Here is a 54,525-nt window from a genome sequence, read left to right on the forward strand (position 1 = left end):
CGGCGGTCACGGCAGAACGGCGATTCTGGCCCACTTCGGGACAGATGCGCCAAATGGACACGGGACTGTGCAAATTTCCGTGGTCTGCTATCGACCGGTCATGCCCGCAACGCCCGCCTGGCCGCCCGCCAGCACCCCCCGCCTGTTCGTCGACCAGCCGCTGGCAAGCGGAGCGACCATCACCGTCGAGGGCGCGGCAGCACATTATCTGCTCAACGTGATGCGGCTGAAAATTGGCGCACCGATCCTGCTGTTCGACAATCGCAGCGGCGAGTGGCTGGCCACCGTTGCCGATGCCGGCCGACGCGCCTTGATCCTCGATGTCGGGCGTCAGACCCGCGCGATCGAGCAGGTGCCCGACCTGTGGCTGTGTTTTGCGCCGGTGAAAAAGGCGCGGCTCGACTGGATCATCGAAAAGGCGACCGAGTTGGGAACCGCCCGGCTGCAACCGGTCATCACCGACCGCACGATCGTCGAACGGGTCAAGCGCGAGCGGCTCGAGGCGCAGATTGTCGAGGCGTGCGAACAATGCGGGCGGACGACGCTTCCGGAGCTTGGCGAGCCGGTCAAGCTGGCGCAGCTTCTCGCCGACTGGCCGGGCGGGCGGATGCTCCTGTTTGCCGACGAAGCGGGCGGCACATCGCTGGCCTCGGTCGCCGCCGCTGCACCGGCGGCAATTCTCACCGGCCCCGAAGGCGGCTTTACCGATCGCGAGCGCGCCGTGCTGACGGACCATCCCGCGGTCCGGCGGATCGCGCTCGGCCCGCGCATCCTGCGCGCCGAAACCGCGGCGATCGCGGCGATCAGCCTGTGGATGGGGCAGCATGGCGACTGGCAGACGGCGCCCTGAACATTCGCCGGTTGCGCTCAAAGCTGTTCCGTTCCCGGACAGAAATGCCGCCAAGCGACGGATTTTAACCGCATATTAGCTATATGCGCCCATCAAGGCGCCATGCAACGGCAGGACCAGAGCCGATATTGCTGGCGTGGGGGCCAGTGGACACAGCTTTTGCGGGTGCTGATCCTGCTCGCCTGCGTTACCGTGGTGACGCCGGACTTTTCCGCACGTGCCGGGCTGGCGACGCCCGCCTGGTGGGATCCCGACGGCTATTCGACGGGACAGGACTGGCGCTACCGCGTTCCGGTCACCTTGCCCGCCGCTTCGTCGGTGAACTCGACGGCGCGTGTCGATGTCGATTTTTCCGCGCTGCTGACCCAGCTGGGCGTGTCGGGCACCCTCGACGTCAATTCGGTGCGTGTCGTGCGTCCGAACGGAACGCTCGCGGCGGTGCAGGAATATAATGATACCGTCTTTGCGGCGGCAACCGATGCCAGCGGCAATGCCCGCGGCGAGGTGCGCTGGATCGTTCAGGACGGCGGCGCGCAGACCTATTTTATCTATTTCGACATCACCGAAAACGAAACGAAGGCGGCGAATCCGCAAAACCCGATCAACGGCAATTTCGAGCGCGGCGGCACCGGCCAGATCAGTCCGACCGGATGGACGGGCACCCGGTCGAACGCCAATTACGATGCACAGGTCCGGCCGAACGAAACCGTGTCGGTCACCGACAGCGACGGATCGGGACAGACGCGCAATACCAACGGCAACGCCAACACCGGCGGTTTCTCTTACCTCCTTGGCGCCAGAACCAATTCCGAACCGGCCAGCGGCGAATCGCAAACGGTGTTGACCCGGACCATCACGGTTCCTGCCACCAATCCCGGCAACCTGACGGTGCGCTGGAAACCGCAAGGCTGGGACAGCAGCGCCAACGGCAATGCCAATTATGATTTTGTGCGGGTCGAGATCATTGGCACGGCCACGACCGAAATCGTCGGCCCGACGGCGGGCAATTATGCCACGCGGCCGTTTGCGCCCAATATGTCGGTCAACCAGGTCACGACGACCGCCCCGGGCTATGGCCAGTATAACGGCTGGGATATGGGGACCAACGGCAACCATACCGCGGGCATGACCGTGGCACTGGGCAGCGAACCCTGGTGGACGTACAACGCTTCGCTCGCCGCCTTTGCCGGCCAGACGGTGACGATCCGTTTTCGCACCCGGCACACGACGCAGTTCCGCAGCTGGGTGCTGGTCGACGATATCGAATGGTCGGTGGTCAACGCCACGTTGGGAACGCCGCAGGGTTTCGGCGCACAGGTCATTACCCCCGCCGCATCGTCCAGCTTCGCACCGGGTACGCTGTTGACGATCAGCGGCCGGTTCGATGCCCGGCCGACCGCCACGACCAATCCGGTGACCGCCAACGTCTACGACAATGGCGGAACGCTTGTCGGATCGGGCATCATCCTGTTCGACGACGGCACCCATGGCGACGCCGTCGCGGGCGACGGCATCTGGACCAACAATGGCACGGTGGCGTCCGAGCCGACCTATACCATACCGCTGGGGACACCATCGAGCAGCGGCTGGACCGTGCGCCTGTTCGGCCGCGACCGATCGACAAGTGCCGCGGGCGCGGCAAATAACGGCCTGATCCGCCGTGTCGGCCAGCCAAACCCGGCGACCGAGGCCAATTACTGGAACGTCGCCGACATGCTTTTCGCCGTCGCGGGGGCCAATCTGACCATCGCCAAAACCAGCAGCCTCGTCAGCGATCCGCTCAACGGCGCGACCAATCCGAAGGCCATTCCCGGTGCGGTCATGCGTTATTGCCTGCTGGTCAGCAACGCCGGGCCGGCAACCGCTACGGCGGTCAGCGTGGCCGACAATCTGCCCGCCACGCTCACCTTCGTTGCCGGCAGCATCCGTTCGGGCACCAGCTGTGCCGGAGCGACGACGGTGGAAGACGACGATTTTGTCGGCGCCGACGAAAGCGATCCTTTCGGCGCCGGATGGACGGGTTCGCAGCTGCTCGCGTCCGCCGCCTCGCTGGCCAATGGTGCGGCAATGGCCATTCGTTTCGACGCCACCGTCAACTGATCCCGGCAAACGGCGCGCGTTGATCGGCCACCGGTCGAACGGCCCCGATTGCATTCTATACCGGATAGTCTAAATGCGCGTCATGAGCACGCGCACCGCTTCGGACAGCCACGATCCCGTCATCGAAAACCGCGACCAGCTCGCGGCCCCCATGATCGAGGGCGAGAAGCCCAAGGACCGCTGGCGCATCGGCACCGAGCATGAAAAATTCGTCTATCGCACCGCCGATCACCGCGCCCCGTCCTATGACGAACCCGGCGGCATCCATGACCTGTTGATGGCACTCACCCGCTTCGGCTGGGAACCGGTGATCGAGGGCGGCAAGGTGATCGCGCTTTCGGGAAATGACGGCACCGTCAGCCTCGAACCCGCGGGGCAACTCGAACTCTCGGGCGCGCCGCTCGAGAATCTTCACCAGACCTGCGCCGAAACCGGCCGCCACCTGAAACAGGTGAAGGAAGTCGGCGCCGAACTCGGGCTCGGCTTCCTGGGCGTCGGCATGTGGCCCGACAAGACCCGCGACGAACTGCCGATTATGCCCAAGGGGCGCTACAAGATCATGCTCGACCATATGCCGCGCGTCGGCACCATGGGGCTCGACATGATGCTGCGCACCTGCACGATCCAGACGAACCTCGACTATTCATCCGAAGCCGACATGGTGCAGAAATTCCGCGTCAGCCTCGCGCTGCAACCGCTCGCGACCGCGCTTTTCGCCTCCTCGCCCTTCACCGAGGGGCGGCCCAACGGCTATATGTCGTACCGCAGCCATATCTGGACCGATACCGATCCCGCGCGCACCGGCATGCTGCCCTTCGTATTCGAGGACGGGTTCGGATACGACCGCTACGTCGACTATATGCTCGACGTGCCGATGTATTTCGTCTTTCGCGACGGCAAATATATCGACGCCGCCGGTCAGAGCTTCCGCGACTTCCTGAAGGGCGAGCTTCCCGCGCTCCCCGGCGAGAAACCGCGCCTTTCCGACTGGAACGATCACCTCTCGACCGCCTTTCCCGAAGTACGCCTCAAAAGCTTCCTCGAGATGCGCGGCGCCGACGGCGGCCCGTGGAACCGCATCTGCGCGCTCCCCGCCCTGTGGGTCGGCCTGCTCTATGATCAGGGCGCGCTCGACGCCGCCTGGGATCTGGTCAAAAACTGGAGCATCGAGGAACAGCAGGCGCTGCGCGACGCGGTTCCCAGCGAAGGCCTCGACGCCCCCGCCCCCGGTGGCGGGACGGTGGGACAATTGGCGCACCGGGTGCTCGACATCGTAGCGGCGGGGCTCGCCGCGCGCGGCGAAGTCAATTCGATGGGCGACAATGAAGTCGGCTTCCTCGAACCGCTCCGCCGCATCGCCAAGAGCGGCAAATCGCCGGCGCACGACCTGCTCGACCGCTACGAAGGACCGTGGAACCACGACCTGTCCAAAATCTACGACGAACTTAGTTTTTAGGCGACCGGCCCGACGCGCTCGTCGGGTTCGAGGCGGATCAGCGGGCGTTCCCGTCCGGTCAGCCGCGCGCACAGCCGCGGCACCAGCGCATTTGTCTGCGCCCAGTTCCAGTAAGCCGCATAGGCCGGATCGGCGAGCAGGTGCTTTTCCTCGGTCTTGGCGCGCCAGTAATAGACGGCGCTCACCAGCCCCAGCAGCACGACGTTGCGCGCGCCCTCGGTCCAGCCACCCGATACCGCCAGAAAGGGCATTGCGGCGACCCACCAGCTGAGGTTCTTGGCGACATAGGCGGGATGGCGCGTGAATTTATAGGGGCCGTGGGTGATGATGCCGCGGTGCGTCAGGTTGGAAAAGCGGATACCGAACGCCATCGTCGCCCAGCTGTAGATGGCGGTCAGCAGCGCCAGCACGACCGCCCAGCCGATTAGCAGCACGTCATTACCCGCCAGCCAATGCCCCCAGTCGGCGCCATGCACCTGATAGTCGAGCGGCCCGCCGCTCATCAGGATGAAGGGCGGGTAGCAGACCAGCGCCGCGACCCACGCCATGCCATAAGGGTTGGCGGTGCGGATATGCGCGTCGAGCGGTTTCAGGGTCAGGATATAGCCGACGGTCGCGATATGGACGTCGATCAGATACAGGAAATTGAGCGTCCAGATGCCGGTCATATAGGGGTTGGCGAGCACCTCGGCCATCGGCACGGTAACCAGCGCGGAGAAGTTCCCCGGCACGATCGACAGCATGAAGGCAGTGAAAAACCCCTTCACCGCCCAGGCGCGCAGATGATGACCGATCGCACGGCCGTCGACTGGCTGGCCCGGCGCGATCAGCCAGCGACCGAACTGGTAACAGCCGTCGCGCGGCTCGACCATCCGCCGGTCGAGCCACAGCATATAGGGGATCGAAACCAGCAGCAGCCACGGGGCAACGCGGATCAGCAGCTCCATCGAAAAGGCATATTGGCCCGTCCAGTAATAGCGCATCGTCGCATAGATCAGCGCGATCAGCCCCCAGGTCGCCCAGAGTCCGGCCAGCTTGGTCAGGCTGATATCGACCGTCTCGCGCCACGGTCGCCGCTGCGCCCAGTCGATCCCGGTCGACGGATTGCGATGCACCTTGTCGACCAGCACCGACCATAAAACCATCGGCACCCCGCACGCCAGGACGCTGGCGATGGCCGAATTGGGGCCGCTCATCGGTCCGCGGGTGCCCCAGTCGATGCCCAGCAAGGCGGCGATGTCGGGCGCATAGCGCGCCAGCAACAAATATCCGACGAGTCCTGCCAGCCCGACAAAACCCACACCGGCGCTCACCGCCGAGCGCGGCCGCGCCGCACCGGTCGGCGGCAGGTCGTCGTTAGCCGTCGGGGGACTGGCAAAAGGGGATTTGGCGATGTCGTTCACCGGCTTGGCCCTAGCAAAATTTGGTAAGCAAGCCGTCAATATAATTTGCCGATTCGCGGCGAATTTTCCCGCCAAATTGGCGGTGTTCCACGCCTCTGACACCGTTCACCGCGCACGCCTTTCGACTCGGCGCGAGTCGGCGTGCAAAGATTCGCTCCCTGCCGACCCTCCTGTTAAGGCGCCCATCAATCGGGGCGGAGGGCTCCACAGAACAACAAGATGGGGTCGCCACTTGTCATCGAAAATCGCGGGTCTGCGCCATTGGCGCCAGCGCCTTTCTGCGCTGTTTCAGGACCATGAAATTTTCATCCGCACGCATGGCCATGTCCGGTTTCTGCGAATCAGCGCCGTCTGGCAAAAGCGCGTCGCGCTGATTGCCGGGGTCGTGTTGCTCGCCTGGGCCGCAACGACGCTCGCCGTGCTCGTCAACCAGCTGCTGACCGCCGACGAGCGCGCCGCGGTCGCCCGGCAACAGGCGGCGGCGCTGGCATCGGAAAAGCGCATCGCGCAATATCGCGACCGCGTCGCCGAAACCGCCGCCGATCTGGAAGAGCGGCAGGCGCTGCTCGAAGGCATCGCCGAAACCCACTTCGGCATCGATCCGGCGGCGATCGCGGCGGAGCCCGTCGGCGCCGCGGACCAGCCCGCCGCCGCGACCGAACCGCTGAAAACCAGCGCGGTCGATCCCCGCCTGCCCCCCGAAGCGCAGGCGCTCGCCCGGCTTGAAGCGCGGCAGGAGCAATTTGCCGGTCGCCTGCTCGCCGCGGTCAATCTGCGCGCCAACAATGCGGAGGAGGCCGTCGCGAAGCTTGGCCTCAATCCCGCTGCGCTGGTCCGCAGCGCCGCGACCGGTCGCGGTGGTCCGCTGATCCCTTACAAGGGCAAAATGGGCAAGGCAAAGGCGCTGGGCGAATCGTTCGCCGCGCTGGAAGGCGCGCTGTTCCGTATGGAAGTGCTCGAACGCACCCTTGTCGCCGTTCCGTCGGGCAACCCCGCCAATGTGCTGATGATGTCGTCGGGCTTCGGTTATCGCCGCGACCCGTTTACCGGCGGCGCCGCAATGCACTCGGGCCTCGATTTCCGCGGCCCGATCGGCACCCCGATCCTGGCCGCCGCGCCCGGTCGAATCAGCTTTGTTGGATCGAAGTCGGGCTATGGCAACACGGTCGAAATCGATCATGGCCAGGGCATGATGACCCGCTACGCTCACTTGTCGGGCTATACGACGAAGGTTGGCGCAGAAGTCACCGCAGGCGAACAGATCGCCAAGATGGGCTCGACCGGTCGTTCGACCGGCAGCCACCTGCATTTTGAAGTTCATTTGAACGGCGTTGCGGTCAATCCGCGCCGCTTTCTGGAGGCCAAAGCCGATGTTCTCGAAGTCAAAGCAGACGCCCGACAGCGAGTCGGCGCCATCACTGCCCGCGGTGCCCGCTAAAATGGCAACCGGCGCGCGTCACACGACCTTTTCGATCCTGGGATCGGACGTGGTCGTCACCGGCAATGTCGCCGCGAGCGTCGACCTGCACGTCGACGGCAAGATCGACGGCGATCTGAAATGCGCCAATCTGGTCCAGGGCGAGGCAAGCGAGATCAAGGGCGCCGTCACCGCCGAAACCGCCAAGATCGCAGGTCTGCTCGACGGTTCGATCGAGGCCAAGACGCTGATCGTCCACGCCACCGCGCGGATCACCGGCGACGTAACCTACGAAACGATCACGATCGAGAATGGCGGCAAGGTCGACGGCAAGCTGTCGCACCGCCGCCACGGCGCGATGGCCGCCAAAGCGCCGCCGCCGCTGGAAGTCGTCGAAAACAAGTCGGCGCTGGGCATCTGACCCTGCGGCGCGCCGCGATCGCATGACCGCGCACCAATTTAACATCGACGCCCATGTCCACTGGGCATGGGGCCGTGGCGAAGGCCATGGCCGGATTGCCCAACGCTTTGAAACCCGTGTCGAGCGCATCATCAAGGGCGCGCGCATCGTCCGCAACGGATCGCCCGCGAACCCCGCTTATCTGATCGAGATGATTGACGGGCGTCAGGTGTTGAAGCTGGGTAGCGAACTCAGCGGCGACTGACACGCCCGATCCGCATCGTCACCGCGACCCGGTCGCCCAGCCCGACTCCCTCAGCGCGCTGCACCGCAACCTTCACCGGCAGCATATAGGTATCGCCGCGCCGGAACAGCGAGGTGGCGAATATGGTCGCGCCGATTTGCGCCGTGACCGGCACCATGCCCCAGCCGTAGCTCGCTTCGCGCGCCGCATAGTGAACCTCGCCGACCAGTTCGCCGGGCAGCGCGACGAACAGATAGGGCGCCGGGCCGCGCCATTCGATGATCTCGGCCACGAAATCGACGCTGGTCACGTCGGTCAATTGCGCGGCGCCTGACGACGGTAACTCAGCGCTTCGGCGATATGGATGCGCCCGACGGCTTCGGCGCCCGCGAGGTCGGCGATCGTCCGCGCTACCCGCAATATCCGCGTATAACCGCGCGCCGACAGCCGCATCGCCTCCGCCGCCTGCGCGAGCAATTTGCGTCCGGCCTCGTCGGGGGTCGCGACCGCCTCCATCAGTTCGCCGTCGATTTCGGCGTTAGTGCGCGCCTTGTGATCGGCGTAGCGCGCGGTCTGGCGCGCCCGTGCCGCCGCGACGCGCGCCGCGACCTCGGCGCTACCCTCGGCGGGTGGAGGCAGCACGAGGTCGACAGCGCTGACCGCCTGCACCTCAACATGCAGGTCGATGCGGTCGAGCAATGGCCCCGAGACCTTGGCCTGATAATCGGCGGCGCAGCGCGGCGCGCGGCTGCATGCGAGCGCGGGGTCGCCGAGATGGCCGCAGCGGCACGGATTCATCGCGGCGACCATCTGCACCCGCGCCGGAAAGGTCACATGCGCGTTGGCGCGCGCGACGCTGACCTCGCCCGTCTCCAGCGGCTGGCGCAAGGAATCGAGCACGGTGCGCTGAAATTCGGGCAATTCGTCGAGGAACAATACGCCGAGGTGCGCGAGGCTGACTTCGCCGGGGCGGACGCGCAGCCCGCCACCGACAAGCGCGGGCATCGACGCGCTGTGGTGCGGGCTACGGAACGGGCGCGCGCGGATCAACCGTCCGCCCTCGAGCCCGCCCGCGACCGAGGCGATCATCGACACTTCGAGCGCTTCGCCGGGATCGAGGTCGGGCAATATGCCCGGCAGGCACGCCGCCATCAGCGACTTGCCCGCCCCCGGCGGCCCGACCATCAACAGATTATGCCCGCCTGCCGCCGCGATTTCGAGCGCGCGCTTGGCGACTTCCTGTCCCTTGACCTGCGCGAGGTCGGCCATGCGCCGCGGCGGCTCGGCCTCGCCCGGGCGCGGCGGCGGGAGCAGCGCATTGCCCTTGAAATGGTTGAGCAGCGAGAGGAGGTCGGGCGCCGCGAGTACCTCGACATTGCCCGCCCATGCCGCCTCCGGCCCCTGCGCGACGGGGCAGATCAGCCCGCGGTCCTGGCTGCCCGCGTGGAGCGCGGCGAGCAGCACGCCGGGCGAGGCGGCAACGCGGCCGTCGAGGCCGAGTTCGCCAACCACGACGTAGGAGGACAGCGTTTCGGGATCGACAACCCCCATCGCGCCGAGCAGCGCGAGCGCGATCGGCAGGTCGTAATGCGAGCCTTCCTTGGGCAGGTCGGCGGGCGACAGATTGACCGTGATGACCTTGGGCGGCAGCGCGAGGCCGATCGCGGCGATCGCGGCGCGGACACGCTCGCGGCTTTCGCCGACCGCCTTGTCGGGCAGGCCGACGACGACGAAGCGCGGCAGGCCGGGGGTGATCTGGCACTGCACTTCGACCCCGCGCGCCTCGAGCCCCAGATAGGCGACGGTGGAAACGATCGCGACCATCAATGTCCCCTGTTTGTTCTCGCGCCTTGTGGCGGGAAAGTGCGGCGAGGTCGAGTCGTTTTTGGTGCCGGATTGGAAGTTGACGAAAAGCCGGCCCCCGCGAAGGCGGCGGTGCCGCGCAGCGTGCAGACAATTTCGTATTTGACAACATACCAACTGGTCGGTATGTTGATTCGCATGACGAGCAAACAGCCCTCTCCTGAGTCCCAAGCACTCCCCGCAGCCGCCGCCCGCGCAGTCCCCCAGGCGGGCGGCGGCACCCCGGCGGAGCGCGCGCCGCGCGGCCGTGCGCGCGCGGCGTTGATCGAGGCGGCGCACGCGACGGTGCGCAAACAGGGCTATGCCGCGACGACCGTCGACCAGATCTGCGCCGCCGCCGGGGTCACCAAGGGCGCCTTCTTTCATCACTTCGCGTCGAAGGAGGCGCTGGCGGTCGCCGCGGCCGAGGCGTGGACCGAGCGTGCGCGGCCGATGTTCGAAATGCCGCCGCACACCAAATTGGACGACCCGCTCGCGCGCCTGCTCGGCCATATCGATTTCCGCTTTTCCATGCTCGACGGCCCGGTCGAGGAGTTCACCTGTTTCGTCGGCACGATGGTGCAGGAAGCCTTTGCGACGAGCGAACCGATCCGCGCCGCGTGCGAGGCGAGCATCAACGCCTATTGCGCGGCGCTGACCCCCGATATCGAGGCGACGATGGCGCGCTATGGCGCCCCCGAAGATGTCACCGCGCTCGGTTTGGCGCAGCATATCCAGGCGGTGCTGCAGGGCAGTTTCATCCTCGCCAAAACGACGAACGACCCGGCGATTGCGCGCGAAAGCGTCACCCACCTGAAGCGTTATATCGGCATGTTGTTCGCACCGCCCGGCGCACAATGACGCAGCAGGTAATTGCCCCGGCGGCGCCCCCGCGCTGACTATCCCGATCCCACCCCCAAGGAGAGAAACGATGCCCCAGATGATTTTTGTGAACCTGCCGGTGACCGACCTTGCCCGGTCGCGGGCCTTTTATGAAGCGGTCGGCGCGGTCAACAACCCCGCCTTCACCGACGACACCGCCGCCTGCATGGTGGTTCAGGAAGGGTCGATCCACGTCATGCTGCTGACGCATGAAAAATGGGCGACGTTTACGTCGAAGGCGATCCCCGACGCGCACACCACCGCGCAGGTGCTGCTCTGCGTATCCGCCGACAGCCGCGCCGAAGTGGACGCGCAAGTGGCCAAGGCGACCGCCGCGGGCGGCAAAGCCGACCCGACCCCGACGCAGGAATATGGCGACTTCATGTACGGCCGCAGCTTCGAGGACCCCGACGGCCACATCTGGGAAGTGATGTGGATGGACCCCGCCGCGATCCCCGCCGGCGAACCCGCCGAAGCCACCGCCTGACCCCCGGTACGAAGGAGAGAGGCGATGACCGATGGCATCCCCACCAAAGGCCAGTTGCTGGCAGGCCGCATCTTGAGCGGACTGGTCATCGCCTTTCTGCTCTTCGACGCCGGGCTGAAGCTGGTCGCGCCGCAGTTCGCGATCGACAACAGCCCGCCCAATCTGGGCTGGCCCGCCGAGATCGGCACCATGTACCTGCTTGCCGTGCTGCTGCTGATCCCGACGCTGCTCCATATCTGGCCGCGCACCAGCATCCTCGGCGCGATCCTGATCACCGGTTATCTGGGGGGTGCGATCGCGACGCAGGTCCGCGTCGGCAACCCGCTGTTCAGCCACATGTTGTTCGGCGTCTATCTGGGCGTGATGATGTGGGGTGGACTGTGGCTGCGCGATCCGCGGCTCCGCGCGCTGATCCCGCTTCGGTCGGCGGAGGGCTGAACCGATGTCCTTCCAGTCGTACCTCGACAACATTGAATCCAAAACGGGCCAGTCGCCGGACGATTTGCAGGCACAAGCGATGCAAAAGGGGTTGGCCGATGCGACGGGATTGGCGCCCGGCGTCAAAGCCGGTGCGGTGATCGACTGGCTGAAGGCCGATTACGGGCTGGGCCACGGCCACGCCATGTCGATCGTCGCCTATTTCAAAGGCAAACGAAGCTAGGCTTCGTCAAACTATAGAGGATCATTCCCCATGTCAGGTTTTTCTCCCCCCCGGATTTTCCGTCGCCGCCATTCGCGCGTCGCCGCCGCGCTCGCCCTGCTGGCCAGCGCCGCCGTCGTCGCGGCGCTGCCCCAACCCGCATATACCCAACAGCCCGCACCCAAAGCAGCGCCGGAAAGCGCCGCCAAGACGGGGCATGCGACGGTCAACGGCGTGCGCATCGCCTATGCCGTGCATGGCGACCTGACATCGAAGCAGACGCCGTTGCTGGTGCTGCACGGCGCGTTCATGTCGGGCGAAGCGATGGCACCCTTCGTCACCCCCTTTGCCGCATCGCGCCCCGTCATCACTATCGACGCGCGCGGCCACGGCCGCACCGGCAAGGTCGGCGGTGCCTTCAGCTATGACCAGATGGCCGACGATGCAGCCGCCGTCCTCGCATCGCTGCGCGTAGAACGCGCCGATGTGCTGGGTTATTCGATGGGCGGCAGCACCGCGATCGCGATGGCGGTGCGCCACCCGGAACGCGTCGGCAAGCAAGTGGTTATTTCGGGCGCCGCCAGCCTCGACGGCTGGGTTCCCGAGGTGCTGGCGGGCATCGCACAGATGACCCCCGAAATGTTCGCGGGGACGCCGATGGAAACCGAATATAAGCGGCTGTCGCCCACCCCCGATGCCTTTCCCGACCTGGTCGCGGCGATCAAGCACATCGATTCGGCACCCTTTGCCTATAGCGACGCGCAGCTGCGCGCGATCCCGGGCAAGACGATGGTCGTTCTGGGCGACGCCGACGGCGTGACCTTTGACCATGCGATCAAGCTGTTCAAGCTGCGCGGCGGCGGCGACATCGCGATCGCGACGCAGGGTTTCATGACCACGGCGCCCAAGGCGCGGCTGTCGATCCTGCCCGGCACGTCGCACATCGGCATCATGGCCGAAGCGGCGACGATCGCGGCGCAAGTGGTCCCGTTCCTCGACGATGTCACCCCGCTGATGCCCGCCGGTTTCTTCTGAGCGGCTGCCCCCAAGGAGAGAGACTATGCCCGTCAATCCCGATGCCGATATCGCCATCATCGCCTTCGACTGGGTCCCCGACTTCGCCCGCGGCTTTGTCCGCGACCTGCGCCCGCGCTGGGCGTGCGAGGAACTGGGACTCGATTATGCCGAGGAACTGATCAGCGCGGTTAAACGTCCGCTCGATCATTACCGCCTGCAACCTTGGGGCCAGGTGCCGGTGCTGCGCGACGGCGACATCACCCTGTTCGAAAGCGGCGCCATCATGCTGCATCTTTCGGCGAAGGATGCGCGGTTGTTGCCGACCGGGGCGCAGGCGCGCGCCGACGCCACCGCCTGGGTGTTCGCGGCGCTGAACAGCGTCGAGCCGATGATGTTCGAGCTGGGCAATGTCGATATATTCTCGAAGGACGAGGAATGGGCAAAGCTGCGCCGTCCCGGCCTGATCGAGTTCATCCGCCAACGGTTCGGTCGCCTGTCCGACGCGCTGGGCGACAAAGACTATCTGCTCGGCGATTTCAGCATCGCCGACATCGCGATGGCGACGGTGCTGCGCGAAGCAGTCGAGGCGGGACTGATCGCCGAATATCCGCGGCTGGCGGCCTATCTCGATCGCTGCACGGGCCGTCCGGCCTTCCAGCGCGCGATGGCCGCGCAGCTGGCATCATTCAAAGAAGAGCCGGTTACGGCCTGAATTTCCTACCCCCTAAGGAGAGACAAGATGACCTATGTCGAAGGATTTGTCGTGGCGGTGCCGACCGCCAACAAGGAAGCGTATCGCAAACATGCCGCCGATGCCGTGCCGCTGTTCAAGGAGTTCGGCGTGACGCGGATGGTCGAAGCATGGGGCGACGACGTCCCCGACGGTAAGGTCAACGACCTGAAGGGCGCGGTGCAGGCGAAGGCCGACGAGACCGTCGTGTTCAGCTGGTTCGAATATCCCGACAAGGCCACCCGCGACGCCGCGAACGAAAAGATGATGAGCGACCCGCGCATGGCGGCAATGGGCGGCGACATGCCGTTCGACGGCAAGCGGATGATCATCGGCGGTTTCGATTCGATCGTCGACGATCGCGCGGGCGGCGCGATGGGTTATGCCGATGGTTATGTCCTGCCCGTCCCCGACGGCAACAAGGACGCCTATCGCGCGCTCGCCGAAACGGCATCGCAGGTGTTCCGCGACTATGGCGCAACGCGCGTCGTCGAGGCGTGGGGCGACGATGTCCCCGACGGCAAGGTGACCGATTTTGCCCGCGCCGCGCACAAGCAGGACGGCGAAACCGTCGTGTTCAGCTGGGTCGAATGGCCGAGCAAGGACGCGCGCGTCGCGGGCTGGGAAAAGGTGATGGCCGACGAGCGGATGCAGCCCGACGGCAGTGAGGTTCCGTTCGACGGCAAGCGCATGATCTATGGCGGTTTTATCCCGATCGTCGAGGCGTGAACCCGCTCCTCCCTGTGGCCGCAGGCCATGGGGGAGTCGCAGACGGCGCGTAGCGCCAGCGGGACCGTTCGTGAAGCGAATGGTGGAGGGGCCGCGACGTCGCGTCCTTGCCCCTCCGTCAGCGCTTCGCGCTGCCACCTCCCCATGGCTTCGCCACAGGGAGGATGAGAGGAGACTTACAAATGATCAAGCTTTACGGAACCCCGCCGACGCGCGCACTGCGCGCGATCTGGCTGCTCAACGAACTCGACCTGCCGCACGAGGTCGTCCCGGTCGATCTGAGCACGGGCGAACAGCTGACCCCCGAATTTCTGGCGCTCAACCCCGCGGCGAAGCTGCCGGTGCTGGTCGACGGCGATATGGTGATCAGCGAGTCGGCGGCGATCCAGCTGTACCTGGCCGACAAATATGGCGACCGCTTTCCCGGCGGCGGACTGATCCCCGCGACCGCCGAGGATCGCGGCCGCATGTATCACTGGCTGTTCTTCCTGATAACCGAGATCGAGGCGCCGCTGTGGCGCATCGCGCTGCACAATTTCATCTACGAAGCCGGCGACCAGTCGGCGACCGAGCCGGAGCTGGCGAAGCGCGACGCGCTGCGCATGATCGCGGTGCTGGAACAGCATATGCAGGGGCGTGACTATCTGGTCGGCAACGCGCCGACCGTGGCCGATTTCAACGCCGCCTTCACGCTCGACTGGGCGCGCGAGGAAGCCCTGCTGGACGACGCCCCGGCGCTGAGCGCCTATCTGGACAGGATGTACGCGCGTCCCCAGGCGCCGACCACGATCGCCGCGGCATTTGCGGCGCTGGAAGCATGAGCGGCAACGACGCCGGCACAACGCGCACCGCGAGCTGCCAGTGCGGCACAGTGGCGCTGGCGATGACAGGCAAGCCGATCGTCGCCGCGACCTGCTATTGCCACAGTTGCCAAGCGGCCGGGCAGGCGTTCGACGCGCTGCCCGGCGCGCCGGGGACGCTGGGGTCCGACGGCGGCACGCCCTTTCTGCTCGTTCGCAAGGACCGCATCGAATGGTTGTCGGGCACCGACCAGCTCGACGAACATCGGCTGACGCCCGATTCGCCGACGCGGCGCTTCGTCGCGCGCTGTTGCAATTCGCCGGTCGCGCTGGAGTTCACCAAGGGGCATTGGCTCAGCGTCTATTCGGTGCGCATTCCAGCCGACGATCGCCCCGCGACCGAGATGCGGACGATGGTCAAGGACCGCCCCCCGGGAGTCGAGCTGCCCGATGACATTCCCAATTATGCCACGCCATCGGGCAAGTTCATGTGGCGGCTTTTGAAAGCATGGGCCGCGATGGGGTTTCGCGCGCCGACGATCGAGGCAACGAAAGGCTTTGCCCGATGACCAAGGCCGACGACCGCATCGAGATGCTGAACGTCAACAGCCCCGGCCACGTCGTGCGCGTCGAGCGCGCCAAATATGAAGCGATGCGGCGTGCCATGCTGGCGGTGGTTCCCGCGGACGCGCCGGGGCTGACCGCGGCCGAGATCAAGGCGCGGCTGCTGCCGCTGCTGCCAGAGGCGCTGTTCCCCGGCGGGGCGAAGGCGGGCTGGTGGCAAAAGGGCGTGCAGCTCGACCTGGAGGCGCGCGGGCTGATGGCGCGCGCAGATACCAAGCCGCTGCGCTTTTACCGCCTCTGAAACCGCATTCCAAACCAGGCTATTTGCAAGGAGAAGAAGATGACCAATCCCCCAGGAAGCTTCATCTGGTACGAACTGATGACGAGCGATCCCGACGGCGCCGCCGCCTTTTACGGCGCGGTCGTCGGCTGGACGATCGCGCCGCATAGCGATGCGGGCGCGCCCGGCGGGGTCGATTACCGGATGATCGCCCGCACCGACGGCGGCCATGCAGGCGGCGTGCTGACGCTGAATGCCGACATGATCGCGGGCGGCGCGCGGCCCGGATGGCTCGGCTATCTGTACACCCCCGACGTCGATGCGGCGGTCGCGGCGATCACCGCCGACGGCGGCACGGTGCATATGGCGGCGCACGACCTGCCGGTCGGGCGCATGGCGATGGTCGCCGATCCGCAGGGCGCGCCCTTCTACATCATGAACCCGGTCCCGCCCGCGGGCGAACCCGACAAGGTCGCCGACGCCTTTTCGGTGACCGAGGCGCAACATGTCCGCTGGAACGAACTGGCGACGAGCGATCCCGACGCCGCCATTGCCTTTTACACCAAACATTTCGGCTGGGGTCAGGACGGCGCGATGGATATGGGAGCACTCGGCGAATATCGCTTTCTTCAGCATGGCGGCGACATGATCGGCGCGGTGATGCCGCTGATGGAAGGCTATCCGGTTCCGATGTGGAGCTTTTACATCGGCGTCGACGATATCGACCGCGCCGCCGCCGCAGTGACCGCCAACGGCGGCAAGGTACTGAACGGCCCGCACGAAATCCCCGGCGGCGAATTTTCGGTGAACGGCATCGACCCGCAAGGCGTCGCCTTTGGCCTTGTCGGCCCGCGCAAATCCTGACGCCCCGCCCCACATCCCCCCAAGAAAGACAGGAGAGAAACGATGAGCAAGACCCCCCTCACCCTATGCCTCTGGTACGAAGGCGACGCCGAAGAAGCGGCGAATTTTTACGCCGCGACCTTTGCCGACAGCCATGTCGGCGCGGTCCACCGTTCGCCGACCGACACCCCCGGCGGCAAGGAGGGCGACGTGCTGACGGTCGAATTCACCCTGCTCGGGACCCCGTGCCTCGGTCTCAATGGCCCGCCGATCTTCAAGCATAATGAGGCGTTTTCGTTCATCGTCCACACAGACACGCAAGACGAAACCGACCGCTTGTGGGATGCGATCACCGGCAATGGCGGCACCGAAAGCGTGTGCGGCTGGTGCAAGGACAAATGGGGCGTGTCGTGGCAAATCACCCCGCGCGTCCTGCTCGAAGCCACGACCAGCCCCGACAAAGCGGTCGCCAAGCGCGCGTTCGACGCGATGATGACGATGAAAAAAATCGACATCGCGGCGATCGAAGCCGCGGTGCGGGGCTGATGCAATGCTGATCCTTTATGCCCACCCCTTTTCGTCCTACAGCTGGAAGGCGCAGATCGCGCTCGACGAGAAGGGGATCGATTTCGACTATCGCAATGTCGACCCCGAATTTCCCGAGCATGGCGAGCAATTGCGCGCGCTGTGGCCGGTGGGCAAATTTCCGCTGCTCGTCGATGGCGACCGGACGCTATTCGAGACGTCGATCATCATCGAATATCTGGATCGCGTGCAGCCCGAACCGCGGCTGATCCCCGCGGACCCCGATGCGGCGCTGCGCGTGCGGCAGATGGACCGGGTGTTCGACTTGCACGTGATGGCGGTGATGCAGGACATCGTGAACGACAGCATCCGCGGGCCGGAGGGACATGCGCCGATGATCGTCGACAAGGCGCGGGCGGCGCTCGACACCATCTATGGCTGGCTCGACACGCAACTGGCGGGGGGCGGCTGGGCGACCTCCGACGGGTTCACGATGGCCGACTGCGCCGCGGCACCGTCGCTGTTCTACGCTGACTGGGTGCATGAAATTCCGGCGCGTTACGCCAATTTGCGCGGCTATCGCGCGCGCCTGCTCGCGCATCCATCGGTCGCGCGCGCGATCGAAGGCGCGCGTCCCTATCGCCACTATTTCCCCGGCGGCGCCCCCGACCGCGATTGACTCGGCAAACGTCCCGAAACGGGGTTAACGGCGCGCTGACGCTGGCGCTTTGCCTTTTGGCAAGCGCGCGTGCGCGAGGGCGGGGGCATGGTTTTGCCCGTCGCCCTCGTCCGCAGCTTTTTCGTCGCGCTTTGCGCCGCGGTGCTGGCGTTTGCTCCGGCGCACGCGCAGCAGGGCTGGACCGTCACCACGACGGTCAGCTGGACTTGGGAAGACGTCGGCGGCGAAGACGGTGGCGCACTCTTCGATGATGACGAGGCGTTGGCCGGCGACGAGGCACTGGACGCCGAAGCCGATTTCGCCCCGGCGCGGCGCTACGCCCCGTCGGCGACGCTCGCCACGGCGGGGCGGGCCAGGGCGCAATATGGTCCCTTTGCCGTGGTCGATGCGACCACGGTGCGGATGGCGGGCGATGTCACGTCCGCGACACCGCGGCAGTTCGCGGCGATGCTTGCCGCTTTTCCGGGGCTCAAGCGGCTCGAGATGGTCGATTGTCCCGGCAGCCTCGACGAGGAAGCCAATCTGATCCTGGCGCGCGCGATCCGGCGCGCGGGGATGGAAACGATCGTGCCGAGCGGTGGTTCGGTGCGGTCGGGCGCGGTTGAACTGTGGCTCGCCGGCGCCACCCGCCGCGCCGCGCCCGATGCCGAGTTCGGGGTGCATAGCTGGGCCGACGAATATGGCCGCGAGGCGAACGACTATCCCCCGAACGATCCGGTCCACGCCGAATATCTGGGGCTGTACCGCGAACTCGGCATGGACGACGCGCGGGCGCGCGCCTTTTACGCGCTGACCAACAGCACCCCGTTCGACGAGGTGCGCTATCTGACGCGCGACGACATGGCGCGATTCGTGGCGCTGAACTAAGCACGTCGTCGCCGCGCAGGCGGGGACCGCACTCGGCGTAGAGCAGGGATGCTAACGGCCCCCGCCTGCGCGGGGGCGACGACATAGTTGCAACCGCGCGCTTTGCTCCCCACATCGACTCGATGGCAAAGCGCAGCCTTTACCAGCGATTGCGGTCGACCGCGCAGGTCCGGCTGATTCTGTTCGGCACCGGCATCCTGTTGATGATCGTCGCGGTCATCATCGGGCCGCTGCCGGGCCCGGGCTTTATCGTCGTGTTCCCTGTCGGGCTGATGCTGTGCCTGCAGAACAGCGCATGGGCCAAGCGGATCTATGTCCGGTTCAAGCGCCGCCACCCGCGTTATGCGGCCTGGACCGACCGGGTGATGCAGCGTGCAAGTGCGGCGCGGCGGCGCAAGCTTCGCAGCCGCGAGAATCTGCCCGGCGGTGATTGACTTTGCGCCGCACCTCGCTTATCCGCGCCTCCAACGGTGGCCGCCCACGCTTGGCGGCCCTTTTCTGTTGCAGCATTTGACGAGATCTAGGGAAAACCGCGATGAAGCGCACCTATCAACCGAGCCGCCTCGTGCGCAAGCGCCGTCACGGCTTCCGTGCCCGCAAGGCCACTGTCGGCGGCCGCAAGGTTCTGGCCGCCCGCCGCGCCCGCGGCCGCAAGAAGCTGTCGGCCTGACCGCCGACGCTTCGCCGCCAGCCCGTCTGGTGCGAACACTTTCAAAACGCAGCGAATTTCTGGCCGCCAACCGCGGCCTTCGCTTTCCCATGCCCGGCTTTGTCCTGCTCGTCCGCGCACGCGGCGACGCCGATGACGCGATGGGCATTGGCTACACCGTCAGCAAGAAAGTCGGCAACGCCGTCACCCGCAACCGGATGAAGCGCCGGCTGCGCGAGCTGTGCCGTGCGGCGCTGCCCGAATCGGGGATCGCGGGCGCCGACCATGTGCTGATCGGGCGGCCGGGCGGCAACGACATCGTCTTTGCCGAGCTGGGCGAACAGCTCGATTCGGCGCTGACGCGGGCAGCGAAGAAATTGGCGCGATGAAAGTCGCCCGCGGCCCATTTCACCCGGCAGCCTTTACGCGTCATTGCGAGGAGCGAAGCGACGCGGCAATCCAGAGTGGCGTAAACCGCCCTGGATTGCTTCGCTTCGCACGCAATGACGAGGAAATCTCACATCGGCGGATAATGCGATTTCAGAATGAAGTTGCGCAGTTTTCCGGGCTTCCCGCATGATCGCCCGCCTGCTCATCCTCATCGCGCGCGGCTGGCAGATCGGGCCGTCGCGCATCCTGCCGCCGACCTGTCGCTATTCGCCGTCATGCAGCGCCTATGCCATCACGGCGCTGTCACGCTATGGTGCGATCAAGGGTGGCTGGCTCGCGACAAAGCGGCTATTGCGCTGCCATCCTTGGGGCGGGCATGGCCATGATCCGGTGCCGTAGCTGCCGTTTTCCCCGACATTTTTGAGACGAAGAGAGACCGTAGAGCGTGGACGACAAGCGTAATCTGATCGCGGCAATCCTGTTGTCGGTGGCCATCCTGATCGGCTGGAATTTCGTCGCCGAGCAGTTTTTTCCGACCCCCGCCAAGCCCGACGTGACGACGACGGTCGCCGGCGCCAATGGCGCGCCCGCGGTCGCGCCGGCGACGCAAGGCCAGCCGAGCGCGTTGCCCACTGCGACCGCCCCCGCCGTCCCCGCGGCGCAGGCGATCCGTCCGGTCGAAGCAGCACTGGCCGAAGGCAACCGCATTCCGGTCAGCACCCCGGCGCTGGCGGGATCGATCAACCTGGTCGGCGCACGCATCGACGACATCACGCTGACCAAATATCGCCAGACGATCGCCAAGGATTCGCCGCCGGTGCGCCTGTTCGCGCCGGGCGGCACCAAGGCCGCCTATTTCGCCAGCCTGGGCTGGTCGGCGCAGGGCGTCGAAGTGCCCGGCCCGAACACGCTGTGGACTGCGACCGGAACCAAGCTGACCCCGACGAGCCCGGTGACCCTGAGCTGGGCCAATGGCACCGGCCAGACGTTCCGCATCGAATATAGCATCGACGCCCATTATCTGATCACCGCCAAGCAGACGATCGCCAACACCGGCACCGCGCCGGTCAGCGCGAGCAGCTTTGCGCTGATCGACCGGCTGGGCAAACCGACTGACCCGCACGAGGTCGACAGCTGGACGATCCACGTCGGCCCGACCGGCTATCTCGACGGCAAGTCGGTTTTCGATGTCGATTATGACGACGTCGAGGAAGCGCCGAACCGGGCAGTACGCTATGGCTCCGCCGGCTGGCTGGGCTTTACCGACAAATATTGGCTCGCCGCGATCGTCCCGGCCAAGGGCGAACGGGTGACCGCAGCGATCAGCTCGCCCGCGGCGAACAATTACCAGACTTTGTTCGCGCGCGATTTTGCACAGGTCGCGCCGGGCCAACAGGTCACGACGACCAGCCGCATCTTTGCCGGTGCCAAGGAAGTCGAGATACTGGAAGCCTATCAGGACGATCTGGGCATTCCGCGCCTGTCGAACGCGATCGACTGGGGCTGGTTCGAATTTTTCGCAGTGCCGATCTTCAAGCTGCTGCACTGGCTGTTCCTGCAAGTCGGCAATTTCGGCGTCGCGATCATGGCGCTGACCCTGATCATCCGCCTGCTGATGTTCCCGATCGCCAACCGGCAATTCTCTTCGATGGCGCAGATGCGCGTCGTGCAGCCGAAGATGAAGGCGCTGCAGGAGCGCTTCAAGGACGACAAGCCCAAGATGCAGCAGGAGCTGATGAAGCTCTATAAGGACGAAAAGATCAATCCGCTGGCGGGCTGTCTGCCGATTCTGATCCAGATCCCGATCTTCTATGCGCTGTACAAGGTGCTGATGCTGGCGATCGAAATGCGCCACCAGCCGTTCATCCTGTGGATCAAGGATCTGTCGGCGCCCGATCCGCTGCACATCCTGAACCTGTTCGGCCTGCTGCCCTTTACCCCGCCGTCGATCCTGGCAATCGGCGTCATGGCGGTGATCCTGGGCGTGACGATGTGGTTGCAGTTCCGCCTGAACCCCGCCCCGGCCGACCCGGTGCAGGCGCAGGTGTTCAAGATCATGCCGTGGCTGTTCATGTTCATCATGGCGCCGTTCGCCGCGGGTCTGCTGCTCTACTGGATCACCAACAACGTGTTGTCGATCGCGCAGCAGCAGTGGATGTACCGCAAGTTCCCGGCGCTGAAGGCGCAGGCGGCGACGTGAGCGATATCGATCTGGAACCCGGCGCCGACCCCGAACGGGCGGAACGCGCGCGCAAGCTGTTTTCGGGACCGATCACCTTCCTGAAATCGGCGCCGGCGCTCCAGCACCTGCCCGACCCGACAATGCCCGAGATTGCCTTTGCCGGCCGCTCGAACGTCGGCAAATCGTCGCTGCTCAACGCGCTGACCAACCGCAACGGGCTGGCGCGCACGTCGGTGACGCCGGGACGGACGCAGGAGCTCAACTATTTCGACGTCGGCGAGCCGCTCGTGTTCCGGCTGGTCGACATGCCCGGCTATGGCTTTGCCAAGGCGCCGAAGGATGTCGTCAAGAAATGGCGGTATCTGATCAACGATTATCTGCGCGGGCGCGCGGTGCTGAAACGCACCCTGGTGCTGATCGACAGCCGCCATGGGCTGAAAGATGTCGACCGCGAATTCCTCGAAATGCTCGATACCGCCGCGGTCAGCTATCGCGTCGTGCTAACCAAGGCGGACAAGATCAAGGCGAGCGAGCTGGCCGCGGTCCATGCCGCGACCGAGGCCGAAGCGCGCAAACATGCCGCGGCGCACCCCGAGGTGATCGTGACGTCGTCGGAGAAGGGCCTGGGGATTGCCGAGCTGCGCACCGCGGTGCTGGAGGCGGTCGAAATCTGATAATCCTCTCCCCTTGCGGGAGAGGATAGGGCAGGTTGCGGGCTTGCCCGCTACCGAACCTTGGAGAGGGGTTGCGGCCCGTCAGGCCGCGCGAGCCTTTGGCTCGCATCACCCTCTCCCAGCTTCGACTAGCCAGCAAGCTGGCAAGTCTGCGCAACCCTCCCCCGTCAAAGGGGGAGGGAAAAGGAGATCACATGAAACTGTTCATCGGCAACAAGGCCTATTCCAGCTGGAGCCTGCGCGGCTGGCTGGCCGCGAAGCACAGCGGCCTGCCCTTCGAGGAAATCACCGTCCCGCTGTATGACGAGGCATGGAACCAGCGCCGCGAGGGCGACGAGTTCGCGCCGTCGGGGGGCAAGGTGCCGATATTGTGGGACGGCGACGATATCGTCGTGTGGGACAGCCTGGCGATCATCGATTACCTCAATGAAAAGACCGGCGGGACCAAGGGATATTGGCCCGAGGACATGGCGGCGCGTGCGATGGCGCGGTCGATGGCAGCGGAAATGCACTCGAGCTTTGCGGCGCTGCGCCGCAACCACAGCATGAACATCCGCCGCATCTACCCCGCCGCGCCGCTGCTGCCCGAAGTGCAGGCCGATGTCGTCCGCATCCTGCAAATCTGGGCCGAAGCGCGGGCGCGGTTTGGCGGCGAGGGCGATTACCTGTTCGGTGACTGGTCGGCCGCCGACATGATGTTCGCGCCCGTGGTCACGCGCTTCATCACTTACTCGATCCCGCTGCCGCCCTTTGCCCTCGCCTATATGCAGGCGGTGGTCAGCCACAAATGCATGCAGGACTGGATCGGCGGCGCGCAGGCCGAGGACTGGATCATCGAGAAGTTCGAGGGGCCGGTTGAAGGGTAGAGTGCCTCGGGTAACGACCGAAAGCAGCCGTCGCTCCCGCGAAGGCGGGGGCGACAATTCAAGGAACATCCGCTCCCCACCCCAAAGCCGCCAACTCTCCTTCTTGCCCGCACCTTCACGCTTGTCAGCAGCCACGCGCCGGGAGTAGATCGCGGGCATGAGTGATTTTCGTCCCCTGTCCGCCCGGTTCAGCGTCGCGCCGCAGATCGGCATCGAGGATGTTGCGGAGGCCAAGGCGCAGGGCTTTGCGCTGGTCGTGAACAACCGCCCCGACGGCGAGGATCCCGCGGCGCCGCAGGGCGGTGAGATCGCCAGTGCCTGCGCCGCCGAAGGGCTGGCCTATGCCGCGATTCCGATCGGCCACGCGGGTTTCAGCCATGCGCAAATCGACACGCTCGACGCGGTGCTGGCGGGGGCGACCGGGCCGGTGCTGGCTTATTGCCGCTCTGGCACGCGCTCGACGCATTTGTGGGCGCTGACCCGCGCGCGCGCGGGCGACGATGTCGATGCGATTTGTGAGGCGGCAGCGAACGCGGGTTATGACTTGTCGGGGCTGCGCCCGATGCTCGACGCACTGGCGGGCGAGCGGTGACGCTGGCCGACCTCGTTCAGCTCGGCGGATCGGTGGTCGCGGTGCTGTTTGTCGTGTGGCTGGTCAAGCGGATGGGGCTGGGCGCCGATCCGCGGATCGAAGATGACGCGCATGCCATCCGCCTCGCCGAAGAGGCCGAGGCGGGGTTTTGCGGGATCGAGGTGGCGCGCGACCGCGCGGGTTTCGCTGCGATTGTCCGCAATGCTGACGGACGCCAGATGCTGGTGCGCGCGCACGGCAATCATTTCGCGGCGCGGCCGATTGACGCCAGCGTGATGGGGCGGCTCGACAAGGATTTCCTGACCCTGACGATGCCCGAAAAGACATTCGGCGCGGTGACGCTGCATCTGGGGAAGGACGCCGGAATGTGGGCGAGCCGGATGCGGGATCTGAACTGTGGATAAGCTGCCCGATCCGGTCACCTATGCGATCCCGGCCTTCATCCTGCTGCTGATCGCCGAAATGATCGTGGCGCGGCGCGCCGACAAAAGCCGGTACGAGGCCCGCGATACGCTGAACTCGCTGATGCTTGGCACGGGAAGCCAGGTCGCGAGCGCGCTCGTCGGCGGGATCGTGGTCGGGCTTGCGGTGTGGCTGCACCAGTACCGGCTGTTCGACATCGGGATCGATTTCAAAAGCTGGTGGTGGGCGTGGATCCTCTGCTTCTTCCTCGACGACCTCGCCTATTATGTCTTTCACCGCAGCGCGCACCGGGTGCGCTGGTTCTGGGCGAGCCATGTCATCCACCATTCCAGCCAGCATTATAATCTGTCGACCGCGCTGCGGCAGACCTGGACGGGTTTCATCAGCCTCGGCTTCATCTTCCGCCTGCCGCTGTTCCTGATTGGCTTTCCGCCCGCGATGGTGTTCTTCTGCGCCGGGCTCAATCTGATCTATCAGTTCTGGATCCATACCGAGGCGATCAAGCGGCTGCCCAAATGGTTCGAGGCGGTGATGAACACCCCGTCGCACCACCGCGTCCATCATGGGGTGAATCCGCGCTATCTCGACGCCAATTATGCCGGGGTGTTCATCATCTGGGACAAGATGTTCGGAAGCTTCGTTGCCGAACGCGATGACGAGCCGGTGCGGTACGGCATCGTCAAACAGCTTGGCAGCTTCAACATCCTGTGGGCCGCGGCGCATGAATGGGTCGGTATCGCCAGTGATGTCTGGCACGCGCCATGGAAGCACAAGCTTTCGTACATATGGCGCGAACCCGGCTGGAGCCATGACGGCAGTCGCGCGACGAGTGCGATGATCAAGGAACGCTGGGCGGCGGGGCAGGCAAGGGAAGAGCCCGCGGAATAGCCCCACCTCCAATCCCGTTCGTGTCGAGCGAAGTCGAGACACGCGAAGGCTGGCGCAGACGTGTCTCGACTTCGCTCGACACGAACGGAGAGGGGTTGCCACGCTGCTTAATGACATTCATGTAAGTCCCGATTGACCACCGAAGCGGTGGCGAGGGGAGAGCGCGCGTGGATCAGTTCGACATCATCGTAATCGGCGGCGGCAGCGCGGGGAGTGCTGCGGCCGGCAGGCTGGCCGAGGACGGGACGCGAACGGTGTGTCTGGTCGAGGCGGGCGGGACCAATGACAATGTGCGGGTCAAGACGCCGGGGTTCATGCCCTTCATCCCGCAATCGTCCAACTATCGTTACGATACCGTGCCGCAAAAGGGGCTGAACGGGCGCACCGGATATCAACCGCGCGGGCGCGGGCTGGGCGGGTCGAGCGCGATCAACGCGATGGTCTATATCCGCGGCCACCAGTTCGATTACGACCAGTGGGCGGCGCTCGGCGCAACCGGGTGGAGCTATGACGATGTGCTGCCCTATTTCAAACGCAGCGAGGGCAATGAGCGCGGCGGTGACGCCTATCACGGCGGCGACGGGCCGCTGAGCGTGATGGACCAGCGTTGGCCCAATGTGACCAGCCGCCGCTTCATCGAAAGCGCGGCGGCGCTGCAGCTGCCGCGCACCGGCGATTTTAACCTGCCGAACAACGAAGGGTTCGGCCTGTATCAGGTGACGCAAAAGGATGGCGAGCGCTGGTCGGCGGCGCGCGCCTATGTCGAGCCGCTGCGCGGGCGCGCGAACCTGAACATCCGCACGAAGGCGTTGGTTGAAAAGATATTGGTCGAGGACGGCCGCGCCACCGGGGTCGTGATCCGGCGCGGCTCGCAGCGCGAAACGCTGCGCGCGCGCGGCGGGGTCGTGCTGTCGGCGGGGGCGTTTGGATCGCCGCAGATCCTTCAGCTATCGGGCATCGGTCCCGCTGCGCATCTCGCCGACAAGGGCATCACCGTCGTGGCTGATCGCGCCGCGGTCGGCGAGAATTTGCAGGACCATATTGACTATGTGTCGAGCTGGGAAACCCGCTCGACCGACCCGCTCGGCAACAGCCTGGGCGGCACGTGGCGGATGGTGAAGGCTATCTTCGAGCACCGCACCCGGCGCACCGGGATCATGACGACCTGTTTTGCCGAGGCAGGCGGCTTCTGGAAGTCGCGCCCCGACCTGCCCGCGCCCGACATCCAATATCATTTCGTCCCCGCGATGCTCGAGGATCACGGGCGGACCAAGGTCAAGGGGCATGGCTTTTCGTGCCACGCCTGTGTGCTGCGCCCCGAAAGCCGCGGCACGGTGCGGCTGGCATCGCCTGACGCCGCCGCGGCGCCCGCGATCGACCCGGGCTTCCTGACCGACGAGCGCGACATGGCGACGCTGCGCGCTGGCGTGCGGATGATGCACCGCATCGTCGCGGCGCCGCCGCTCGGCGATTATGCCGGGACCGACCGACACCCCGTGAACCTCGACGATGATGCCGCGCTCGACGCGCTGATCCGCAGCCGCGCCGACACTGTTTATCATCCGGTCGGCACGTGCCGGATGGGCAGCGACGCCGATGCGGTGGTCGATCCGACGCTGAAGCTGAACGGCATCGACGGGCTGTGGGTTGCCGACGCAAGCATCATGCCGCGGCTGGTGTCGGGCAATACGAACGCACCAAGCATCATGATCGGCGAGCGCGCGGCGGATTTTGTGAAGGCCGCTTTGGCCTGACCTGCCGACGGCACGTGCCGCGGCCGACGGGGAACACCTCGAAAAAAGATGTCGACGTCGGCGATTATCTGCTCGAAAGCCCGCCTTTCATCCGAAAGGCGGGCCTTTGTCATCAACTGTGCAGCAATCTCACCCCTTTTCGGGCGGTGCCACGGTGATCCGCACCCGCTCGCCCGAATTGCCGGGAAAGCCGGTGAACATCGCCTCGACCAAATTGGGCACGATGGTTTGCAGGTTGTTGTCGCGCGACTGCGCCTCAGCCTGGCCCTCGAACAGGCGCGATCCGTCGGCGGCGCGGTTGATCTGGAGGTTCAGCCCGCTGGTATAGACGGTGTAGCTCGTCACATCGGTACCGCCCCAGCCGGGGCCAAAGCCGCCCCACAGGAACGGATCGCGATAGCCATAGACATAACGGCGCCCGCCGGGGCCGCGGGCGATGACGGGTCGATAAAAGCCGCGGCCGTAATAGCCGCCGTACCACGGGTCGCCAAAGCTCGGGCTCGACACGACGCGCTCGCGCCCCTTGTCGACGCCATAGTCCATGCGGACGACCAGGTCGGCGCGCTCGCCGGGGGCGGCGGGGCGATAGCCGTAGCGGGTGAGTTCGCTGGCGACCAGATTGGCATATTGGCCGAACTCGATGCCGCCCGCCAGCGCGGGATTACCTGCCTCGACGACAAAGCTTTGTCCCTGCGGGGCGGGCAGCGCGCTCTGGAAGCGTGCGACATCGGCCTTGAACGGCGTCGCGCAACCGGCCAGCGCCAGCGCGGCACCGGTCATCGCGGCAAGGCCCAGGCGGCGAAGGGTCGATTTTTTCATCATCTTGCTCCGTGATTCGGATCGGCGCATCCCGCGCCGTTTATAGCATGACTACGCCGACGCGACTTAACCTTGGTTGAACCCGCTTCGTCGCACGAAGGTTCCGCCCCCGATATGGGTCGCCCGCCGCGACAGACAAGCTTATCCGATATTTAGCGACAAAGACCAAGCGCGGCATAAGCCGCGTCGAGCGTCGGCCGCGCCAGCGCCGATGCCCGCGCCGCACCTTGCTCCAGCGCGGCGTCGATCGCCGCCGGATTGGCCTTGAGCTGGTTCAGCCGCGTCGCGATCGGGCGCAGCGTTTCGACGAGCAGCTCGCCGAGCGCGGGTTTGAACGCGCCAAACCCCTGTCCGGCAAAGCGCGCCAGCACATCGTCGACGCTCTCGTCCGCCATCGCGGCATAGATCGACACCAGATTGCGTGCCTCGGCGCGCCCTTCCAGCCCCGCGGCCTCCGACGGCAGCGGCTCGGCGTCGGTCTTTGCCTTGCGGATCTTCGCCATGATCGTGTCGGCATCGTCGACCAGGTTGATCCGGCTCATGTCGCTAGGGTCCGATTTCGACATCTTCGCCGTTCCGTCGCGCAGGCTCATGATCCGCGCCGCGGTCGGCGGAATCGTCGGTTCGGGCAGGGTGAAGGTTTCGGTGCCGGTGTCGAGGTTGAACTTGGTCGCAATGTCGCGCGCCAGCTCGAGATGTTGTTTCTGGTCGTCGCCGACCGGGACATGCGTCGTCTGATACAGCAGCACGTCGGCGGCCTGCAGCACCGGATAGGCGTAGAGACCCACACTCGCGCCTTCGCGGTTCTTCCCCGATTTTTCCTTGAACTGCGTCATCCGGTTCAGCCAGCCGATCCGCGCGGTGCAGAAGAGCAGCCAGCCGAGCTCGGCGTGCGCGGGCACACGCGCCTGGTTGAACAGGATCGACTTGGCGGGGTCGATCCCCGCAGCCATCAGCGCCGCCGCCATTTCGCGCGTGTTCGCGGTCAGCTCGGCGGGGTCGTTATGGACGGTGATCGCGTGCAGGTCGGCGAGGAAATAGAGCTTCTCGCCCGGCATCTCGTCCTGCATCCGCACCCAGTTGCGGATCGCACCCAGATAATTGCCCAGGTGCAAGTTTCCGGTGGGCTGGATGCCCGACAGCGTCCGCATGATGATCTTTCCCGTTTTACAGTGTGCGCCGGCGCAGCTGGCCGATGGTGTCGCGATTGACCACGCCGAACAGGAAGGCGCAACCAAAGAATATAAGCCCGCCCAGCGCGACGATAGCGCCCAGCGCGACAATCCGCTCGAACACCCCGCCGACAAAGGCGTCGCCCGCCAGCGGGATCGCGAAATGCAGCGCCGTCGCCATCGCCGCGGCGGCCAGCACGATGCGAGCGATCCGCCAGACGACCTGGCCGGTCAGGTGGAACAGCCCGCCGCGATGCAGGATCGCATAGAGCATCGCGACATTGCACCATGCCGCGATCGACCCCGCCAGCGCGAGTCCGACGATACCCAGAACCGGGATCAGCGCGAAGTTGAGGCCGATGTTGATCAGCAGCGAAATCGCCGCGGTCCACACCGGGGTGCGCGTGTCCTTGCGCGCAAAGAAATTGGGCACGAGCACTTTGACCAGCACATAGGCGGGCAGGCCGACGACGAGCCCGCCGACCACCGCACCGGTCGCAACGCCGTCGGCGACGCTATATTGGCCGCCGACATAGAATGCGCTGGTGATCGCGGGGCCGGCGACGAACAGTGCAACCGCCGCGGGCACGGTCAGCAGCATCGCCAGTTCGACCGCATTGCTCTGCAGCCGGAACGCGCCGCCGCGATCCTCCTGCGCCACAAAGCGCGACAGCGCGGGCAGGATGGCCGTGCCCAGCGCGATGCCGATGATGCCGAGCGGCAGCTGGTTCAGCCGGTCGGCCATCGCCAGATAGGTGATGCTCTTGTCGGGCAGCGAGGCGATGAAGAACAGGTCGACGAACCGGCTGATCTGATACACCCCGGCGCCGAACACCGCGGGCAGGATCAACACCCCCATCTCGCGCACCCCCGGTGTCAGCCGCGGGCGGCGGAGCGCGGGCCGGAAGCCCGATTTGTGGACCCAGTAATAAAGCCAGATCAGCTGGAACAGCCCCGACAGCGAAACCGCGATCGCCAGATACAGGCCGGTCGCCGCCTTGGCCGCTTCGCCGCCGTCGCCGGTGGCGCCGCCGACCAGCAGCGCCGCGATCAGGCAGATGTTGAGCAGGATCGGCGCCGCCGCCGCGGCGGCAAAGCGCGACAGGCTGTTGAGGATCGCCGCGAACAGCGTCGCGATGCTCATCAGCGCCAGATAGGGAAAAGCGATGCGTGCCATCGTCACGGTCAGGTCGAATTTTTCGCCATCGGCGCGCAGCGCCTCGCTGGCGAACAGGTGCATGACCCACGGCATGACAAGCAGCAGCAGCGCCGAAAAGACGATCAGGATCGGGATCAGCACCGCCAGCACCGCATCGGCAAAGGCGCGCGCCTCGCTATGGTCGCCCTCCTTGGTCATCCGCTGGTTGAACAGCGGCACGAAAGCGGCGGCAAAGGCGCCCTCGGCGAACAGGCGGCGAAAGATGTTGGGCAGCTGGAATGCCAGCTGCCACGCATCGGCGACCCCGCCCGCGCCGAGGATACGGCTGAGCAGCATATCGCGCGCAAAGCCGAAAATGCGGCTGACCATCGTCAGCCCGCCGATCGTCCCGACGCTTTTGAGCAGGCCGCTCATCGGCTCAGCCTGTCGGCCTGATCGGCGTTACGCCTGCCCGACCGGCGCCGCGGCGCCCGCCTGTTCGGCTTCGACCTGCTGCATCTGCTGCATGAACAGGCCGTGGAAGTCGATCGGTTCGAGCAGCAGCGGCGCGAATCCGCCGTCGCGGACTGCATCGGCCACGACGCGGCGGGCAAAGGGGAACAGGATGCGCGGCGCTTCGGCCAGGAAAAAGGGCTGAAGCTGGTCGTCGGGCACGTTGCGGACGCCGAACAGGCCGGCATATTTCAGCTCGATCACGAACATCGTGCCCTGATCGGCCTTCGACGTGACGTCGATCTTCAGCGACACTTCGAACAGATTCTCGCCGACATTGTCGGCGGCAATGTTGAACTGGACGTCGATCTGCGGCGCGTCCTGCCACTGATACACCGTGGGCGCGCTCGGATTTTCGAACGACATATCCTTCACATATTGCGAAATCAGGCCGATCGCGGGGCTGGTGTCCTCGCCATTGGGCTGCAGGGCGGGGTTGTTGATGTCGGCGCTGGTCTCGTCGGCCATGATGCAATGCTTTCGCTCGAAAAGATGAAACAGGGTCCGCGCCACAGGCCGTGTCGGTACTGCGGCAGACGGTTGCGGCGGCGCTTAGCAGCGCGCGCCAGCCAGCACAATGGGCGCGCAGCGTCGCGCTCGCAAGGCGTCAAGCGTTGACCTGCCGCACTGCTGCGGCCATGGTATTTGAAACTTGGTCGGCCATCGCCTATGTACAGGCCTCTATCTTTCCATTGCCCGCATTGGACCCTTGCCCGTGACTGCTTTTTCGATCGTCCTGCTCGCCATGATTGCCGCGTTCCTCGGCATGCGGCTCTATTCGGTGCTCGGCAAGCGCACGGGGCATGAGCAGGAGCCGGTTTTGCCGCGCCGCGACGAGCGCGCCGCGCCGTCGCCGCTGCGACTGGACGATGGCGATGCGGGATCCGCGCCAGCTGCGAATTCCGCCGACACGGCGGGGCTGGTTTACGAACCTGCCGCCGAAGCGGGCCTCCGCCAGCTGCTCGCCGCCGACCGCCATTTCGACGCGGGTCGCTTCATGGAGGGCGCCGAGGCCGCTTATCGCATGATCCTCGAAGCCTATTGGTCGGACGACCGCGAAGCGCTGCGCGATCTTTGCGACGATGACAGCTACGAAGCCTTTGTCGAGGCGATCGACGCGCGCGAGGAGCGCGGCGAAACGCTCGACAACCGGTTGGTCGGCATCGATTCGGCGAAGATCACCGCGGTCGAGATGGACCGCAAGGAAGCGCGCATCACGGTGCGGTACCAGGCCGACATCAGCGCGATCACCCGCGACGCCGACGGCAAGCTGATCGCCGGATCGATGAGCGACGCGTCGCGCACCGACGATCTGTGGACCTTCCGCCGCGCGCTCGGCAGCAGCGATCCCAACTGGCTGCTCGACGAGATCGAAGCAGCCTGATCGCGGTGTCGGCGAACCTGTCGTCCGGGATGCGCCGGACGCGCGTTTTCGGAATTACCCTGCTCGCCGCGCTGCCGCTGCTTTCCGGCTGTGCATCGGTGATCCCCGATTCGGGCAACCGCCCCACTGCTTCCACACCGGCGCCAACACCGAAGCCATCGGGCGCGACGCCGCGCCCCTATCAGCCGCGCCCCTCGGAAAGCGGCGGCGTTGCGGCCAAGCCGATCCCCGCGACCCCGCGCGCAGCCTTGCCTGCGCCCGCTGTCCCGGCGGACGCGACAACGGCCGCCGCCAGCGGGGTGATCGCCGGTCCCGATTTCGCCAGCCTTGGCGTGACCGCCGAACAGGCCGCGGCAGCGCTCGCGGCGTTCCGGATCAGCTGCCCATCGGTCCAGCGCCGCGCCGACGCCAGCGGGCTGACGCAAGGCGCCGACTGGACCGGAAGCTGCAACGCTGCGAAGAACTGGCGCGACAATGATGCCGCGGCCTTCTTCGCGCGCTACTTCGGCACCGTCCAGATCGGCGCCGGGACGGCGTTCGTCACCGGCTATTACGAGCCCGAAATTGCGGGATCGCGCACCAAGCGTCCCGGCTACGACGTCCCCATCTATCGGCGCCCCGCCGATCTGGTCGATGTCGACCTCGGGCAATTTTCCGACGAGCTGAAGGGCAGGACGATCCGCGGCCGGGTCGAGGGCAGCAAGCTGGTGCAATATTACGACCGCGCCGCGATCGAAAGCGGCGCGCTCGAAGGTCGCGGGCTCGAAATCGCTTATGCCGCCGATGCCGCCGAGTTCTTTTTCCTGCAAGTTCAGGGATCGGGCCGCCTGCGCCTGCCCGACGGCGGCATCATGCGGATCGGTTACGACAGCCAGAATGGCCGCGGCTATGTCGGCATCGGCAAACTGCTGCTCGACCGCGGCGAGCTTCAGCGCGGGCAGGCGTCGATGCAGGGCATCCTCGATTATCTGCGCGCCGACCCGGTGCGCGGCGCGGCGGTGATGAACGAGAACCCCAGCTGGGTGTTCTTCCGCGAAATCACCGGCCCCGGCCCGCTCGGCGCGATGGGGCTGCCGGTGACCGGCCGCGCCAGCGTTGCCGCCGATCCCAAATATGTCCCGCTCGGCGCCCCCGTCTTCCTCTCGCTTGACCGCGCCGAACCCAATGGGCTGTGGATCGCGCAGGACACCGGCGGCGCGATCAAGGGCGCCAACCGTTTCGACAGCTTCTGGGGCGCGGGCGAAGACGCGCGCGCAATCGCCGGCGGCATGGCGGCGCGCGGCTCGGCGCTGCTCCTGCTCCCGCGCGCCAGCATCGCGCGGCTGATCCCGGCGCGCTGACGCCGCGATGGCGCGGCGGCTCGATCCCGACGAAAACGCGCTGTGGAAAAAGGTCGCGGCGACGGTGAAGCCGCTGGCGAAGCCGAAAGCCCCGCTCGCCCCTACCGCCCCGCCGACGATCCGCCCGCCTGCGCCGACCCCGCGCAGCGCCGCGGCCCCGGCGGCGCCCGTTCGCCCCGCCACAAAACTACCGCCGCCGCGCCGCACGCACAGCGCCGCAACGCTCGACGGCCATTGGGACCGACGACTGCGCAAAGGGCTGGTGCGCCCCGACCTCAGCATCGACCTGCACGGGCATAGTCTCGCCTCGGCACAGGCGCTGCTCGACGACGCGATCGGCCGCGCGCTGCTCCGCGGTGCGCGCGTGCTGCTCGTGGTCGCCGGCCGCCTCCGCCCCGGCGCCGACCGCCTGCCGCAAATGCACGGCGACCCACGCCCCCGCGGCGCCATCCGCGCCTCGCTCCCCGACTGGCTCGCCCATTCGCCCCACGCTGACCAGATCGTCGCGCTTCGACCGGCGCATGTGAGCCATGGCGGGGCGGGGGCGGTCTATGTGATCCTGCGGCGGTTCAGAGAAGATTGATCTCACGCAAAGGCGCAAAGAAGAATGGTCTCACACAAAGACACAAAGACACGAAGAGGGCGTAGCAGGTAACGGCCGTGACCCGTCGCCGCAGGCGACCTTCTTACGATGCGCTTCGCGCGGTCCTGGGGCAGCGGCGCAGGAAAATGCTGCCCTCTTTGTGTCTTTGTGTGAGATTCTCTTTTTACTTTCTTCGCGCCTTCGCGCCTTTGCGTGAGACCGATTTAATCCAGCAAAGCCCGCATCAAAATCCCGCGGTAAATCGCGGTCAGCTTGTGCAAATCCGCCACCGCCACCGCCTCGTCCAACTTGTGCATCGTCGCATTGGTCAGCCCGAATTCGACCACCGGGCACAGCGCATGCAGAAAGCGCGCGTCCGACGTGCCGCCGGTCGTCGACATTTCCGCCACCACATCGGTCTCGGCATGGATCGCCTCGGCAACCAGCCCCGACAGCTCGCCCGGCGGGGTCAGGAACGCCTCGCCCGAAATCTTGCCCAGCACCTTCGCGGCGGGCTCCACCCCATGCGCGATCCGCTCGATCATCGCCACCAGATCGGCGCCCTTATGCTGGTCGTTGAAACGGATCGACAGCCGCGCGCGCGCCGAGGCGGGGATGACATTGGTCGCGCCATTGCCGACCTCGATGTCGGTGAATTCGATGTTCGACGGCTGGAACCAGTCATTGCCGTCGTCGAGCACCACCGCATCGATTGCCGCCATGATCCGCACCAGCTTGGGGATCGGATTGTCGGCGAGGTGCGGATAGGCGACATGTCCCTGCGTCCCCGGCACATCGATCCAGATATTGACCGATCCGCGCCGCCCGATCTTCACCATATCGCCCAGCTTGTTCACCGACGTCGGTTCGCCGACGACGATCATGTCGGGCACGATGCCGCGCCCCGCCATATGCTCCATCAGCGCGCGGGTGCCGAAAATCGCCGGGCCTTCCTCGTCGCCGGTGATGATCAGGCTGATCGTCCCCGCGTCGACCGGGGTTGCCGCCGCCGCCGCGACAAACGCCGCGATCGATCCCTTCATGTCGACCGCGCCGCGGCCATAGAGCAGCTCGCCGCGTATCTCGGGCGCAAACGCGTCGCCGGTCCAGCCAACCCCCGGCGGCACGACGTCGAGATGCCCGGCAAAGCCGAAATGGACAGGGCCGCTGCCCTGACGCACCGCGAGCAGATTTTCGACCGGGCCGTCGGGCTCGATCCCGTCGATAAAGCGCTCGACGGTAAAGCCGAGCGGGCTCAGCGCCGCCTCCAGCACATCAAACACCGCGCCGGTGGCGGGGGTGACGGAGGGCGCGGCGATCAGCGCCTGGGCGAGTTCGACGGGGTCGACGTGGTGGGTCATACCGCCCCTTTACCCGTTCGTGTCGAGCGAAGTCGAGACACGTTGGTACTCGCATATCTCGACTTCGCGCGATGCAAACGGCAAGAAGGCGGCGGAGGACTGCCATGCCCAAACTCGACCTCGCCGCCATCCCGCAAACCAACGTCACCGGCTATCCTGCGCCCTATGACGCCCCGGTGCAGGGCCGCTGGTACCGCCGCCTCGCTCCCGCCACCGGCCTCAGCGATTTTGCCGCCAGTCATGTCGTGCTGAAACCCGGCGCCTGGTCGTCGCAGCGCCACTGGCACGACGGCGAGGACGAGATGCTCGTGATGATATCGGGTGAGGCGGTGCTGATCGAGGACGACGGTCGCCATGTCATGCGCCCCGGCGATATCGCGGTGTGGCCCAAGGGCAACACCAACGGCCATCATCTGATCAACGAATCGGACGCCGACTGCGTGTTCGTCGCGCTGGGCGGCGGCAAGAAATATGATACCGGCGGCGGCTATTCGGACATCGACATGCTGTTCGGCCCCGATGGCTATTTCTACAAGGATGGGACGCCCTACCCAACAAAGCGGATTCCATGAGCCTGTAGTCAGCTTTGGGGTGGGGAGCGGTCGTTGGCTGACAATCAAAACCGCCGAATCACCGCCAGAAACGCATCGCCCCACGCTTCCAGCTTCTTGGCGCCGACGCCGGGGATGGTCGCCATCGCGTCCAGCGTCGCGGGGCGCTCGCTCGCCATCGCGCGCAGCACCGCGTCGTGAAAGACGACATAGGGTGGCACCCCTGCTTCGGCGGCGAGCTCGCGCCGTGTGGCGCGCAGCGCGTCGAACAGTGGATCGCCGATCGGGTTGGCCGCCCCCGCCCCGGCCCCGCCGCGCGCTTCGCGCTTGGTGCGCTTGACCGGCGGCTCGGCGATCAGCACCGGCGCCTCGCCCTTCATCATCATGCGCGCGCTGGGGCCGAGCATCAGCCCGCCATGCTCGGTCGTCTCGAGCGCCTCGCGCGCCACCAGCGTGCGCACCAGCGGCTTGATCAGCCGCGCCTCGTCGCCCGCGACGATCCCGAACACCGACAATTTGTCATGGCCGCGCCCCACGATCCGTTCGTCGCTGCGCCCGGTCAGCACCGCCTCGATATGCCCCGCGCCATAGCTTTGCCCGGTGCGATAGACCGCAGACAGCAGCTTCTGCGCGAGCACCGTCGCGTCGACTTGGCGCCCGGGGTCGAGGCAATTGTCGCAATTGCCGCAGCGCGCGGGCGGGTTTTCGCCGAAATGGCGCAGCAACTGCGCGCGGCGGCACTCGACCGTCTCGACCAGCGCCGCGAGCGCGTTCAGCCGCACCCGTTCGCCCGCCACCCGCGCTTCGGGCAATTCGCTGAGCCGCATCCGTGCCTTGGCAAAATCGTCGGCGCCCCACAGCATCATCGCCTCGGCGGGGTCGCCGTCGCGCCCGGCGCGCCCGGTTTCCTGATAATAGCTTTCGATCGATTTGGGCACCGCGGCATGCGCGACGAAACGCACGTCGGGTTTATCGATCCCCATGCCGAACGCGACCGTCGCGGTGACGATGCCGTCCTCCGACGCGACGAAATCATGCTGGACGCGCGCGCGCAATTCGGCATCCAATCCGGCATGATAGGCGGCGACCGGCCGCCCGGTCGCCTTCGCCAGCTGCGCCGCCAGCCGCTCGGTGCCGCTGCGCGTCGGGCAATAGACAATCCCCGGCCCGGGATTGGCGGCGATGAAGTCGACCAGCTGCCGCGCCGGGGTGATCCGCGGGCGGATCGCATAGCGGATGTTCGGGCGATCGAAGCCCGCGAGGATCAGCCCGTCGTCGGGGATGCCTAGCTGAAAGAGGATATCTTCGCGCGTGTGCTTGTCGGCAGTGGCGGTCAGCGCCAGCCGCGGTACCGCCGGAAAGGCGTCGAGCAACGGGCGCAGCAGACGGTAATCGGGGCGGAAATCATGCCCCCATTCCGAAACGCAATGCGCTTCGTCGATCGCGAACAGCGCCGGGGTCCTGGCCTCGAGCAGCGTCCGGAACCCCTCCCCCGTCGCGCGCTCGGGTGCGACATAGAGCAGGTCGAGGTCGCCGTCGCGGTACCGCTGCCGCGTCTCGGCGCCATCGGCATCGACGCTGGTCAGGCTGGCGGCGCGAATCCCCGCCGCGCGCGCGCCGCGCAGCTGGTCGTGCATCAGCGCGATCAGCGGCGACACGACGACGACGCAGCCATCGAGCGCCACCGCGGGCAGCTGGTACGTCAGCGACTTGCCCGCCCCCGTCGGCATCACCGCCAATGTGCGCTCACCTGCCATCACGCGGGTGACGACGTCGGCCTGCCGACCACGGAAATGGTCGAAACCGAAGGTGGATTTGAGCAGGGGGAGGAGCGCGTCGGCGGACATCGGGACGGGCGATAGGAAGTTTGGCGCGGTGGGGGAAGCCCCGACCTCGACCATTCCAATCCTTTTCCCGTTCGCATCGAGCGAAGTCGAGATGCCGTTGGACTTCGCGCGGCGCTGAGGGGTGTCTCGACTTCGCTCGACACGAACGGAATGAAGGCTGGATTATACCAAAGTCAGCATCGCCCGCTCGGCCATCCGCGCCGCCGTCTCGCGTTCGGCCATCACGACATGGTCGGCGCCGCGCCGCACCAGATCGGCGACCTCCTCGTCCGAATGTGCGCGCGCGACGATCACCAGCCTGGGGTTGATCGCCCGCGCGCGTCGCACGATCGCCCCCGCCTCGACGCCTTCGGGGATTGCGATCAGCAGGGTCGAAGCCTCTTCGAGCCCGGCCTGCCGCAGGATACTTTCCTTGGTCGCATCGCCGACGATCACCGTCGCCCCCGTGGCGCGGGCAGCCGCCGCCATATCCTTTTGATCCTCGATCACCGTCAGCCCCTCGCCGCGTCCGCAGATCAGCGTCCCGATGTGGCTGCCTACCCGACCGAACCCGATCAGCACCACGCCCGCGTTACACAACGCAGCGGATTCCTCGCGCGCCATATCCACCGGCTCGGGTGCCGCGTCGGTGCGGATGCGCTTGACCGCCAGCGTGAACAGGATCGGGTTGACCAGGATCGACAGCAACGCACCCGCCAGGATCAGGTCGCGTCCGGTTTCGGGCAATACGTCCAGCCCGACCCCAAGCCCGGCGAGGATGAACGAAAATTCGCCGATCTGCGCGAGACTCACCGACACCGTCAGCGCGGTCTGGGTCGTGTGGCCAAAGGCACGGACAAGCGCGAAGGCGGCGAGCGATTTGCCGACGACGATGATCGCGACGGTCGCCAGCACCGGCCCCGGCTGTTCGACCAGCACATTGGGATCGAACAACATGCCGACCGACACGAAAAACAGCACCGCAAAGGCATCGCGCAGCGGCAAGGTCTCTTCGGCCGCGCGGCGGCTGAGCTGCGTTTCGCCGAGAATCATCCCGGCGAAGAATGCTCCGAGCGCGAAGGACACATCGAAAATCACCGCGGCGCCGAACGCTACCCCCAGCGCAATCGCCAGCACCGCGAGCCGGAACAGCTCGCGTGACCCGGTGTGCGCGACCCAGTGCAGCACCCAGGGCAGAATGCGCCGCGCGACGACAAACATGAAGGCGACAAAGCCGACGACCTTGAGCAGCACGATCGCCGCGGATTGCAACAATTGGTCGCCGCCGGCCGCATCGCCGCGGTCGCCGAACATCGCGGGGAGCAGGACGAGCGCGAGCACCATCACCAGATCCTCGACGATCAGCCAGCCGACCGCGATCCGCCCTTTTTCGGTCTCGATCATGTCGCGCGCCTGCAGCGCGCGCAGCAGGACGACGGTCGAGGCGACCGACAGCGCCAGCCCGAACACCGCGCTGCCCTCGATCGTCCAGCCGAGCCACAGCCCGAGCATGATGCCGAGAGCCCACGCCACCGCAATCTGCGCGATCGCCCCCGGCACCGCGATCTTGCGAACCGACAGCAGATCCTTCAGCGAAAAATGGAGGCCGACGCCGAACATCAGCAAAATGACGCCGATCTCGGCCAGCTGCATCGCCAGCCCGGTGTCGGCGACGAACCCCGGGGTGAACGGGCCGACGAGGATGCCAGCGAGCAAATAGCCCGCAATCGGCGAAATCCGCAATCGCTGCGCCAGCGCCGCCATCAGGAAAGCAACGCCAAGGCCTGCAACGATAGTTCCGATCAGGGTCGTGTCGTGCGGCATGGTTTCTGCCTAGGGGGATGCCGCGCCGGGGGTCAACCCAAGCCAATCGATCTCCTGGCGAAAAGCCTCAGCTTTCGCGCGGCACGCTGTCCGGAAACCAGCGCCGCCCGAACCAGAAGGCCAGGTTGACGAGCAGGATCAGCACCGGCACCTCGACCAGCGGGCCGATCACCGCGGCAAAGGCGACCGGCGACGCCAAGCCGAACGCCGCGATCGCGACCGCAATCGCCAGCTCGAAATTATTGCCCGCCGCGGTAAAGGCGACCGCGGTGGTGCGCGGATAATCGGCGGCGATCCATTTGCCCATCGCAAAGCTGATCACAAATTGCAGGACGAAATAGATCGTCAGCGGCACCGCGATGCGCAGCGCGTCGAATGGCAGCGTCAGGATTTCGCCGCCTTTCAGGCTGAACATCGCCGCGATGGTGAACAGCAACGCGACCAAGGTGATCGGCGCAATGCGCGGCAGAAAGCGCGTCTCGTACCAATCCTCACCCTTCGCGCGTACCAGCAGGGTGCGGGTCAGGAACCCGGCCAGGAAGGGGATGCCCAGATAGATCAGCACCGCCTCGGCAATCATCCAGGTGTCGATCGCGATCAGCTGCCCCTCCAGCCCCAGCAGCGGCGGCAGGAAGGTCAGGAAAAACCACGCATAGGCGCTGAAAAACAGGATCTGGAACAGCGAATTGAACGCGACCAGCGCCGCGACATATTGATTGTCGCCCTTTGCCAGCTGGTTCCACACCAGCACCATCGCGATGCAGCGCGCCAGCCCGATCAGAATGACTCCGGTCATATAGGCGGGTTCGTCGCGCAGAAAGATCACCGCGAGCACGAACATCAGCACCGGCCCGATCAGCCAGTTCTGGACCAGCGACAGCATCAGCACCCGCCGATCCTCGAACACCTGCGGCAGCGCGGCATAGCGCACCCGCGCCAGCGGCGGATACATCATCAGGATCAACCCGATCGCGATCGGCAGGTTGGTCGTCCCGACGCTCATCGCATCGATCCCCGCCGGCAGCGCCGGAAACAGCGTCCCCAGCGCGACGCCGAGCGCCATCGCGAGGAAAATCCACAGCGTCAGAAAGCGGTCGAGAAAGCCAAGGCGGCTGCGTTGCATGGGGTCGGTCCTTGATTGGAAATCGGCTGGGGCGGTCAGGCCGCGCCCGCCATCGCGCCGATAGCGTTCAGCGCGTCGCGCCGCTCCGCCGGCGTCATGGTTTCGAGCGGCAGCGTCAGCATCGCGCGCACGCGCATGTCGAGCAGACGATATGTTTCGGCAAAGGCGGCATCGACCGCCGCCTCGTCGCCGGTGGCATCGGCGGGATCGGGCAGTCCCCAATGCGCGCGCACCGGGGCGCCGATGAACAGCGGGCAGGTCTCGCCCGCCGCATTGCCGCACACGGTGATCGCGATGTCGATGCGCGGCGCATCGGGTGCGGCAAATTCGTCCCAGCTTTTCGACCGGTAAGCGCTCGTATCATAGCCCTCGCGCGCCAGCAGCCGCAGCGCGCCCGGATGCGGGACGCCTTTCGGCTGGCTGCCCGCGCTGAACGCACGGACCCGGTCCGCACCCTTGCGGGCGATCAGCGCCTCACCCAAAATGCTGCGCGCCGAATTGCCGGTGCACAGCACCAATATGTTCAGCCCGTCCCCCGCGGCCATGTCAGCAGCAGCCGACCTTGGCGGGTGCCGCCTGCGGCATCGTCGGAACGCAGCACGCGCCTTCGGCGGCACCCGCCGACGCCAGCGGCGCGAAGTCGGGGCTGTCGCCGTATACTGTCGATTCGCCATTGGTCAGGAAGGCTTCCCAGACGACGCCGTCAGGATCGGCGATCCAGCTCTTTTCGGACTTGGCGTAGCAACAGGTCGTCGCGCCTTCCTCCAGCACCGGCGCCCCGGCATCCTTCAGTCGCCCGTAAACCGCCGCGAGTTCGGCTTCATCCTCGACCTGCAAGCCGACATGCTCGATCCCGCGCTCCGCGCCGTCGCGCACCGAAATCGCGAAATTGATCCGCGGATCGTCGAGCATCCATTTGGCATAATCGGGCTTGGTCACGCTGGGCGCGGTGCCGAACAGCCCCGAGTAAAAGGCGATCGATTTGTCGAGGTCGCTGACCCCGACGTGCATGTGAAAACGGCTCATGCGGCAGTCCTTTCATTCTTGTCTTTGGTGTCACAGGGCGCGGCAGGCGCGCACACCGCCCCGCCGCAACAATTTTCCATCAGGAAGCCGAGCAGCGCGGTCATCGCGCCATAATCGGCGGTGTAGATCAGCGACCGCCCGTCGCGGCGCTGCGCGATCAGTCCGGCGTTGGTCAGCTGCGCGAGGTGAAAGCTGAGCGACGACGCGGGTACCCCCAGCGCCTCGGCAATCGCACCGGCGGCCAGCCCGTCCGGCCCGGCCTGCACCAGCAGCCGGAACAGCGCGAGCCGATGCTCCTGCGCCAGCGCGCCCAGCGCGCGAACAACGGTTTCCGATTCCATCGCGGCCTCCATGATTCGATAATCATCGAAATATGGAAATCGGAGCAGGGCGTCAACAAATATTTCGATAATATTCGAAATAACCGAACAAGGGCCCGTCTAAACCGTGCCCTCTTCCTTCTCCGCCTGCTGCCGCGCCCACATGTCGGCGTAGAGTCCGCGCATTGCCAGCAGCTCGTCGTGCGTCCCTGTTTCGGCGACGCGGCCCTTGTCGAGCACGATGATGCGGTCAGCGTTCGTCACCGTCGACAGCCGGTGCGCGATCACCAGCGTCGTGCGCCGCGCCGCGATCCGCTCCAGCGTGTCCTGAATCGCCGCCTCGGTGCGGCTGTCGAGGGCGCTCGTCGCTTCGTCAAGGATGAGCACCGGCGGGTTCTTGAGCAAGGTCCGCGCGATCGCGACGCGCTGCTTCTCGCCGCCCGACAGTTTCAGCCCGCGCTCGCCGACCTCGGTGTCGTAACCCTGCGGCAACAGCGCGACGAAGCCGTCGATCGCCGCGCCCTCGGCTGCCGCTGCAATCTCTTCGGCACCCGCGCCCTCGCGGCCATAGGCGATATTATAACCGATGCTGTCGTTGAACAGCACCGTGTCCTGCGGGACGATGCCGATGCTGGTGCGCAGGCTGGCCTGCGTGACCTGCGCGATATCCTGCCCGTCGATCAATATCCGCCCGCCCTGCGGGTCGTAGAAACGGAACAGCAACCGCGCGATCGTCGACTTGCCCGCCCCCGACGGCCCGACGATCGCCAGCGTCTCGCCCGCCCCCACCGCAAAGCTCACGCCGTTCAGGATCGTGCGGTCAGGCTCGTAACCGAAGACGACATTCTCGAACGCCACCGCGCCGCCGTTCACCGCCAACGCCGCCGCGCCCGGCGCATCCGAAATCTCGGGCGGCGTGTCGATCAGGCGGAACATCGCCTCCATGTCGATCAGCCCTTGGCGGATCACGCGATACACCATGCCGAGCATGTCGAGCGGGCGGAACAGCTGTGCGAGAAGCGTGTTCACCAGCACGACGTCGCCGACCTTATATTCGCCGACCGACCAGCCCCATACGGTGTACGCCATCGCTCCCGCGAGCGCGGCGTTGGTGATCAGGCTCTGCCCGATGTTGAGCCACGCGAGGCTGTTCTCGCTCTTCACCGCGGCGCGCGCATATTGGTCGGCGACGTCGCGGTAGCGGGCTTCCTCGCGCGCTTCGGCGCCGAAATATTTGACCGTTTCGTAATTCAGCAGACTGTCGACGCTGCGCCCGATCGTCAGCGTGTCGAGGTCGTTCATCCGCGTGCGCAGCGCGTTGCGCCAGTCGGTCACCTTGCGGGTGAAGATGATATAGACGATCACCATCAGCGCGGTGGCGCTGGCGAGCCCGAAACTGAACTTGGTCCAGAAGATGATGAGGACCGCGGCCAGCTCGATGATCGTCGGCGCGATGTTGAACAGCAGGAAATAGAGCATCGTGTCGATGCTCTTGGTCCCGCGCTCGATCACCTTGGTCACCTCGCCCGTTCGCCGCGCGAGGTGGAAGCGCATGCTGAGCGCATGGAGGTGGCTGAAGGTCGCAATCGCCAGCTCGCGGGTCGCATCCTGCCCGACGCGTTCGAACACGACATTGCGGAGGTTATCGAACAACACCCCTGCAAAGCGCGCGCCGGCATATGCCAGCACCAGCCCGATCGCGAGCGCGACGCCTTCCTCCATACCCGGCACCATGGCGTCGATCGCCGCGCCATAAAGAAAGCCCATCGACAGCTGGACGCCCTTTGACGCGAGCACGATCAGCCCCGCCCCGACGATCCGCACCTTGTGGCCGCGAGGCCCCGCGGGCCACAGATAGGGCAGGAAACGCTTCAGCGTATCGAGAACGGGGGGTTCCTTGGCCGCGTCGGCGGAAGAGAGCGTATCGGGCGGCATGCGCGCCCCATGTAGGGGTGCCGGGGCGGAACGCCAAGCGGGCATGATGGCGACGCGCCGGGTTATGCCGTCATGCGCGGCGCCCATTGGGTCTCACACAAAGACACAAAGAGCGCGGCGCGCGCAACAGGCGGAGACTCAGGCTCGCGCGAAGCGCATTTTTGATGGTCGCCTGCGGCGACGCGCAGATGATTGCGGGCTTGGCGCACCCCCTTTGTGTCTTTGTGTGAGACCCTCTTATTTCCGCTTCGCGCCTTTGCGCCTTCGCGTGAGAAAATCTTTCTCTACCGCGACTTGCTATACCGCGCATGGCGCATGATGCGGTCGATCAGGCGCCGTTCTTCGGACGTCGGGGTGGGGATGATCGCCGCGGGAGGCTCGGCACGGCGACCGAAAGATGGGCGGCGCGGGGGAACAAGCGGGGAGAAGCGCATCGGGGGCTTGCCTTTGTGACGCGGCGTCGCCCCCCGGCGCCGCAATGGTTCTGGTCCCTGCGCCCATGGTGAAGGCACAGGGTTGCAGAACCGTCAAAGGCGCTGGTTATTGTTTTCTTTCCGGTACGGTGAAGGTGCCGGTGACGCGCCCGCCGGTGCCGCCCGAAATCGGATTGCCGTCGGGACCGCGCGCCGCGCCGCGTCCGTCGACCGTCGCGCGGCCGCTGTTGAGGTCGATCACCAGCCGCCCGCCGCGCAGATTGTTGCCGCGCTGGCGCAGCTCGACATTGCCGACCATCGTGATCAGGCGGCGGTCGAGGTCATAGATCGCGACATTGCCCGATGCGCGTTCGTCGCCCTTGGTCACCACGACCCCGCCGGTCGCGTCGAGCCGGTTGACGTCGGTACCGCCCGATCGGGTGTAGGCGACGGTCATCCGCGCCGCGGTGACGGTCATCCCCGCCTGCGTCACGCGGACATTGCCCGCTATGACGACGCGGTCGGCACGGTCCTGCACCTCGATGCTGTTCGCGGCGAAATCGACCGGGGCGTTGCTGTTGTGATTGGCCAGCGCCTGCGCCTGTGCCACATCGCCGCCGGTTCCCGCCGACATCAAGGCCAGGCTGGTCAGCGCAAAGCCCGCGCCCGCCAGCAACATGCTCCTCAGCGGCGAAAAGCGGTTCATTTGAGCACTCCCTGGTTGATCCGCAGCCGGGCATTGCCCTCCAGCCGCACGATCCGCTGGTCAAGATCGGCCGACAGCTGATTGGCCGAGAAACTGCCGATGTTCAATGCCCCGTTGACGCCGCCCTGCCCCCGCAGGCTGCGTGTCTTGAGGTCGATCGACACATTGCTGGCGTCGATGCGATAGCCGTCGGCGCTTCTGACCTGCACCATTCCCGGCACCGCGACCTTTTCGGTCTCCATATTATAGGCGCTGTCGCGCGCAACGATCGTTGCCGGGCCGTCGTCGAGGCGGATCGCCCCCGACAGGTCGTTCATCCGCACGATCGGCTCGGCAGAACTTTTCTGCACCGCGCTGCCGGCCAGCAAGGCAAAGGGCTGGCCCTTGGCATCCTGGCCGCGATATTCGGCGCGCGTCACCTTCATCCGCTCGCTCGCCATGTCGACCTTGTCCTTGGCGAGCAGGAAACTGATCTCGGTGCGCTGGGTAAAGGGTGAAAAGACCAGCACCGCCGCGACGACACCGATCACCAGCGGCAGGCCGAAGCGCAGGATGCGCACGACGCGGTCGTGGCTAGACCCGCTTGCTGCCCACAGCTGGCGCATGGTGCGTTCAAGATCGGCGCGTTCGGACATCGAATCGGCTTCCGTCAGCTATGCGCAAAAATGTCGGTTTCGGGCCAGCCGGCCAAGTCGAGCGCGGCGCGCGTCGGCAGGAAATCGAAACAGGCCTGCGCCAGCGCGGTGCGTCCCTCGCGCGCCAGCCGCGCGTCGAGGATCGCTTTCATCGCATGCAGAAAGCGCACGTCGCTGGCGGCATAGTCGCGCTGCGCCTCGCTCAGCTCGGCGGCGCCCCAGTCGCTCGACTGCTGCTGTTTCGACACGTCCTGTCCCAGCAATTCGCGCACCAGTTCCTTGAGCCCATGGCGGTCGGTATAGGTGCGCACCAGCTTCGAGGCGATCTTGGTGCAATAGACGGGCGCGGTCACGACGCCGAGCGCCTGTTGCAGCGCGGCGATGTCGAACCGCGCAAAATGAAACAATTTCAACCGGTCGGGATCGGCCAATATGGCCGTGAGCACCGGCGCGTCATATCTGCTGTCCGGCGCAAAGCGCACCAGATGCTCGTCGCCCGACCCGTCGCTGATCTGCACCAGACACAGCCGGTCGCGCAGCGGGTTCAGTCCCATGGTTTCGGTATCGACGGCAACCGGTCCCGGCCCCAGCGCGCCCGCGGGCAAATCTTCTTCATGGAAATAGACACTCATGGCCCCGCCTTAGGCCAAGCCGCCTTGCCGCTCAATGACTGGTTTCGGGGGGCAGCGCCGGGATATGGGGCGCCGTGCCCATGCGTCTGCCAATAGAGTTTGGCCTTTTGAATTTTCCGTTCGCAGAAAGCTTCGCTTTAGGCTATATATTGCGTCGTTAGCGGCATGGGGCGAGTCTATGCCCGTGGTGAAGTGCGTCCCCGTCCGACGCAATGCGCCGATCAAATGGGGTATGGACGAACCGAAAGCGACTACTAGACAATGAGTTTCAACAAGGATCGCCGTGGCCAGCGCGGGCGCGGCAAGCGCGATGACTTCGGCAATTTCGACAGCTTCGAACCGGCTCCCTACGGCGGTGATTCCTACGGCGGCGGACGCGGCGGGTTCGGTGATCGTGACCGCGGCGGATTCGGCGGCGGCGATCGCGGCGGCGGCTTTGGCGGCGGTGACCGCTTCGGCGGCGGCGGCGGTGGCGGTGGTGGCTTCGGCGGTGGTCGCGGCGGCGGGATGCCGGCGCAGGTCGTCGGCGAAGGTCAGGGCACCGTTAAATTTTTCAACGCGGCAAAAGGCTTTGGCTTCGTCGCGCGCGACGATGGCGGCGAAGATGTCTTCGTCCACATCAGCGCGGTCGAACAGGCCGGCCTGCAGGGTCTGGCCTCGGGCCAGCCGCTCGGCTTCACGCTGGTTGAACGCAATGGCAAGGTGTCGGCGATCGACCTCAAGATCGAGGGCGAGCCGATGCCGGTCGAGGAATTTGCTCCCCGCCAGCGCGACGATCGCGGCGCCCCGGGCGGCGCACGCGGACGTCGCCAGCTGACCGGCGAACGCACCTCGGGCACGGTCAAATTCTTTAACACGACGAAGGGCTTCGGCTTTATCGCGCGCGACGACGGACAGGCCGATGCCTTTGTCCACATCAGCGCGGTGCAGCGCGCCGGCATGACCGGCCTTGATGAAGGCGACCGCGTCGCGTTCGATATCGAAGTCGACGATCGCGGCAAATTCGCCGCGGTGAACATCCAGCCGCATCAAGACTGATCGGCGGATAACCGGATAGGAAAAGGGCGGCTCGCGGGCCGCCCTTTTTTGTTTCTGGCGAAGAATTGGCAGCTATCGTCAACGATCGATTGGGCGATCACTCCTCCCTGCGACGTAGCCATGGGGAGGTGGCAGCGCGAAGCGGTGACGGAGGGGCAATTAGCGCCGACTTCGCGGCCCCTCCACCATCCGCTTCGCGGACGGTCCCCCTCCCCATCGCTGCGCGACAGGGAGGATCGTCAAGGGCAGCTCGCCACTCTGTCCCGGCCACTTTGTTCGCAACGACAACAAGCGACCGAAAGCCGACGTAAAGCCCTCTCCCCTTGGGAGAGGGGAATAGCAGCTCCCCACCCCAAAACCGCCAGGCTCAATATCCCAGCGTCGCTTCCAGAAACCAGATGCGCTGTTGCGTTTCGTCGGCCCAGCCGTCGACCAGTCCGCTCGTCGCGATGTCGCCGTCAGCCTCGGCCGCGGCCTTCACCTCTTTCAGCTGGCCCAGCAGCGTCTTGTTGTCCTCGGCCAGCGTCCGGATCATCGCCTCGGCGTCGACGCCCGTCGCATCGTCGTCGCGGATGGAGCTGCGGCGGCCGATGTCGCCGATCGACTGCAGCGTCCGCGCGCCATTCTTGCGTACCCGTTCGGCGATCAGGTCGGTCGTTGCAAAGATCTGCGCCGCCTGTTCGTCGAACAGCAGGTGCAGTTCGCGAAAGCGCGGCCCCTGAACGTGCCAATGATAATTTTTGGTCTTGAGATAGAGCGCGAAGCTGTCGGCGAGCAGCGCGTTGAGCGCATCGGCGACGGCGGGCTGGTTGTGCTGGGACATGGGAAGCATCCTTTCTGCTATCCCGACCATATAGCGCCGACCGCCCGACTTCGCCCATAAAAGCCCTCGCTTGCTGTCATCGACAAAAACGATGAAAACGCCGCCAGGTTCCTGCTTAGCCGATCAATCCGAACGCACCCAGCGCGGTGCGCGCGCCCCAGAGCAGCAGGATCGCCGCGGCCGCCCAAACTATGACGCGTGCCGCGCGCTGCCCGGCCAGCGCCGGGCCAAAGGCCAGGAACGGCAGCATCGCCAACGTCCAGCCGACGACCCCGCCGGCCGCCGCCCATTGTCCGGCCCCGCTGGTCGCGGCGAGCGCACCGATCAGGAAATGGCTGCGGTCGCCGAACTGGGCGACGAGCATCCGGCCCGCGAGCGCCGCGGGACTTGCCGTCACGGCCATATCGGCGGCGACCGCGGCGCGTCCGCGCCAAAGCAACCCGGCGGCGGCGGAAAGCATCGCGAACGCAACGAGCAAGGCCGCCACCCCCTGTCCGATCATCCGGTTGGCCACCGCCCCGGCGACCGCTGCGACCGATGCGTGGGCAATGAAGCTGGTGTAAAAGATCGCCACCACGAGGCGCCGGTCGGGCCGCGCGCCGACAAGTTGCGAGAGGAAAATCCCGCTGCGTCCGTCAGCATTGGCGAGCAGCACCGCGACCAGGGCCAGCATGATTGCATCCATGGCGACGGGTCTGGATCGTCAGGCGGTGGCGGTCAATGGCCGAGGCGCATTGCGACCGATGCCAGCCACGCCTCTTGGGCCGCGGCGGGCAGCGGCCCGCGCGGCAAGCTGGCCGCGTCGCTCATGGCGTCGAGATAGGTCAGGATCGCGGCGCGATAGCCGCCGCCCGCGACCGCCGATTCCAGCCGGCTGGCCAGCGTCTCGACCGCGGCAAAGCCGTTGTCGCGCGCCAGGCAGCGAATATCGTCGATGCCCTGGACGATCTGCGCCAGCGCGCAATGCGGCAAGTCATCGGCGAGCGCGCCGATCTGGCCGGTAATCCGGTGCTGGATGTCGAGATATGGGTCGGTCCGGATCTGCATCACTCACCCCCTGTCCTTTGGGGAACGTGCGCCGATATGGTTAACAGCCGGTTAGCGATGCCCGGCGGCGACGTGCTGGCCCTGTTTGCTGCGGTACATGTCGCGGTCGGCCGCGGCCAAAATGTCCGATTCGGTCATGCCGGTTTGCAGCATCGCGATCCCGAAACAGGCCGACAGCGGGATTTCATGCCCGTCATAGCGCGCCGGGGTCGCAGCCAGCACGTCGCCGAGCCGGCTGGTCTGCGCGCGCGCGCCTTCTTCGCTCGACTGGTCGAGGATCAACCCGAATTCGTCGCCGCCGATCCGCGCCGCGACGTCGGTCGCGCGGATCGATTCGGCGAGCCGTTTGGCAATTTCCATCAAGGCGAAATCGCCCGCCGCATGGCCAAAGCTGTCGTTGATATATTTCAGCTGGTTGACATCGACGAACACCACCGCGGCGCGCTCGGCATGACGTTCGAACCGGGCGATGCGGTGGTGGATCGCGGTCAGGAAATAGCGGCGGTTGAACAGCGGGGTCAGCGTGTCGCGTTCCGACACGCGCTCCAGCTCGGCAACGGCGATCTTCAACACGCGGTTTTCGCGGCGCAACGCGTCGCGTTCCCGGCGGACATCCCGCAGCTGGTCTTCGATAGAGGCGATGGGTGCGGCGCCGAACTGGTCGACCGCAATCCGTGCCCCCCCTACGCTATCCATCCAACGTCCCCGCAAGCGTTCCCTGTGGCGCCGGCGTCCGGCCGGTGCGTTCCAAGCAGCAACCCTAAACGCGACTTGATACCAATCGGTAAACGCCGCCAAAAGCGGCGCGCGGCGGCACGGCGTTGCCCGCGCGCGATGCAGTCGCTAGGGGGAAGGCGGCGGCGATTCACGCACGGGGCGCCGGCCAGGGCAGGAGGGATGGAATGGGCGAAACCGCCCCCATAGTCGGCGTCATCATGGGCAGCCAGTCGGACTGGCCGACGATGGCGCATGCGGTCCAGATCCTCGAGCAGCTGGGGATCGCGCACGAGGTGCGGATCGTGTCGGCGCACCGCACCCCCGAACGGCTGGTCGACTATGCCAAAAGCGCGGCGGAACGCGGGCTGCAGGCGATCATCGCCGGGGCCGGCGGCGCCGCGCACCTGCCCGGCATGGTCGCGGCGATGACCCGTGTGCCCGTGCTCGGCGTGCCGGTCCAGTCGGCGGCGCTGAGCGGGGTCGACAGCCTCTATTCGATCGTCCAGATGCCCGGTGGCGTGCCCGTCGCGACCTTTGCGATCGGCAAGGCGGGCGCGACGAACGCGGGCCTGTTCGCCGCCGCGCTGCTCGCCAACAACGACGCCGGTCTGGCGGCGCGCCTCGACGAATGGCGCCATGCCCAGACCGAAGCGGTCGCCCCCGCGCCGGTCCGCGAGGGCTGACGCTGTTGCTGTCCCCGGGCTCGACGATCGGCATCCTCGGCGGCGGCCAGCTTGGCCGGATGCTCGGCGTCGCGGCGGCGCAGCTTGGGTATCGCGTCCATATCTACGCCCCCGACCATGAAAGCGTCGCGGCCGAGGTCGCCGCGCACCACACGCAGGCGGCGTGGGACGACGAACCGCGGCTCGCCGCCTTTGCCGCGGGGTGCGACGCGGTGACGATCGAGTTCGAAAATGTGCCCGTCGACACCGTCCGTTTCCTGTCGGGGCATGTATCGGTGCGCCCCGGCGCGCAGGCGCTCGAAATCGCGCAGGACCGGCTGACCGAAAAGCAGTTCGTGACCGGGCTCGGCGGGCGCCCCGCCCCCTTTGCCGCCGTCCCCGACCGCGCCGCGCTGGGCGCCGCGCTGACCGAAATCGGCGCCCCTGCGATTCTCAAGACGCTGCGGATGGGCTATGACGGCAAGGGACAGGCGCGGCTCGCGACCCCCGCCGACGCCGATGCCGCATGGGACGGCATCGACCGGCACGCCGCGATCCTCGAAGGCTTCGTCACTTTCGCCCACGAATTTTCGGTGATTCTGGTGCGCGGTATCGACGGCGAGACGCGCTTCTGGGACAGCAGCGTCAATGTCCACGAAAGCGGCATCCTCGCCACCGCTGCGCTGCCGCCGCCGCAAATTGTCCTCGACCAGCAGGACGAAGCACGCGCGCTGATGGCGCGGATCGCCGACGATCTCGACTATGTCGGGGTGCTGACGGGCGAGTTTTTTGCCACCGACGATGGCCCGATTTTCAACGAGATGGCGCCGCGCGTCCACAACAGCGGGCACTGGACGATCGAGGGCGCGGTGACCAGCCAGTTCGAAAACCATATCCGCGCCGTTGCCGGGCTGCCGCTCGGCAGCACCGCGACCACCGCGCTGCCCGTCACCATGCGCAACCTGATCGGCGCCGACATCGCCACCGTCCCCGAACTGCTCGCCGACGGCAACGCGCACGTCCATCATTATGGCAAGGCCGAGGTTCGCAACGGGCGCAAGCTCGGCCACGCGACGTGGGTGGGGACTGCCCCCGCATGAACCACCCCGAAATCACCCTGATCCTCGCGCGCGCCGCCAATGGCGTGATCGGCGCCGACGGCAGGATGCCCTGGCACCTGCCCGCGGACCTGCGCCGTTTCAAGCAGCTGACGATGGGGCGTCCGATGATCATGGGGCGCAAGACCTTCGACAGTCTGCCCGCGGTGCTCGAGGGGCGGCGACATATCGTGCTCACCCGCGATACCGAGTGGCAGGACGAGGGCGCCGAGCCGGTGGCGAGCGTCGAAGAAGCGCTAAAGCTGGCGAACGCGCCGCAGGTGATGGTGATCGGTGGCGCCGAAATCTATCGGCTGTTCCTGCCGCTCGCCGACCGCATCGAACTGACCGAAGTCGCGCTCGAACCCAAGGGCGATGCAGTGATCGCCTATCCCGACCCCGCAGCATGGCGCGAATTGGCGCGCGAGGATCATCCCGCCGACGACGTCGGGCGCCCCGCCTACAGTTTCGTCACGCTGACGCGGCAGGGTGGATAATCGGATGACGCCTGACAGCCTCGTCATTGCGAGGAGCGCAGCGACGCGGCAATCCAGAATGTGTGTAAACCGCTCTGGATTGCTTCGCTTCGCTCGCAATGACGGCGCGATGCAGTCCGAAGCCGTGCCATACAGGAGAGAAATATGCGCCGTTGGCTGACCGCACTCCTGCTCATCATTGCCCTCGCCGCACTCGCCTTTTTCGCGCTGGCCCCCGGTATCATCGAGCGCGGTACGAACCAGATCGACGGCAAGCCGCTGCCGCAAGTCAGCGAACGCGCCAGGGCGCTGCACAAAACGCTGACCATCGTCGACCTCCACAGCGACACCCTGCTGTGGAAACGCGACATGCTCGACCGCGCCGGCCGCGGCCATATGGACTTGCCGCGGCTGCAGGACGGCAATGTCGCGCTGCAAATCCTGTCCAGCGTCACCAAGTCGCCGAAGGGGCAGAATTACGACGCGAACAGCGGCGATACCGACAATATCACCAGCCTGGTCGTCGCGCAGCTCCAGCCGGTGCGGACGTGGAACTCTTTGCTCGAACGGTCGCTGTGGCACGCCGAAAAACTGCACCGTGCGGTCGCGTCATCGGACGGCAAGTTGCGCGCGGTTGCCACCGCCACCGACCTCGACGCGCTGCTCGCGGCGCGCAGGGGGAAGCCGCTGACCACTGGTGCGCTGCTCAGCATCGAGGGATTGCAGAATCTCGAGGGCACGCTCGCCAACCTCGACAAGCTCTATGCCGCGGGCTTCCGCATGGCGGGGCTCACTCATTTCTTCGACAACGACCTCGCCGGGTCGATGCACGGCCTCAAAAAAGGTGGCCTTACCCCGTTCGGGCGGCAGGTTGTGACCGCGATGGAAGCGAAGGGTATGATCGTCGATATAGCGCATTGCAGTGAAGCCTGCGTCGCCGACATCCTGAAAATCGCGCGTCGTCCCGTCGTGTCCAGCCACGGCGGGGTGCAGGCGACGTGCCAGGTCAACCGCAACCTCAGCGACGAGCAAATTCGTGGTGTCGCTGCAACCGGCGGCCTGGTCGGCATCGGCTATTGGGACGCCGCGATCTGCGACACCTCGCCCGCCAGCATCGCACGTGCGATGAAGCATGTCCGCGACCTCGTCGGCATCCGGCACGTTGCGCTCGGCAGCGATTATGACGGCGCCACCACCGTGCGCTTCGACACGTCGAAGCTGGTTCAGGTGACGCAGGCGCTGATCGACGCCGGGTTCAGCGACGAAGAAATCCGCGCCGCGATGGGCGGCAATGCGGTCCGCGTGCTCAGGGCGGGGCTGGTCCCGCTAACGCCGCCCGCACCATGATTCGCCTCGACGGCCACACGCACATCGAAGAGCCCCTGCGCGGCGGGGTGATCGCGCTCGGCAATTTCGACGGTTTCCACGCCGGGCATCAGGCGGTTGTCGGCCGCGCGGTGCGCCATGCGCATGACGAAGGCCGCCCCGCGATCGTCGCGACCTTCGACCCGCATCCGGTGCGCTTTTTCAAGCCCGACGTGCCGCCCTTCCGCCTCACCACGCTCGACCAGCGCCAAGAGCTGTTCGCCGCGGCGGGCGCCGACGCGATGCTTGTCCTGCCCTTTGACGCGGCGCTTGCGGGGACAACCGCCGAGGATTTCATCACCGGCCTGCTGCTCGACCGCTATGGCGCCGCCGGGGTCGTCACCGGCAGCGACTTTGTGTTCGGCAAGGGCCGCGGCGGCGACGTCGTCACCCTCGCCGACCATGCCCGCCGCCTCGGCTTCTTCACCGAAATGGTCGCCCCGGTCGAGGATGACGCGGTGATCTCGTCGAGCCGCATCCGCGAGGCGCTGCACGCGGGCGACTGCGCCACCGCCGCGCGCCTGCTCACCCGCCCCTTCACCGTGCGCGGGGTGGTCCAGCACGGCGACAAAAACGGCCGCCTGCTCGGCTTTCCGACCGCGAACCTCGACATGGGCACCTACCTCCGCCCGCGTTACGGCATCTATGCCGTCACCGGGAAACTGCCGGACGGGCGCGAACTCAAAGGCGCCGCCAACCTCGGCATCCGCCCCAGCTTCGATCCGCCCAAGGAATTGCTCGAACCGCATTTCTTCGACTTTGCGGAGGATCTCTACGGACAGGAAATCGACGTCGCCTTCCACGCCTTCATCCGGCCCGAGGCCAA

Annotated in this window: 63 protein-coding genes (1 of these 63 only partly in view); 41 read left to right on the top strand and 22 right to left on the bottom strand. The window is 66.2% G+C overall.

Going from position 1 to position 54,525, the window contains the following annotated elements:
- The first annotated feature begins 100 nt into the window (after nt 1-100).
- The 3 genes from IR187_RS09715 (at nt 101) to IR187_RS09725 (ending at nt 4,406) form a co-directional block, all read left to right on the top strand.
- Nucleotides 101-850: a 16S rRNA (uracil(1498)-N(3))-methyltransferase gene (locus IR187_RS09715; protein WP_194954408.1), complete on the top strand. Its 750-nt coding sequence runs from the start codon at nt 101-103 to the stop codon at nt 848-850.
- A 102-nt stretch (nt 851-952) separates the two neighbouring features.
- Nucleotides 953-2,950 carry a choice-of-anchor X domain-containing protein gene (locus IR187_RS16785; protein ID WP_228765717.1) on the top strand — a complete coding sequence of 666 codons (1,998 nt, stop codon included), beginning with the start codon at nt 953-955 and terminating at the stop codon, nt 2,948-2,950.
- 82 nt (nt 2,951-3,032) lie between these two features.
- The gene (locus IR187_RS09725) at nt 3,033-4,406 is read left to right on the top strand and encodes a glutamate--cysteine ligase (RefSeq protein WP_194954409.1); all 1,374 of its coding nucleotides are present in this window, start codon (nt 3,033-3,035) and stop codon (nt 4,404-4,406) included.
- Here the strand turns inward: IR187_RS09725 and IR187_RS09730 are convergent.
- Entirely contained in the window at nt 4,403-5,755 is a 1,353-nt protein-coding gene (locus tag IR187_RS09730; RefSeq protein WP_228765731.1) for a methyltransferase family protein, read from the bottom strand. The genes IR187_RS09725 and IR187_RS09730 overlap by 4 nt on opposite strands.
- 286 nt (nt 5,756-6,041) lie before the next feature.
- On the opposite strand from IR187_RS09730, the gene IR187_RS09735 reads away from it, so the two are divergent.
- From IR187_RS09735 to IR187_RS09745, 3 genes are read left to right on the top strand one after another with little or no spacing between them, the layout of a single operon-like run.
- Nucleotides 6,042-7,247, top strand: coding sequence for a M23 family metallopeptidase (locus tag IR187_RS09735; RefSeq protein ID WP_194954411.1), 1,206 nt, complete (start codon nt 6,042-6,044; stop codon nt 7,245-7,247).
- A gap of 1 nt (nt 7,248) precedes the next feature.
- A complete protein-coding gene (locus tag IR187_RS09740) occupies nt 7,249-7,647 on the top strand; it encodes a bactofilin family protein (protein WP_194954412.1) in 399 nt (132 codons plus the stop codon).
- A gap of 22 nt (nt 7,648-7,669) precedes the next feature.
- Nucleotides 7,670-7,891: a hypervirulence associated TUDOR domain-containing protein gene (locus IR187_RS09745; protein WP_194954413.1), complete on the top strand. Its 222-nt coding sequence runs from the start codon at nt 7,670-7,672 to the stop codon at nt 7,889-7,891.
- On the opposite strand, the gene IR187_RS09750 is transcribed toward IR187_RS09745, so the two are convergent.
- Nucleotides 7,878-8,180 carry a DUF1905 domain-containing protein gene (locus IR187_RS09750; protein ID WP_324187679.1) on the bottom strand — a complete coding sequence of 101 codons (303 nt, stop codon included), beginning with the start codon at nt 8,178-8,180 and terminating at the stop codon, nt 7,878-7,880. The genes IR187_RS09745 and IR187_RS09750 overlap by 14 nt on opposite strands.
- Nucleotides 8,181-8,185: 5 nt before the next feature.
- Nucleotides 8,186-9,694, bottom strand: a complete 1,509-nt coding sequence (locus tag IR187_RS09755) for a YifB family Mg chelatase-like AAA ATPase (protein ID WP_194954415.1) — start codon at nt 9,692-9,694, stop codon at nt 8,186-8,188.
- Between the two features lie 177 nt (nt 9,695-9,871).
- Between IR187_RS09755 and IR187_RS09760 the strand changes: the two genes are divergently transcribed.
- The 25 genes from IR187_RS09760 (at nt 9,872) to IR187_RS09880 (ending at nt 27,173) form a co-directional block, all read left to right on the top strand.
- A complete protein-coding gene (locus tag IR187_RS09760) occupies nt 9,872-10,573 on the top strand; it encodes a TetR/AcrR family transcriptional regulator (RefSeq protein ID WP_194954416.1) in 702 nt (233 codons plus the stop codon).
- Nucleotides 10,574-10,643: 70 nt separating this feature from the next.
- Nucleotides 10,644-11,081, top strand: coding sequence for a VOC family protein (locus tag IR187_RS09765; RefSeq protein WP_194954417.1), 438 nt, complete (start codon nt 10,644-10,646; stop codon nt 11,079-11,081).
- A gap of 24 nt (nt 11,082-11,105) precedes the next feature.
- On the top strand, nt 11,106-11,519 hold the full coding sequence (locus tag IR187_RS09770) for a DoxX family protein (protein WP_194954418.1): 414 nt from the start codon (nt 11,106-11,108) through the stop codon (nt 11,517-11,519).
- A 4-nt stretch (nt 11,520-11,523) separates the two neighbouring features.
- Nucleotides 11,524-11,742, top strand: coding sequence for a DUF4287 domain-containing protein (locus tag IR187_RS09775; protein WP_194954419.1), 219 nt, complete (start codon nt 11,524-11,526; stop codon nt 11,740-11,742).
- Nucleotides 11,743-11,772: 30 nt separating this feature from the next.
- Entirely contained in the window at nt 11,773-12,756 is a 984-nt protein-coding gene (locus IR187_RS09780; RefSeq protein WP_194954420.1) for an alpha/beta fold hydrolase, read from the top strand.
- Between the two features lie 25 nt (nt 12,757-12,781).
- A complete protein-coding gene (locus tag IR187_RS09785; RefSeq protein ID WP_194954421.1) occupies nt 12,782-13,450 on the top strand; it encodes a glutathione S-transferase family protein in 669 nt (222 codons plus the stop codon).
- A 27-nt stretch (nt 13,451-13,477) separates the two neighbouring features.
- Nucleotides 13,478-14,197: a DUF1428 domain-containing protein gene (locus IR187_RS17205; protein ID WP_194954422.1), complete on the top strand. Its 720-nt coding sequence runs from the start codon at nt 13,478-13,480 to the stop codon at nt 14,195-14,197.
- Between the two features lie 182 nt (nt 14,198-14,379).
- Nucleotides 14,380-15,018 (top strand): glutathione S-transferase family protein, encoded by a 639-nt coding sequence (locus IR187_RS09795; protein ID WP_194954423.1) that lies wholly within the window; start codon nt 14,380-14,382, stop codon nt 15,016-15,018.
- A complete protein-coding gene (locus IR187_RS09800; protein WP_194954424.1) occupies nt 15,015-15,566 on the top strand; it encodes a GFA family protein in 552 nt (183 codons plus the stop codon). The genes IR187_RS09795 and IR187_RS09800 overlap by 4 nt, the downstream gene beginning before the upstream one ends.
- Nucleotides 15,563-15,862 carry a DUF6958 family protein gene (locus IR187_RS09805; RefSeq protein WP_194954425.1) on the top strand — a complete coding sequence of 100 codons (300 nt, stop codon included), beginning with the start codon at nt 15,563-15,565 and terminating at the stop codon, nt 15,860-15,862. The genes IR187_RS09800 and IR187_RS09805 overlap by 4 nt, the downstream gene beginning before the upstream one ends.
- A gap of 39 nt (nt 15,863-15,901) precedes the next feature.
- Entirely contained in the window at nt 15,902-16,705 is an 804-nt protein-coding gene (locus IR187_RS09810) for a VOC family protein (protein WP_194954426.1), read from the top strand.
- Between the two features lie 42 nt (nt 16,706-16,747).
- Nucleotides 16,748-17,230, top strand: a complete 483-nt coding sequence (locus IR187_RS09815; protein ID WP_194954427.1) for a VOC family protein — start codon at nt 16,748-16,750, stop codon at nt 17,228-17,230.
- A 4-nt stretch (nt 17,231-17,234) separates the two neighbouring features.
- On the top strand, nt 17,235-17,888 hold the full coding sequence (locus IR187_RS09820) for a glutathione S-transferase family protein (RefSeq protein WP_194954428.1): 654 nt from the start codon (nt 17,235-17,237) through the stop codon (nt 17,886-17,888).
- Between the two features lie 87 nt (nt 17,889-17,975).
- On the top strand, nt 17,976-18,755 hold the full coding sequence (locus IR187_RS09825) for an alpha/beta hydrolase (protein WP_194954429.1): 780 nt from the start codon (nt 17,976-17,978) through the stop codon (nt 18,753-18,755).
- Nucleotides 18,756-18,877: 122 nt separating this feature from the next.
- Nucleotides 18,878-19,189, top strand: a complete 312-nt coding sequence (locus IR187_RS09830; protein ID WP_228765719.1) for a PGPGW domain-containing protein — start codon at nt 18,878-18,880, stop codon at nt 19,187-19,189.
- A 101-nt stretch (nt 19,190-19,290) separates the two neighbouring features.
- The gene (gene rpmH / locus IR187_RS09835) at nt 19,291-19,425 is read left to right on the top strand and encodes a 50S ribosomal protein L34 (RefSeq protein ID WP_003046693.1); all 135 of its coding nucleotides are present in this window, start codon (nt 19,291-19,293) and stop codon (nt 19,423-19,425) included.
- 29 nt (nt 19,426-19,454) lie between these two features.
- Complete coding sequence (rnpA, locus tag IR187_RS09840; protein WP_194954430.1) at nt 19,455-19,793, top strand: ribonuclease P protein component; 339 nt, start codon at nt 19,455-19,457, stop codon at nt 19,791-19,793.
- Between the two features lie 187 nt (nt 19,794-19,980).
- Entirely contained in the window at nt 19,981-20,193 is a 213-nt protein-coding gene (yidD, locus tag IR187_RS09845) for a membrane protein insertion efficiency factor YidD (RefSeq protein ID WP_088440130.1), read from the top strand.
- Between the two features lie 46 nt (nt 20,194-20,239).
- A complete protein-coding gene (gene yidC / locus IR187_RS09850) occupies nt 20,240-21,994 on the top strand; it encodes a membrane protein insertase YidC (protein WP_194954431.1) in 1,755 nt (584 codons plus the stop codon).
- Entirely contained in the window at nt 21,991-22,650 is a 660-nt protein-coding gene (yihA, locus tag IR187_RS09855; protein WP_194954432.1) for a ribosome biogenesis GTP-binding protein YihA/YsxC, read from the top strand. The genes yidC and yihA overlap by 4 nt, the downstream gene beginning before the upstream one ends.
- 194 nt (nt 22,651-22,844) lie before the next feature.
- Nucleotides 22,845-23,516, top strand: a complete 672-nt coding sequence (locus tag IR187_RS09860; protein WP_194954433.1) for a glutathione S-transferase family protein — start codon at nt 22,845-22,847, stop codon at nt 23,514-23,516.
- Between the two features lie 157 nt (nt 23,517-23,673).
- Nucleotides 23,674-24,108 (top strand): TIGR01244 family sulfur transferase, encoded by a 435-nt coding sequence (locus tag IR187_RS09865; protein ID WP_194954434.1) that lies wholly within the window; start codon nt 23,674-23,676, stop codon nt 24,106-24,108.
- A complete protein-coding gene (locus IR187_RS09870) occupies nt 24,105-24,512 on the top strand; it encodes a hypothetical protein (RefSeq protein WP_194954435.1) in 408 nt (135 codons plus the stop codon). The genes IR187_RS09865 and IR187_RS09870 overlap by 4 nt, the downstream gene beginning before the upstream one ends.
- The gene (locus IR187_RS09875; RefSeq protein WP_407699079.1) at nt 24,505-25,419 is read left to right on the top strand and encodes a sterol desaturase family protein; all 915 of its coding nucleotides are present in this window, start codon (nt 24,505-24,507) and stop codon (nt 25,417-25,419) included. The genes IR187_RS09870 and IR187_RS09875 overlap by 8 nt, the downstream gene beginning before the upstream one ends.
- A gap of 167 nt (nt 25,420-25,586) precedes the next feature.
- On the top strand, nt 25,587-27,173 hold the full coding sequence (locus tag IR187_RS09880; RefSeq protein WP_194954436.1) for a GMC family oxidoreductase: 1,587 nt from the start codon (nt 25,587-25,589) through the stop codon (nt 27,171-27,173).
- Between the two features lie 129 nt (nt 27,174-27,302).
- On the opposite strand, the gene IR187_RS09885 is transcribed toward IR187_RS09880, so the two are convergent.
- The 4 genes from IR187_RS09885 to secB all read right to left on the bottom strand — a co-directional run bounded on the left by IR187_RS09885 (nt 27,303) and on the right by secB (nt 31,283).
- Nucleotides 27,303-27,992, bottom strand: a complete 690-nt coding sequence (locus IR187_RS09885; RefSeq protein WP_228765721.1) for a DUF4136 domain-containing protein — start codon at nt 27,990-27,992, stop codon at nt 27,303-27,305.
- A gap of 152 nt (nt 27,993-28,144) precedes the next feature.
- Nucleotides 28,145-29,143 (bottom strand): tryptophan--tRNA ligase, encoded by a 999-nt coding sequence (gene trpS / locus IR187_RS09890; protein WP_194954438.1) that lies wholly within the window; start codon nt 29,141-29,143, stop codon nt 28,145-28,147.
- 16 nt (nt 29,144-29,159) lie between these two features.
- Entirely contained in the window at nt 29,160-30,737 is a 1,578-nt protein-coding gene (murJ, locus tag IR187_RS09895; protein ID WP_194954439.1) for a murein biosynthesis integral membrane protein MurJ, read from the bottom strand.
- A gap of 27 nt (nt 30,738-30,764) precedes the next feature.
- On the bottom strand, nt 30,765-31,283 hold the full coding sequence (gene secB, locus IR187_RS09900; protein WP_194954440.1) for a protein-export chaperone SecB: 519 nt from the start codon (nt 31,281-31,283) through the stop codon (nt 30,765-30,767).
- A 247-nt stretch (nt 31,284-31,530) separates the two neighbouring features.
- On the opposite strand from secB, the gene IR187_RS09905 reads away from it, so the two are divergent.
- The 3 genes from IR187_RS09905 to IR187_RS09915 are packed head-to-tail and all read left to right on the top strand — an operon-like array spanning nt 31,531 to nt 34,122.
- Nucleotides 31,531-32,199 (top strand): Tim44/TimA family putative adaptor protein, encoded by a 669-nt coding sequence (locus tag IR187_RS09905; protein ID WP_194954441.1) that lies wholly within the window; start codon nt 31,531-31,533, stop codon nt 32,197-32,199.
- Nucleotides 32,200-32,228: 29 nt separating this feature from the next.
- Nucleotides 32,229-33,539 (top strand): murein transglycosylase A, encoded by a 1,311-nt coding sequence (mltA, locus tag IR187_RS09910; protein WP_194954486.1) that lies wholly within the window; start codon nt 32,229-32,231, stop codon nt 33,537-33,539.
- A gap of 7 nt (nt 33,540-33,546) precedes the next feature.
- A complete protein-coding gene (locus IR187_RS09915) occupies nt 33,547-34,122 on the top strand; it encodes a Smr/MutS family protein (protein WP_194954442.1) in 576 nt (191 codons plus the stop codon).
- A gap of 224 nt (nt 34,123-34,346) precedes the next feature.
- Here the strand turns inward: IR187_RS09915 and dapE are convergent, their stop codons facing one another.
- A complete protein-coding gene (gene dapE, locus IR187_RS09920; RefSeq protein ID WP_194954443.1) occupies nt 34,347-35,483 on the bottom strand; it encodes a succinyl-diaminopimelate desuccinylase in 1,137 nt (378 codons plus the stop codon).
- A 104-nt stretch (nt 35,484-35,587) separates the two neighbouring features.
- On the opposite strand from dapE, the gene IR187_RS09925 reads away from it, so the two are divergent.
- On the top strand, nt 35,588-36,055 hold the full coding sequence (locus IR187_RS09925; protein WP_194954444.1) for a cupin domain-containing protein: 468 nt from the start codon (nt 35,588-35,590) through the stop codon (nt 36,053-36,055).
- A 44-nt stretch (nt 36,056-36,099) separates the two neighbouring features.
- Here the strand turns inward: IR187_RS09925 and recQ are convergent, their stop codons facing one another.
- The 10 genes from recQ to IR187_RS09975 form a co-directional block, all read right to left on the bottom strand.
- The gene (recQ, locus tag IR187_RS09930; RefSeq protein ID WP_194954445.1) at nt 36,100-37,881 is read right to left on the bottom strand and encodes a DNA helicase RecQ; all 1,782 of its coding nucleotides are present in this window, start codon (nt 37,879-37,881) and stop codon (nt 36,100-36,102) included.
- A 162-nt stretch (nt 37,882-38,043) separates the two neighbouring features.
- The gene (gene ybaL / locus IR187_RS09935; protein ID WP_194954446.1) at nt 38,044-39,684 is read right to left on the bottom strand and encodes a YbaL family putative K(+) efflux transporter; all 1,641 of its coding nucleotides are present in this window, start codon (nt 39,682-39,684) and stop codon (nt 38,044-38,046) included.
- Between the two features lie 67 nt (nt 39,685-39,751).
- On the bottom strand, nt 39,752-40,807 hold the full coding sequence (gene arsB / locus IR187_RS09940; RefSeq protein WP_194954447.1) for an ACR3 family arsenite efflux transporter: 1,056 nt from the start codon (nt 40,805-40,807) through the stop codon (nt 39,752-39,754).
- A 35-nt stretch (nt 40,808-40,842) separates the two neighbouring features.
- Nucleotides 40,843-41,352 (bottom strand): arsenate reductase ArsC, encoded by a 510-nt coding sequence (locus tag IR187_RS09945; protein WP_194954448.1) that lies wholly within the window; start codon nt 41,350-41,352, stop codon nt 40,843-40,845.
- 1 nt (nt 41,353) lies between these two features.
- Entirely contained in the window at nt 41,354-41,833 is a 480-nt protein-coding gene (locus IR187_RS09950) for an ArsI/CadI family heavy metal resistance metalloenzyme (RefSeq protein ID WP_194954449.1), read from the bottom strand.
- A complete protein-coding gene (locus IR187_RS09955) occupies nt 41,830-42,174 on the bottom strand; it encodes an ArsR/SmtB family transcription factor (RefSeq protein WP_194954450.1) in 345 nt (114 codons plus the stop codon). Before IR187_RS09955 ends, IR187_RS09950 begins: the two co-directional genes overlap by 4 nt.
- 99 nt (nt 42,175-42,273) lie before the next feature.
- Complete coding sequence (locus IR187_RS09960) at nt 42,274-44,088, bottom strand: ABCB family ABC transporter ATP-binding protein/permease (RefSeq protein WP_194954451.1); 1,815 nt, start codon at nt 44,086-44,088, stop codon at nt 42,274-42,276.
- Between the two features lie 540 nt (nt 44,089-44,628).
- Nucleotides 44,629-45,207, bottom strand: a complete 579-nt coding sequence (locus IR187_RS09965) for an LptA/OstA family protein (RefSeq protein ID WP_194954452.1) — start codon at nt 45,205-45,207, stop codon at nt 44,629-44,631.
- Nucleotides 45,204-45,842, bottom strand: a complete 639-nt coding sequence (gene lptC, locus IR187_RS09970) for an LPS export ABC transporter periplasmic protein LptC (RefSeq protein ID WP_194954453.1) — start codon at nt 45,840-45,842, stop codon at nt 45,204-45,206. Before lptC ends, IR187_RS09965 begins: the two co-directional genes overlap by 4 nt.
- Before the next feature lie 14 nt (nt 45,843-45,856).
- Nucleotides 45,857-46,474 (bottom strand): ribonuclease D, encoded by a 618-nt coding sequence (locus IR187_RS09975; RefSeq protein WP_194954454.1) that lies wholly within the window; start codon nt 46,472-46,474, stop codon nt 45,857-45,859.
- 261 nt (nt 46,475-46,735) lie between these two features.
- Between IR187_RS09975 and IR187_RS17105 the strand changes: the two genes are divergently transcribed.
- On the top strand, nt 46,736-47,512 hold the full coding sequence (locus IR187_RS17105) for a cold-shock protein (protein WP_194954455.1): 777 nt from the start codon (nt 46,736-46,738) through the stop codon (nt 47,510-47,512).
- Nucleotides 47,513-47,879: 367 nt separating this feature from the next.
- On the opposite strand, the gene IR187_RS09985 is transcribed toward IR187_RS17105, so the two are convergent.
- The 4 genes from IR187_RS09985 to IR187_RS10000 form a co-directional block, all read right to left on the bottom strand.
- Entirely contained in the window at nt 47,880-48,335 is a 456-nt protein-coding gene (locus tag IR187_RS09985) for a Dps family protein (RefSeq protein ID WP_194954456.1), read from the bottom strand.
- Between the two features lie 115 nt (nt 48,336-48,450).
- Nucleotides 48,451-49,020, bottom strand: a complete 570-nt coding sequence (locus IR187_RS09990; RefSeq protein ID WP_194954457.1) for a hypothetical protein — start codon at nt 49,018-49,020, stop codon at nt 48,451-48,453.
- Nucleotides 49,021-49,052: 32 nt separating this feature from the next.
- Nucleotides 49,053-49,382 carry a hypothetical protein gene (locus tag IR187_RS09995; protein ID WP_194954458.1) on the bottom strand — a complete coding sequence of 110 codons (330 nt, stop codon included), beginning with the start codon at nt 49,380-49,382 and terminating at the stop codon, nt 49,053-49,055.
- A 51-nt stretch (nt 49,383-49,433) separates the two neighbouring features.
- Nucleotides 49,434-50,078 (bottom strand): GGDEF domain-containing protein, encoded by a 645-nt coding sequence (locus IR187_RS10000; RefSeq protein ID WP_194954459.1) that lies wholly within the window; start codon nt 50,076-50,078, stop codon nt 49,434-49,436.
- 206 nt (nt 50,079-50,284) lie between these two features.
- Between IR187_RS10000 and purE the strand changes: the two genes are divergently transcribed.
- From purE to IR187_RS10025, 5 genes are all read left to right on the top strand, one after another.
- Nucleotides 50,285-50,782: a 5-(carboxyamino)imidazole ribonucleotide mutase gene (gene purE / locus IR187_RS10005; RefSeq protein WP_194954460.1), complete on the top strand. Its 498-nt coding sequence runs from the start codon at nt 50,285-50,287 to the stop codon at nt 50,780-50,782.
- A gap of 5 nt (nt 50,783-50,787) precedes the next feature.
- A complete protein-coding gene (locus tag IR187_RS10010) occupies nt 50,788-51,861 on the top strand; it encodes a 5-(carboxyamino)imidazole ribonucleotide synthase (protein ID WP_267463768.1) in 1,074 nt (357 codons plus the stop codon).
- The gene (locus IR187_RS10015) at nt 51,858-52,355 is read left to right on the top strand and encodes a dihydrofolate reductase (protein ID WP_194954462.1); all 498 of its coding nucleotides are present in this window, start codon (nt 51,858-51,860) and stop codon (nt 52,353-52,355) included. The genes IR187_RS10010 and IR187_RS10015 overlap by 4 nt, the downstream gene beginning before the upstream one ends.
- A gap of 144 nt (nt 52,356-52,499) precedes the next feature.
- Nucleotides 52,500-53,681: a dipeptidase gene (locus IR187_RS10020; protein WP_194954463.1), complete on the top strand. Its 1,182-nt coding sequence runs from the start codon at nt 52,500-52,502 to the stop codon at nt 53,679-53,681.
- On the top strand, nt 53,678-54,525 hold the 5' portion of the coding sequence (locus IR187_RS10025; protein ID WP_194954464.1) for a bifunctional riboflavin kinase/FAD synthetase. Its footprint extends 79 nt past the window's final position; 848 of the gene's 927 nt are visible here — the first part of the coding sequence; the start codon lies at nt 53,678-53,680; the stop codon falls past the right edge of the window. The genes IR187_RS10020 and IR187_RS10025 overlap by 4 nt, the downstream gene beginning before the upstream one ends.

The organism is Sphingopyxis solisilvae, from assembly GCF_015475875.1.
GTDB classification, from domain to species: Bacteria; Pseudomonadota; Alphaproteobacteria; order Sphingomonadales; family Sphingomonadaceae; genus Sphingopyxis; species Sphingopyxis solisilvae.

What these genes read in the sequence shown, in the direction of transcription:
- IR187_RS09715 (WP_194954408.1), top strand. Translation starts at nt 101, where the DNA reads ATGCCCGCAACGCCCGCCTGGCCGCCCGCCAGCACCCCCCGCCTGTTC.
- IR187_RS16785 (WP_228765717.1), top strand. Translation starts at nt 953, where the DNA reads ATGCAACGGCAGGACCAGAGCCGATATTGCTGGCGTGGGGGCCAGTGG.
- IR187_RS09725 (WP_194954409.1), top strand. Translation starts at nt 3,033, where the DNA reads ATGAGCACGCGCACCGCTTCGGACAGCCACGATCCCGTCATCGAAAAC.
- IR187_RS09740 (WP_194954412.1), top strand. Translation starts at nt 7,249, where the DNA reads ATGGCAACCGGCGCGCGTCACACGACCTTTTCGATCCTGGGATCGGAC.
- IR187_RS09745 (WP_194954413.1), top strand. Translation starts at nt 7,670, where the DNA reads ATGACCGCGCACCAATTTAACATCGACGCCCATGTCCACTGGGCATGG.
- IR187_RS09755 (WP_194954415.1), bottom strand. Translation starts at nt 9,694, where the DNA reads ATGGTCGCGATCGTTTCCACCGTCGCCTATCTGGGGCTCGAGGCGCGC.
- IR187_RS09760 (WP_194954416.1), top strand. Translation starts at nt 9,872, where the DNA reads ATGACGAGCAAACAGCCCTCTCCTGAGTCCCAAGCACTCCCCGCAGCC.
- IR187_RS09765 (WP_194954417.1), top strand. Translation starts at nt 10,644, where the DNA reads ATGCCCCAGATGATTTTTGTGAACCTGCCGGTGACCGACCTTGCCCGG.
- IR187_RS09770 (WP_194954418.1), top strand. Translation starts at nt 11,106, where the DNA reads ATGACCGATGGCATCCCCACCAAAGGCCAGTTGCTGGCAGGCCGCATC.
- IR187_RS09775 (WP_194954419.1), top strand. Translation starts at nt 11,524, where the DNA reads ATGTCCTTCCAGTCGTACCTCGACAACATTGAATCCAAAACGGGCCAG.
- IR187_RS09780 (WP_194954420.1), top strand. Translation starts at nt 11,773, where the DNA reads ATGTCAGGTTTTTCTCCCCCCCGGATTTTCCGTCGCCGCCATTCGCGC.
- IR187_RS09785 (WP_194954421.1), top strand. Translation starts at nt 12,782, where the DNA reads ATGCCCGTCAATCCCGATGCCGATATCGCCATCATCGCCTTCGACTGG.
- IR187_RS17205 (WP_194954422.1), top strand. Translation starts at nt 13,478, where the DNA reads ATGACCTATGTCGAAGGATTTGTCGTGGCGGTGCCGACCGCCAACAAG.
- IR187_RS09795 (WP_194954423.1), top strand. Translation starts at nt 14,380, where the DNA reads ATGATCAAGCTTTACGGAACCCCGCCGACGCGCGCACTGCGCGCGATC.
- IR187_RS09800 (WP_194954424.1), top strand. Translation starts at nt 15,015, where the DNA reads ATGAGCGGCAACGACGCCGGCACAACGCGCACCGCGAGCTGCCAGTGC.
- IR187_RS09805 (WP_194954425.1), top strand. Translation starts at nt 15,563, where the DNA reads ATGACCAAGGCCGACGACCGCATCGAGATGCTGAACGTCAACAGCCCC.
- IR187_RS09810 (WP_194954426.1), top strand. Translation starts at nt 15,902, where the DNA reads ATGACCAATCCCCCAGGAAGCTTCATCTGGTACGAACTGATGACGAGC.
- IR187_RS09815 (WP_194954427.1), top strand. Translation starts at nt 16,748, where the DNA reads ATGAGCAAGACCCCCCTCACCCTATGCCTCTGGTACGAAGGCGACGCC.
- IR187_RS09820 (WP_194954428.1), top strand. Translation starts at nt 17,235, where the DNA reads ATGCTGATCCTTTATGCCCACCCCTTTTCGTCCTACAGCTGGAAGGCG.
- IR187_RS09825 (WP_194954429.1), top strand. Translation starts at nt 17,976, where the DNA reads ATGGTTTTGCCCGTCGCCCTCGTCCGCAGCTTTTTCGTCGCGCTTTGC.
- IR187_RS09830 (WP_228765719.1), top strand. Translation starts at nt 18,878, where the DNA reads ATGGCAAAGCGCAGCCTTTACCAGCGATTGCGGTCGACCGCGCAGGTC.
- rpmH (WP_003046693.1), top strand. Translation starts at nt 19,291, where the DNA reads ATGAAGCGCACCTATCAACCGAGCCGCCTCGTGCGCAAGCGCCGTCAC.
- yidD (WP_088440130.1), top strand. Translation starts at nt 19,981, where the DNA reads ATGATCGCCCGCCTGCTCATCCTCATCGCGCGCGGCTGGCAGATCGGG.
- IR187_RS09860 (WP_194954433.1), top strand. Translation starts at nt 22,845, where the DNA reads ATGAAACTGTTCATCGGCAACAAGGCCTATTCCAGCTGGAGCCTGCGC.
- IR187_RS09865 (WP_194954434.1), top strand. Translation starts at nt 23,674, where the DNA reads ATGAGTGATTTTCGTCCCCTGTCCGCCCGGTTCAGCGTCGCGCCGCAG.
- IR187_RS09885 (WP_228765721.1), bottom strand. Translation starts at nt 27,992, where the DNA reads ATGAAAAAATCGACCCTTCGCCGCCTGGGCCTTGCCGCGATGACCGGT.
- trpS (WP_194954438.1), bottom strand. Translation starts at nt 29,143, where the DNA reads ATGCGGACGCTGTCGGGCATCCAGCCCACCGGAAACTTGCACCTGGGC.
- murJ (WP_194954439.1), bottom strand. Translation starts at nt 30,737, where the DNA reads ATGAGCGGCCTGCTCAAAAGCGTCGGGACGATCGGCGGGCTGACGATG.
- secB (WP_194954440.1), bottom strand. Translation starts at nt 31,283, where the DNA reads ATGGCCGACGAGACCAGCGCCGACATCAACAACCCCGCCCTGCAGCCC.
- mltA (WP_194954486.1), top strand. Translation starts at nt 32,229, where the DNA reads ATGCGCCGGACGCGCGTTTTCGGAATTACCCTGCTCGCCGCGCTGCCG.
- IR187_RS09915 (WP_194954442.1), top strand. Translation starts at nt 33,547, where the DNA reads ATGGCGCGGCGGCTCGATCCCGACGAAAACGCGCTGTGGAAAAAGGTC.
- dapE (WP_194954443.1), bottom strand. Translation starts at nt 35,483, where the DNA reads ATGACCCACCACGTCGACCCCGTCGAACTCGCCCAGGCGCTGATCGCC.
- IR187_RS09925 (WP_194954444.1), top strand. Translation starts at nt 35,588, where the DNA reads ATGCCCAAACTCGACCTCGCCGCCATCCCGCAAACCAACGTCACCGGC.
- recQ (WP_194954445.1), bottom strand. Translation starts at nt 37,881, where the DNA reads ATGTCCGCCGACGCGCTCCTCCCCCTGCTCAAATCCACCTTCGGTTTC.
- ybaL (WP_194954446.1), bottom strand. Translation starts at nt 39,684, where the DNA reads ATGCCGCACGACACGACCCTGATCGGAACTATCGTTGCAGGCCTTGGC.
- arsB (WP_194954447.1), bottom strand. Translation starts at nt 40,807, where the DNA reads ATGCAACGCAGCCGCCTTGGCTTTCTCGACCGCTTTCTGACGCTGTGG.
- IR187_RS09945 (WP_194954448.1), bottom strand. Translation starts at nt 41,352, where the DNA reads ATGGCCGCGGGGGACGGGCTGAACATATTGGTGCTGTGCACCGGCAAT.
- IR187_RS09950 (WP_194954449.1), bottom strand. Translation starts at nt 41,833, where the DNA reads ATGAGCCGTTTTCACATGCACGTCGGGGTCAGCGACCTCGACAAATCG.
- IR187_RS09955 (WP_194954450.1), bottom strand. Translation starts at nt 42,174, where the DNA reads ATGGAATCGGAAACCGTTGTTCGCGCGCTGGGCGCGCTGGCGCAGGAG.
- IR187_RS09960 (WP_194954451.1), bottom strand. Translation starts at nt 44,088, where the DNA reads ATGCCGCCCGATACGCTCTCTTCCGCCGACGCGGCCAAGGAACCCCCC.
- IR187_RS09965 (WP_194954452.1), bottom strand. Translation starts at nt 45,207, where the DNA reads ATGAACCGCTTTTCGCCGCTGAGGAGCATGTTGCTGGCGGGCGCGGGC.
- lptC (WP_194954453.1), bottom strand. Translation starts at nt 45,842, where the DNA reads ATGTCCGAACGCGCCGATCTTGAACGCACCATGCGCCAGCTGTGGGCA.
- IR187_RS09975 (WP_194954454.1), bottom strand. Translation starts at nt 46,474, where the DNA reads ATGAGTGTCTATTTCCATGAAGAAGATTTGCCCGCGGGCGCGCTGGGG.
- IR187_RS17105 (WP_194954455.1), top strand. Translation starts at nt 46,736, where the DNA reads ATGAGTTTCAACAAGGATCGCCGTGGCCAGCGCGGGCGCGGCAAGCGC.
- IR187_RS09985 (WP_194954456.1), bottom strand. Translation starts at nt 48,335, where the DNA reads ATGTCCCAGCACAACCAGCCCGCCGTCGCCGATGCGCTCAACGCGCTG.
- IR187_RS09990 (WP_194954457.1), bottom strand. Translation starts at nt 49,020, where the DNA reads ATGGATGCAATCATGCTGGCCCTGGTCGCGGTGCTGCTCGCCAATGCT.
- IR187_RS09995 (WP_194954458.1), bottom strand. Translation starts at nt 49,382, where the DNA reads ATGCAGATCCGGACCGACCCATATCTCGACATCCAGCACCGGATTACC.
- IR187_RS10000 (WP_194954459.1), bottom strand. Translation starts at nt 50,078, where the DNA reads ATGGATAGCGTAGGGGGGGCACGGATTGCGGTCGACCAGTTCGGCGCC.
- purE (WP_194954460.1), top strand. Translation starts at nt 50,285, where the DNA reads ATGGGCGAAACCGCCCCCATAGTCGGCGTCATCATGGGCAGCCAGTCG.
- IR187_RS10015 (WP_194954462.1), top strand. Translation starts at nt 51,858, where the DNA reads ATGAACCACCCCGAAATCACCCTGATCCTCGCGCGCGCCGCCAATGGC.
- IR187_RS10020 (WP_194954463.1), top strand. Translation starts at nt 52,500, where the DNA reads ATGCGCCGTTGGCTGACCGCACTCCTGCTCATCATTGCCCTCGCCGCA.